Origin of the sequence: Streptomyces sp. G5(2025) (assembly GCF_049542075.1) — a bacterium.
GTDB lineage: Bacteria > Actinomycetota > Actinomycetes > Streptomycetales > Streptomycetaceae > Streptomyces.
In genome coordinates this window covers 55,448-103,361 of the sequence record NZ_JBMUZT010000003.1, presented here as the reverse complement: position 1 = coordinate 103,361, position 47,914 = coordinate 55,448, and the positions used below count along the sequence as shown (strand labels likewise).

At 70.5% G+C, this 47,914-nt stretch carries 24 protein-coding genes; 5 read left to right on the top strand and 19 right to left on the bottom strand.

Annotation, left to right across the window (positions count from 1 at the left end):
• Positions 1-1,238 precede the first annotated feature (1,238 nt).
• Both ACOBQB_RS09745 and ACOBQB_RS09740 read left to right on the top strand, forming a co-directional pair.
• Positions 1,239-1,916, top strand: a complete 678-nt coding sequence (locus ACOBQB_RS09745; protein WP_423590626.1) for a hypothetical protein — start codon at positions 1,239-1,241, stop codon at positions 1,914-1,916.
• On the top strand, positions 1,913-2,389 hold the full coding sequence (locus ACOBQB_RS09740) for a hypothetical protein (protein ID WP_423590624.1): 477 nt from the start codon (positions 1,913-1,915) through the stop codon (positions 2,387-2,389). Before ACOBQB_RS09745 ends, ACOBQB_RS09740 begins: the two co-directional genes overlap by 4 nt.
• A 225-nt stretch (positions 2,390-2,614) precedes the next feature.
• Here ACOBQB_RS09740 and ACOBQB_RS09735 read toward each other — a convergent pair whose 3' ends face one another.
• Complete coding sequence (locus tag ACOBQB_RS09735) at positions 2,615-3,415, bottom strand: hypothetical protein (RefSeq protein ID WP_423590622.1); 801 nt, start codon at positions 3,413-3,415, stop codon at positions 2,615-2,617.
• A gap of 1,625 nt (positions 3,416-5,040) precedes the next feature.
• Positions 5,041-5,607 carry a hypothetical protein gene (locus tag ACOBQB_RS09730; protein ID WP_423590620.1) on the bottom strand — a complete coding sequence of 189 codons (567 nt, stop codon included), beginning with the start codon at positions 5,605-5,607 and terminating at the stop codon, positions 5,041-5,043.
• A gap of 187 nt (positions 5,608-5,794) precedes the next feature.
• On the opposite strand from ACOBQB_RS09730, the gene ACOBQB_RS09725 reads away from it, so the two are divergent.
• Complete coding sequence (locus ACOBQB_RS09725) at positions 5,795-6,982, top strand: helix-turn-helix domain-containing protein (RefSeq protein ID WP_423590619.1); 1,188 nt, start codon at positions 5,795-5,797, stop codon at positions 6,980-6,982.
• Positions 6,983-7,172: 190 nt separating this feature from the next.
• Here the strand turns inward: ACOBQB_RS09725 and cimA are convergent, their stop codons facing one another.
• Positions 7,173-8,786, bottom strand: coding sequence for a citramalate synthase (gene cimA / locus ACOBQB_RS09720; protein WP_423590618.1), 1,614 nt, complete (start codon positions 8,784-8,786; stop codon positions 7,173-7,175).
• 189 nt (positions 8,787-8,975) lie between these two features.
• On the bottom strand, positions 8,976-9,716 hold the full coding sequence (locus ACOBQB_RS09715; RefSeq protein WP_423590616.1) for a TetR/AcrR family transcriptional regulator: 741 nt from the start codon (positions 9,714-9,716) through the stop codon (positions 8,976-8,978).
• A 543-nt stretch (positions 9,717-10,259) separates the two neighbouring features.
• Between ACOBQB_RS09715 and ACOBQB_RS09710 the strand changes: the two genes are divergently transcribed.
• Both ACOBQB_RS09710 and ACOBQB_RS09705 read left to right on the top strand, forming a co-directional pair.
• The gene (locus ACOBQB_RS09710) at positions 10,260-11,711 is read left to right on the top strand and encodes a serine hydrolase domain-containing protein (protein WP_423590633.1); all 1,452 of its coding nucleotides are present in this window, start codon (positions 10,260-10,262) and stop codon (positions 11,709-11,711) included.
• Between the two features lie 120 nt (positions 11,712-11,831).
• Positions 11,832-12,383 (top strand): GNAT family N-acetyltransferase, encoded by a 552-nt coding sequence (locus ACOBQB_RS09705; RefSeq protein ID WP_423590614.1) that lies wholly within the window; start codon positions 11,832-11,834, stop codon positions 12,381-12,383.
• Positions 12,384-12,643: 260 nt separating this feature from the next.
• Here ACOBQB_RS09705 and ACOBQB_RS09700 read toward each other — a convergent pair whose 3' ends face one another.
• The 15 genes from ACOBQB_RS09700 to glyA all read right to left on the bottom strand — a co-directional run bounded on the left by ACOBQB_RS09700 (position 12,644) and on the right by glyA (position 47,906).
• On the bottom strand, positions 12,644-14,167 hold the full coding sequence (locus tag ACOBQB_RS09700; protein ID WP_423590613.1) for an MFS transporter: 1,524 nt from the start codon (positions 14,165-14,167) through the stop codon (positions 12,644-12,646).
• A 125-nt stretch (positions 14,168-14,292) separates the two neighbouring features.
• Positions 14,293-15,543 (bottom strand): acetylornithine transaminase, encoded by a 1,251-nt coding sequence (locus ACOBQB_RS09695; protein ID WP_423590611.1) that lies wholly within the window; start codon positions 15,541-15,543, stop codon positions 14,293-14,295.
• Positions 15,540-16,466 carry an acetylglutamate kinase gene (gene argB, locus ACOBQB_RS09690; protein WP_423590631.1) on the bottom strand — a complete coding sequence of 309 codons (927 nt, stop codon included), beginning with the start codon at positions 16,464-16,466 and terminating at the stop codon, positions 15,540-15,542. Before argB ends, ACOBQB_RS09695 begins: the two co-directional genes overlap by 4 nt.
• Before the next feature lie 29 nt (positions 16,467-16,495).
• Positions 16,496-17,650 carry a bifunctional glutamate N-acetyltransferase/amino-acid acetyltransferase ArgJ gene (argJ, locus tag ACOBQB_RS09685; RefSeq protein WP_423590609.1) on the bottom strand — a complete coding sequence of 385 codons (1,155 nt, stop codon included), beginning with the start codon at positions 17,648-17,650 and terminating at the stop codon, positions 16,496-16,498.
• Complete coding sequence (gene argC / locus ACOBQB_RS09680) at positions 17,647-18,675, bottom strand: N-acetyl-gamma-glutamyl-phosphate reductase (protein ID WP_423590608.1); 1,029 nt, start codon at positions 18,673-18,675, stop codon at positions 17,647-17,649. Before argC ends, argJ begins: the two co-directional genes overlap by 4 nt.
• Positions 18,676-18,832: 157 nt before the next feature.
• A complete protein-coding gene (locus ACOBQB_RS09675; protein ID WP_423590606.1) occupies positions 18,833-19,318 on the bottom strand; it encodes an AAA family ATPase in 486 nt (161 codons plus the stop codon).
• Between the two features lie 213 nt (positions 19,319-19,531).
• Positions 19,532-20,782, bottom strand: a complete 1,251-nt coding sequence (locus ACOBQB_RS09670; protein ID WP_423590605.1) for a cytochrome P450 — start codon at positions 20,780-20,782, stop codon at positions 19,532-19,534.
• A 336-nt stretch (positions 20,783-21,118) separates the two neighbouring features.
• A complete protein-coding gene (ddaH, locus tag ACOBQB_RS09665) occupies positions 21,119-21,946 on the bottom strand; it encodes a dimethylargininase (protein WP_423590604.1) in 828 nt (275 codons plus the stop codon).
• Between the two features lie 162 nt (positions 21,947-22,108).
• Entirely contained in the window at positions 22,109-22,336 is a 228-nt protein-coding gene (locus tag ACOBQB_RS09660; RefSeq protein WP_423590603.1) for an MbtH family protein, read from the bottom strand.
• Positions 22,337-22,375: 39 nt separating this feature from the next.
• Positions 22,376-23,686, bottom strand: coding sequence for a lysine N(6)-hydroxylase/L-ornithine N(5)-oxygenase family protein (locus ACOBQB_RS09655; RefSeq protein WP_423590602.1), 1,311 nt, complete (start codon positions 23,684-23,686; stop codon positions 22,376-22,378).
• Between the two features lie 156 nt (positions 23,687-23,842).
• Positions 23,843-24,520, bottom strand: coding sequence for an FMN-binding negative transcriptional regulator (locus tag ACOBQB_RS09650; protein ID WP_423590601.1), 678 nt, complete (start codon positions 24,518-24,520; stop codon positions 23,843-23,845).
• 59 nt (positions 24,521-24,579) lie between these two features.
• A complete protein-coding gene (locus ACOBQB_RS09645; protein WP_423590600.1) occupies positions 24,580-40,953 on the bottom strand; it encodes an amino acid adenylation domain-containing protein in 16,374 nt (5,457 codons plus the stop codon).
• A gap of 7 nt (positions 40,954-40,960) precedes the next feature.
• Positions 40,961-43,318, bottom strand: a complete 2,358-nt coding sequence (locus tag ACOBQB_RS09640) for a non-ribosomal peptide synthetase (protein WP_423590629.1) — start codon at positions 43,316-43,318, stop codon at positions 40,961-40,963.
• Positions 43,303-46,380 (bottom strand): non-ribosomal peptide synthetase, encoded by a 3,078-nt coding sequence (locus tag ACOBQB_RS09635; RefSeq protein ID WP_423590599.1) that lies wholly within the window; start codon positions 46,378-46,380, stop codon positions 43,303-43,305. The genes ACOBQB_RS09640 and ACOBQB_RS09635 overlap by 16 nt, the downstream gene beginning before the upstream one ends.
• A 95-nt stretch (positions 46,381-46,475) precedes the next feature.
• Positions 46,476-47,906, bottom strand: coding sequence for a serine hydroxymethyltransferase (glyA, locus tag ACOBQB_RS09630; protein WP_423590597.1), 1,431 nt, complete (start codon positions 47,904-47,906; stop codon positions 46,476-46,478).
• Between the last annotated feature and the right edge of the window lie 8 nt (positions 47,907-47,914).

The window sequence follows — 47,914 nt, the reverse complement described above, 5'->3', positions numbered from 1 at the left end:
CATATGCCCCGGCAAGCCGGGGCATAGAGCGCGAATTGCGCAAGCGCAATTCGGATTCCGGCGCAAGCGCCGGAATGGAATTCCGCAAGCGGAATTCAAAAGGCAGAGCAATTCGCGCAAGCGCGAATTGGGAGCGACCGCGCAAGCGCGGTCGCCGAGGCTGGCAGTAAGGGGAGGTGCATCACGCGCGAGCCTGTGTAGGGCTTGGGATCCCAGCCACCACCCCCGCAATAGAAATGACGGACCATCGGCCTGACGGGGTGCCGGCCCGACCGCAGTGACGGGCTCCGCTGCGCTCCACCCGAACTCCTCCCCCACCCTCGAAACCGGCCGCTCACGTTCATCAATGCCCCGCCAGCCTACACGCTCAACCCTCTGGGTGGTGCAGAATCCGACGATGCGTCACGCGGGGGGACGAACGTCCTGACAGGCTGATGCATCATGTTGTCGAACTGTGTAGCGTTTGTTTTCTGGCCGTACCACCCCGCACCCCGGCGAAAAACTACCCGGCAGAATTCGAGATTGCGCGGCCGTTAATTGCTCAGCCACGGAACGGAAGCCCCGATATGCGAGCGTCAAATTCGACGTGTGGAGGTACCGGAGCTGAACGGCCCCCTAGGGCCGGGCGGCGGAACCGCCCACCGGGCACCGGCCACGCTTCCGTGTTTCTGAGCGTCACGGCCGACACCACCCGAGACGCAGCAACGCTGCTGCCGTCTATGGTCCGCACGGGTCCACGGAGCCGCACGCGAAGCCTCCTCAGCCGTAGATCCTGGCCCCCCACTGAGCCGCACTTCCAGGTCGGCGGGCAGCGGTGTGTCGGTGGTTGAGTCCGACGGCAAGATCCGCTATCACGCGCGCGCACGCTCTAGAGGGGGAAGAGAGATCAGCGTTTCCGCAGGTCAGCGGGTTTTGTGAGTCGTGGGGGTATCACCCCGGGGTGATAAATCAGAGGGTGAGTTATCACCCCGGGGTTGTAAAACCGCCCTCGTTTGTGCGCCTGGTGCACATTGACGCGACCGGGGTGCTGATGGGTGCAGCCCGGTTTGTGCGTCGGGTGCACAAATGGTCAGGTGGCCGGCTCGCGCGTGAGGTCCTGCGGGGAGGGGGGAGATATCACCCCCGGGTGATAGCGACACGCGGAAAGTGCATCTGGGGAACAGGAAAGTGCACGAGGCGCACAATCCAGTATGCTGCGGCAGGCATCATCTACTGATCATGAGGAGCGGAGTCCCCCGATGACGGCACAGCCCCAGCAGCCGCGCCGGAGGCCGGCCCCGGCCAACGCTCCCCCGCCGCCTCCCCCGAGCGCCTTCCGGATGCCCGGGGCCCTGCGGCAGGCGAACGTGGTCAATCTGCCGGATGGTTACCGGGCCTCTGTGGAGCCGCCGGTCACCAGCGACGGGTTCCTGGGCGAGGACTTCGTCATGGACAGCCAGGTGTTCCTGTGCTGGCTCGCCGACTACTACCGCGACGACATCGTCACCTTGCGGCTGATCGTGCGGATGATGGGCATGCAGAAGCCCGGCGGGACCGTGGAGGCGACGCAGACGAAGCTCGCGGAGCTGCTGAAGGTGAAGCAGTCGCAGATCTCCCGGTCACTGAAGGACGCCGGGCAGAACGGGGTCGTCGTCAAGGTCAAGGCGGGTGAGTACCAGTTGCACCCCAGGCTGACGCTCAGGGGCGGCAGGGTGCCCATCGAGCCGAAGCCCGGTCTTCGCGTAGCGGGCACCATGAAGGTCGACCAGCTCTCGCTGCTGGACGCGATCGAAGAGAATGAAGACCTGCCGGAGGCGTTCCGCGAGCTGCGGACGTTGCCCGACCCGGAGAAGAAGCCGCCCCGGGAGGACAAGGCCCGAGCACGGGCCCGAACCGCAGCCGGACAGGCGCGGCCCGAGGAGGATGGGACGTCATGACGATCGCCGTGGAAAGCATGGTTCCCGAGTACGTCTGGACGGCCAACAACGCTCTCGCGTTCACGCCCAGGAACATGCCGCCGGCCGCGTACCCGATCCTGGTGCACCTCCTGGGCCGTCAAGAGCCCGGCGGGCGCTGCGTAGCCACCCAGGACGCCATCGCCCGGTTCGTCGGACTGAGCCGCTCGATGGTGACCCGCGGCCTCCAGCACCTCGGCTTCGCGCAGATGGTGTGGAAGGAGGGCAACGGCGTCTACCGGCTCAGCCCGCTCATCGCCGGCTTCCGCACACCCGCGGATCAGCTGGCGGCGATCGGGGCCATGGACGACGACGACCGGTTCGACCACCCTGATTTCCAGGAGCGCTACGAGCGCCGGGTCGCGCAGCACGAGAAGGAACGCCAGGAGAAGGCGGCCCGCCGCCAGCGTCCGGCCGAACCTCCCATCGATCTCGCTTCCCGGCGGAAACGCTGACCTTCTGAGTCGCGCGGCGCCGCACCCCTCGGTCCTCGGGGTGCGGCGCCTTCTTCATACCTGACCGCAATCAAGTCGGTAGCACTAGCTAAACCGCGTTGTTCTGGAGGAGCAGAACAAACGACGGTCCCTCGCAGCGCGGGAGCCGTATGCAGCAGCCGTGCATGGATCCCCTGGCTTTATTCACGAAAAAACGTGAACGAAGCCACCCTGGGTGAAGGCAGCTCAGGTGTTGTGGCGCCTGCCCTGTTTGTCGCAGGGGGGGTTGGCTTCGGTGTGGTGGGCGAGGAAGTCGTGGGTGGCCTGGCGTTCGACTTCGGTGATGGCGGTGGGTTTGATGTCGATGATGCCGCCGAAGGGGCGGTCCACATCCCGGATGATGCACAACGTGGCGGTCAGGAGCCCGGTGATGACGGTGAGCGTGATGATCTGGCCGCGGTTGTTGCGGCGGGGAATGCACGTGCCCAGGGCCATCACGGTGATGACAAGGGTGGCGAGCAGGAACCACAGGATCGCGCTGGGGATGCTCGCGGTGGCCTGCGTCAGGCGCTCCTCACGCTCGTCGGAGCGCTTGGTGTCGGCGCTGACCAGCATGCCGAAGACCGGTTTGCCTTCGACCTCGCGAAACACGTGGCGCAGGTCGGTGGACCAGACGCTGGGGGCCGGCGAGCCCTTCCCGTCGGCCATGGAGGGCCATTCCCGCTGGCGTACGGCGCGGGCGTAGCAGACGGCATCCGCCTGGATCTTGGACCGCTGTGCTTCGGGCGCGTACTCGGCGCTCTCCACGAGCTGGTCGACGGCCCGGGCCTCGCCGCGTGCGGCGACCTCGGCCTTGCCGTAGGAGCCGTTGGCGGTGACCAGGACGAAGGCGAGGAGCAGTACGGTCAGCGTCAGCAGCGGGCCGACCAGGTCTTTGACACACATGCCAGCGTCGTCGTCCTCACTCACGAGCCGGGGCCGCAGGAATCGGTTGGCGGCAAGACCCGCCAGCAGAGCCAGGACAGCGACGACGATGATCAGGATCACGAACGGCCACCTCCGGGGAGAGCGGGGCGCCGCTTTTTGGGCAGCGGCACCGGGATCATCTCCCGCAGTGCACACGGTCCCCGCCTGGAGAAGCGTCGCTTGGCTTCGAATGAGCGACGTCTCTTGGGCCAAAGAGCCCCCGCTCCGCCGCGAGCACGTCCCGCCGTGGTGCAGCGTCGTCTCAGCTACGGGGCCTGGATGGGCGAGCAGGTCCTGGGGACTGAGCCCGGGGCCAGGACGCGAAGCCCAAGCCGCGCCGTACGCGGGCCGGCCCATTGCCAGCTGCTCGTGGTTGGTGCCGTCGGTAGGGGTCGCCAACGTGTCCGAGGAGCCCCCGGCTGGTGGTGCTTGTTCGTCACGGCCGGAACTACCCGAGACTCAGAGCCGCTGGTGTCGCCCACGACCCGCACGAGCGCCCGGCGCCGCACGCGGCCGCTTCAGCTACGTCGGGTCCGGGAGGACGGGTGCGGGTGACCTCAGCCACTGATATATGGCGAGATCAAGAAACCGAGGGTCAGACAGCCGCAAATCTTGTGATGCGTACCGGGTGAGGGGACATATCGCGGTCGATGTGTACCGGCTGAGGGCGCACATCGACCGTCCAATGTCAACTAGAGGCGACACGGTTTCCCGCGGTATGTCAACTAGAGGCGACATTCGGCGACAGATGTGTCCCGGGTGCGGGCCGTGGGACGTAAGGGGGAGATCTGTCCCTCCTGGGGGACACAACTCGTGCGGCATGTCGTGTCGAAGCCTGCCCGCGGCCTACCGCGTGCTGCTGAAGATGCGCGCCCACAGCGAGCCGGGCGGCCGGATCGAGGTCGACCAGGTCACCCTTGCGCAGATGCTCAGCCTGAGCCGGGCCGCCGTGAACGCTGCGTTGCGCGACCTGGACCTGGCGCAGCTGGTGAAGAAGAAGCGGGCCGGCGTCTACCAGCTCAACCCCATGCTCGCGGCCTACCTCTCCCCCGAGGACGCCATCGCGGCCGTCAAGGCGATGCCGAAGAACGAGCGCCTGAACGCGCCCGGCCTCGTGGAGCGCTACCGGAAGGCCGTGGCGGCTGTGTACACGGTGCTCCGGGCGGAAGGCGCTTGTTCCGGAGAACTAGAACAAGTCGGTACCCCTGGTGATACCCGACAGGCCCGTGTGGTGGTCCCCTGGAGGGGAAAGCCGCAGGCAGGACGGCCCCCACGCGTTCCCGGAACGCCGCCCCACGTGCCGCCCGCCAGCGTCCAGGCCGACGCGGTACGAGTGGAACGTGCCGTACAACTTCGGCCTCCACTTCACCCAGGAGCTGGGCAACCGCTTCGGCTCGCCCACCGGCAGCTGGCCCGCAACCGCGGAGCGGGTGTCCCTGTTCCTCGCGATCGTCGTGGACGCCCTGGGCGTGGACGACGGCCTTGCGGTGGCTCGATGCCCACCGACGCCCCCGACGGTCACAGATCGTCTGCCGCGATTAGCTCTGCGCGCGTCCGTGTCACCGTCAGCTGGTGCGGGTCATCGGCCGGCCACTCCTCGCGGCCGGGGGCCCGCAGCCAGATGACGCCGTCACGGACGTCGGTGACGATAGCGCGACGGAGTCCGTCCTGAACTTCGTCTCCCACCCGAGGTCGGCGGTTCCCGGTCACCACTCGCTCACCTGATCCAGACAGTGGCGTCCGAGGTCAACCATGCCGATGACTGCCGAGAGGGCGCAGAGGTCGCCGGTGGTGTGCGGCGGCACGGCCCAGTACGTACCGGGCGGGGTCAGGACGTCGGTGCGCGGGACGCCGAGACAGGACTCAGTCCCCAGAAAGGACACCCTCTTGTGCGGCCACACACGCTTGGGGACGCAGGGCACCAGCGCGTAGTAGTGGGTGCTGAAGGCGTCGCAGATCACCGGTCCGCCCAGCATGCCGAGAGTCGCCGTCACGGCCGCCGTCATGTCCGTATCCGACACGTCCGTGCAGGCTGCCGCGTGCACGAGCCGCGCCGGGAGCCGTACCGCGCTGAAGCGGCGTCCGCAAAGAAGCAAGGCCACGCGGCGCTCACTCCACTCGCGGAAGGTTTGCGCGGCGCCGGGGTGGCTGTCGTCGAACTCCGCGCCGGGGGGCAGGTCTGCCCGCGCGAACCAGTCGCTGATCGTGGTGTCCGCGGCCGTCCGCATAAGCGGGCCTGCCTGGCTGCGGAGTGGCGCGTTAGCGTGGGTCATGTCGTCAACCCTTCCGGTTGATGGCCATGCCCCCGGGCCGTGACAGCGGTCGCGGGGGTCTTCTTCGTAGAGTCAACGCCCCTGATCACACGGCGACTTGCACAGAACTTGCACAGAGCCGATGCGGGTACTCGTCCGGCCTGTGAGCATGGTTTGGAAGGGTTCGTCTCCTAGGAAGCTGATCGCTATGGGCACCACCACAGACCCGGCTCCGGGCGCGCGCGTCGCTCTGTTGCGCAAGGCCCGCGGCCTCTCCCAGACCGCACTCGCCCGCAAAGCGCATGTGTCCCTCTCCCTGCTGAGCAAGGTCGAGGTCGGGGACCGCCCGCTCACCCCCGCCGCGGCGACCGCGCTCGGGGGTGCCTTGGGCCTGAGCATGGCGGAGGTGCAGGGGCGCGCATCCGTCGCGGCCGATGATGAGCTGCTGCTCTCTGAGCTGCGCTCCGCCATGCGGGACTTCGACATGCCCGTCCACGAGGACGTGTCCGAGGGGCGCGTGGCGGCCGGCCTGGAAATGGCGGACCGTCACCGGGATCAGGTCGACGTCGCCGCCCTCATGACAATGCTGCCCGCGCTGCTGCGCGACGCCACCGCGCACGCGCACGCGGAGAACTCCCCCACGTCCTGGTCGGCGCTCGCCGACGTCTACAGCACGGTGTACTGGCTCGCCGCGCGCCACCGATGGATGGACCTTGCCGAGCTGGCGGTGACGCGGCAGCGGTGGGCGGTCGAGCAGCAGCCCAACCCGGTCGGCGTGGCCTTCGCCGCCCGCGACCGCGCGGGAACCTACCTCAATTTCGGCGACGTCGACCACGGCCTGGACGTCGTCGACCGGGCGATTGCAGCCGTGCAGTCCGCCCCGGTCTCCACCGTGGACCGTGACCTTGCAATGGGCGTTCTCAACTTGCGCGGCATGACCCTCGCGGGACGGCTCCCGGACAAGCGGGAGGCCGCCCGGGAGGCGGAACGGCACATCAAATCGGCGTGGCGGGCAGCTGCTTCTTTCAGCTCAGACATCGAGGCGCACGGGTTGACCTTCGGGTCACAGAACACGTTCACGCACGTGCTCGCCACTCGGGTGGACCTAGGCCGACCGCGGGCCGCGCTCACCCTCACCGACGATTTGGACGCAGCCTTGGCAGGGCTCCCGCCGACCCGCGTCGCCCCGACCCGCATCAACTACGCGCGCGCCCAACTCGACGTGGGCGACAGAGACGGCGCGCTGGAGAACTTGGTCGCCGCGTTCGACGTGGCGCCGCAGATGGCCCGTATCCACCCCATGGGCCGCGAAGTACTGCGCGTCCTCTCCTCGCTGCACCGCCGCTCAAACCCCGCGCTGCTAAGGCTGTCCAAGCTCTCAGGCGTTCCCCTCTGAGCTCCGCTCTCTGACGGAAGCGGCGCCCCCCGTCGAACGGGAGATGACCCTCTGCACGGGCCCCTGTGAGACGATCTCCTGGCGCAACCCGGCATCGCAGACCAACCACCAGATTCCGGGGTGAAACAACGGGAGAAAACGCCTCTGAGGCAACGACGCCGTTGCCCAGTCGGGGAAGCTCGGTCTGCTGTTACTCGGTCGGTTCGACGCCTGCTCGCAGTAGGCCGTAGGTGTATGCGTCTGCGAGGGCCTGGCAGGAGGCGGCGAGGATGTTGTCGCCGACTCCGACGGTGGACCATACGCCGGTGGCGTCGGTGGTCGAGATCAGGACTCGGGCGGCCGAGGTGGTGCCGTGGGCTTCTTCCAGGATGCGGGTCTTGTAGTCGACCAGTTCCAGTTTGGCGAGTTCGGGATAGATGCGTTCGAGTCCGGCGCGCAGCGCGCGGTCGAAGGCGTTGACGGGGCCGGTGCCTTCGGCGGTGGCGACGATGCGCTCGTTGTGGGCCCAGAGCTTCACGGTGGCTTCGTTGGCGTGTGTGCCGTCGGGGCGGTCCTCAGCGATGATGCGCCAGGATTCGATGCTGAAGTGGCGTTGGAGAGGGTCCGGCATTTCCTCGCGGAGGAGGAGTTCGAAGGAGGCGTCAGCGGCTTCGTAGGTGTAACCGAGCCGCTCTTGTTCTTTGACGCGGGTGACGACGCGGGCGGCCAGGTCCCGGTCGTTGCCGAGGTCTATTCCGAGTTCCTTGGCCTTGAGTTCGATGGAGGCGCGGCCGGCCATGTCGGAGACGAGCATCCGTATGTGGTTGCCGACCAGCGTGGGTTCGATGTGCTGGTAGAGGTCCGGGTCGATCTTGATTGCGGAGGCGTGCAGGCCCGCCTTGTGGGCGAAGGCGGAGACACCGACGTATGGCTGGTGTGTGGAGGGGGCGAGGTTGACGATCTCGGCGATGGTGTGCGAGATGCGGGTCATTTTGGGCAGCGCGCCTGGGGGCAGTACGCGCTTGCCGTATTTGAGTTCGAGGGCGGCGGTGACCGGGAAGAGGTTGGCGTTGCCGACGCGTTCGCCGTAGCCGTTGGCCGTGCACTGTACGTGGGTGGCGCCGGCGTCGACGGCGGCGAGGGTGTTGGCCACCGCGCAGCCGGTGTCGTCCTGGGCGTGGATGCCCAGGCGGGCGCCGGTGTCCGCGGCGACGGTGGCCACGACCGCGTGGACCTGGGCGGGGAGCATGCCGCCGTTGGTGTCGCACAGGACGACCACGTCGGCGCCCGCCTCGGCGGCGGTGCGGACGACGGACTTGGCGTACTCGGGGTTGGCGCGGTAGCCGTCGAAGAAGTGCTCGCAGTCCACGAAGACGCGCCGCCCCTGCCCGCGCAGGTAGGAGACGGTGTCGCGGACCATCTCCAGGTTCTCGTCCAGGGTGGTGCGCAGGGCCAGTTCGACGTGGCGGTCGTGGGCCTTGGCGACGAGGGTGATGACCGGGGCGCCGGACGCGAGCAGGGCGTTCACCTGCGGGTCGTCGGCCGCCCTGGCGCCCGCGCGACGGGTCGCGCCGAACGCCACCAGCTGGGCGTGGGCGAATTCGATCTCGGCCTGCGCCCGCGCGAAGAACTCGGTGTCCCGCGGATTGGCACCGGGCCAGCCGCCCTCGATGAAGCCCACCCCGAAGTCGTCCAGATGCCGGGCGATGGTCAGCTTGTCCGCGACGGTCAGGTTGATGCCCTCGCGCTGAGCACCATCGCGCAGCGTCGTGTCGAAGACGTGGAAGGAATCGTCGGTCCGGGGTGTGCCGGCGGTGCCGTTCATGCTGACCGGACTCGGGTCGTGGCGTTCCGCGGGGGGTGCGGGGTGCTTGTGCCTGTCCGTGCTGGGGGAAGACCTGGCACTTTCACGGTGGTCTCCTCGTCCTCGTGTCTGTCTCTGCTGCGGGCGTTCGACACGGTACTCGCGAGGAGGGGTCAACAGGCCTTGTTCAAGCGGCTGTTGGGCTTTCTGTCAGGCGGAGCTGTTGTTGCGGGCGAGGCGGACTTCCAGGCCGTCGAGGGTGCACTGGAGTCCGTAGTCGAAGGTTTCGTCGCGGACTTTGCGGGGGTCCTTGCCCTTCTGGGCGGCATGGCCTTCGGCCAGGCGGGGGTGGTCGCGGGTGGCTTCTTCCAGGGCCGGGCGCAGGCTGTCCACCCAGTCCCGCTCGGTGCTGCCGCTGCGGGCGATCATCGACAGGTATGCGGCCTCGGAGGTGGCTACGCCGATGACGTAGGCGACGACGGTGCTCATGACGCGGTCTGTCTCTTGGGGGGAGAAGCCGGCGGCTTCGAAGATGGCGAGCATCTGGTCGGACATCTGCATCACGTTGGGCCCGAGGTGTGACAGGCCGACCTGGCCGAGTACGGAGGCGACCCAGGGGTGGCGCAGTGCCATGGCGCGCAGGCTGTTCGCGGCTTCCGCGGCCGCGGCCCGCCACTGGGTCCGGTCGGTGACGGTCGGGATGCGCAGTTCGCCGTAGACCTCGTCGACGACGAGTTCGATGAGTTCGTCTCTGTTGGCGACGTGGCGGTAGATCGACGTGGCGCCTGCGTTCAGCCGGCTGCCGAGGCTGCGCATGCTGAGTGCTTCGATTCCTTCCGCGTCCAGTAGTTGTACGGCTTCTGCGACGATGCGCTCGCGGGTGAGCGGCTCGCGCTGCCGACGCGGGCGGGTCCATACGGAGGGGATCGGCTGCTGGTTGGCCTGCTGCATGTGTCCTCGCCCTTCTTGTTGTCGCCCGCCACCCTAGCCCATGGTGTGCGCAATAGGGTACGTCGTGCGCATCGTTCGTTCCCGCTCCGGCGCGGGATGCGGCGGGGCCATATCGCGCCAACCGCGGGTGAGCGCCGACGGCGGGTCGCGTGACGCTTTGCGGGCCCGCGGCTGCCCTCCGCGCGCGCTCGGCACCGCGACTTTGCGCCATGAGTCCCGCGTGGGCAACAGCTCAGGCTCTGGTGCCCACGGCCGGGCTCTCCCGTGTACCGGTTGAGCGCCTTCCGCTTCCTGGGGGCCGCACTTTACGCTCAAGATCACAGCCTCCACCTCGGTGCTCCGTGCGGTCCGCGCGGGCAGGCGCGCCCTCCCCGCGGGGCGCCCGCCGAGGCGGGCGACGCGTCCAGGTTCCGTCCGGTCCGGTCGGAGGCAGGCGCGTTCCGCGAGCACACGCAAACAACTCACACCATTGCGAACGATGCGCCCACGTGCGTACAGTGTTCGCGTATGGGGAACGCCATCCGCAACATCGAGGGAGTAGCTATGCCGAAGAGCCTGAGCTGGGACACACGCGGCAACTGGGCGGCCACGGGCGACTGGGGAGTGAGCGACTCCGACGGTCACAACCTGTACTTGGGACACTGGCAGGCACGGCTCGACCGACTCCGCATCGCGCACCACGTTCCCGGTGCCACGCTGGCCGTCCTCGTCGACGGAAACGTCCACGAACTGGCGAGCGGCGTTCTGCACCGCGGAACCGGAGTGGACGCGACCCCCGATTCGGTGTTCCAGCTCGGGTCCCTCGCCAAGATCTACACCGCCACCCTGATCATGCAGCTCGTGGACTCCGGCGCACTCGACCTCGACGCTCCGGTACGGGATGTGCTGCCGGACTTCGTCGTCGCCGACGAGGAGGCCACGCGCACCATCACCACGCGGCAACTGCTCTCCCACACCAGCGGGCTCACCTGCGACTTCACCTATGACTCGGGCCGGGGCGACGACTGCCTGGCCCGCTATGTGGAGGCCGCCAGGGACGTGGGGCTCGACTGCCCTCCCGGCACCGCCGTCTCCTACAGCAGCCTCGGCTACAACGTGCTCGGCCGCGTCATCGAGGTGCTCACGGGGCAGACCTGGGACGAGGCGCTCAGGGGACGGCTCCTGGTTCCGCTCGGCCTCACGGGCACGATGACGCTCCCCGAGGAAGCACTCGCCCACCGGACGGCGATGGGTCACCTGGGCGAGCTGGGCGAGGAGCCCACTCCCGCCCCCGCGTGGGACCTCATGCCGCGTTCCGCGGGCCCCTACGGGCGGGTGCTCGCCACCGCCGGCGACGTGGCCCGTCTCGTCAGGATGCACCTGGCGAACGGCACGACCCCCGACGGTGTGCGGGTGCTGAGTCCGCAGAGCGTCGCCGCGATGCAGCGGCGCGAGGTGGACGTCCCCGACAAGTGGACGGTCAGCGCGGACGGCTGGGGCCTTGGCTGGACGTTGTACGACTGGTCCGGCATCCCGGGCTTCGGGCACGACGGCGCCTCCATCGGCCAGTACGGCTTCCTGCGCGTGGCGCCCTCGGCGGGCGTGGCGCTCGTCCTGCTCACCAACGGCGGCGACGCCCGCCAGCTCTACGCCGATCTCTTCGACGAGCTGCTCCACGAGCTCGCCGAGGTGCGGATGCCCGCCCCCTTCGGGCCGCCCGCACAGCCGCCGGCGGTGGACCTCGCTCCGCTGTGCGGGACGTACAAGCGTGAGGGCGTCGAGATCACCGTCACCCAACAGGACGGCACGGCCCACCTGGTGTACGCGTTCGTCGACGGCATGAAGGACTTCTCGCCGCCGCTGGAGATGGACCTCGTCCCCGTCTCCCCGACGGTGTTCGCCGGCCCCGGCAGCGGCGCCTACAGCGCCGACTGGATGCCGGTCGTCTTCTCGACCCTGGCCGACGGCACGGCATGCGTGTACATCGGGATGCGGGCGGCCCCGAAGATCGCCTGAGACCAGGGGGGCGTCGGGGCCGGGTGGCCTTCGGCCCCCCACGGCGGCCCGGCGCGCCGCCTTCGGTGTACGGGGCTGCGTCTCTGGCGAGGCGCGCTCCCCTGCGGGCAGGATCGGGGAATGACCAGTCTCGCCACCGGACTCCCCACGCTGCGCCGCTTCTCCTCTCCCGACGATGTCACTCCCGCGATGCGCCAGGCCCTCACCGATTGCTGGATCGAGGTCACCAACGCGGGTGGTGCCGCGGGCTTCCACCGGCCGCCCATCGACGCGCGCCAGGCCGCCCCGGCCGTCGACCGTCTCGTCAGCCGCCTGTCTCCCGTGGCCAGCCGCCTGGTGACGGCCTGGCTGGACGAGGAGCTCGTGGGCTGGCTCAACGTACGGTGTGACCCCTCCGAACTGGTGGCGCACTGGGGCACCTTGCATCACGTGCAGACCCGCACCACGGTCCGCGGTCTGGGCATCGGCTCCGCCCTGATGCGTGAGGCCCGCCGGGTCGCCCGGGACGACATGGGTCTGGAGCAGCTTCATCTGACCGCCCGGGGCGGCAGTGGCCTGGAGGACTTCTACGGGCGGCTCGGGTGGCACGAGGTGGGGCGCTGGCCGGCGGCCTTCCGGCTCGGCCCGGGCAACGACCAGGACCAGATCCTGATGATCCTCTCGCCCCTCTGATCGCCCCTCTGATCGCCCCTCTGATCGCCCCTCTGAATGGTTTCCGGAAAAGCGACCGACCGGTGTGCCTTCTCTCAGCGCGTGGTGTGCAACCCAGACGATTTGGGCACTTGAAAACCGCCTGATTGGTCTTCTTATGGGTCGTCAGCGAGATGGGACATCGGGGACATCACGACCGGAGAGCGGTGAACGCGGCCCGTAGGCGAAGCCTTGGCCGCGTTCACCGCTCTCCGGTCGTGTCGTTCGTGTTCGTGTTCGTGTCAGCGCGTGGTCAGGACCTGGTCGGGGGCGGTGCCGTCCACCTCCTGCGTCGGCTTCGGGGCGACGGGCGTGTCCTTGCGTTCGCGCATGAGGAAGAAGGCCAGGACGGCGGCGCCCACGACGCCGGCGGCGCCGACCTGGAAGCTGGCGGACATGCCGTCGGTGAAGGCGTCGTTGACGAACTTCAGAAGTCCGGGCCGGGAGTCGGCCACGGCGAGTGCCTCACCGATCGACTCGCGGGCCGCCTGCGGGGCGTCGGCCGGCATGTTGCTGGTGAACGTGTGGGTCATGACGGCGCCGAGGACGGCGACGCCCAGTGCCGCGCCGGCCTGCTGAATGGTGTCGTTCAGCGCGGAGCCGACGCCCGCGTGCTCCTCGGGGATGGCTCCCATCATGGCCGCCATCGCCGCGGGCATCGCCAGGCCGCTGCCCGCGCCCATCAGGCACATGGCGCCGGCCAGGACGCCCCAGCTGTCGCCGACGGAGAGGGTGGAGAGCAGGGCGAAGCCGGAGGCGATGACCAGCAGCCCGAGGACCGCCATGGCCCGGTTGCCCGTCTTGGCGATCAGTGAGGCGCCGAGGGTGTTGAACACCAGGGTGGCGACGGCCAGCGGGGTGAAGGCGAGACCCGTCTGTGTGGGGGTGTAGCCGAGGACGAACTGCAGGTACTGGGTGAGGACGAGCATCAGGCCGCCGTTGGCCAGCGTCAGCAGGACGAGGGAGAAGCTCGCGCCGGTGAAGACCCGGTCGCGGAAGAGGGCGAGCGGCACCATCGGGGAGTCGTGGCGCTTCTCCCAGACGGCGAACCCCACCAGGGAGAGCACGGTCACCGCGAGCGAGAGCTGGGTGCCGGTGTGGCCAAGGCCGCCCTTGGGCAGTTCGTTGATGGTCCACACCAGGGCGCCCACGCCGACGACGGACAGCACCATGCCGAGCGGGTCGGCCTTGCGCCAGGGCCCCTTGGACTCCGGCATCAGCACCATGGCCGCCACGATGGCGAGCACGGCGATCGGCACGTTGATGAGGAAGACCACGCCCCACCAGTAGTGGGCGAGCAGGGCGCCGCCGAGGACCGGGCCGCCGACCAGGCCGACCATGGCCACCGCGCTCCAGGCCGCGATCGCCTTGGGCCGCTCGGCCTCGTCGAAGACGGTGATGAGGATCGACAGCGTGCTCGGCATCACCAGCGCGCCGCCGACGCCCATCAGGACGCGGCCGAGGATGAGCTGCTCAGGGGTGGCGGCGACCATGCCGATGAGGGAGGCCGCGCCGAAGATCGCGAGGCCGATGATCATCACCTTCCGCCTGCCGAACTTGTCGGACAGGCTTCCCGCGGTCAGCAGGAGACCGGCGAAGACCAGCATGTACGACTCAAGGACCCACTGGATGTCCTGAGCACTGGCCTGCAGATCCTCAGTGATCGTCGGGACCGCGACGGTGAGCACCATGTTGTCGATTACCAGCACGAGCGTACTGAGGCACAGCACGACCAGGATGAGCCAGCGTCGTGGGTGACGTTCCATCATTCAACCTTTCGAACGGCATGAGCCCGGCGACCGAAGCCGACAGGGAGGGGCTACCCGCAAATTATCAAACCAACTTCGCGGTTTTTTCTAGCCCCTTTTCGGTCTCACTTGTTGCAATGGAGTCACGGGGCAACCGCGTGCCCGGCACCCGCGGCCCTGAGGACGGCGGGCAGCCGGAGCAGGAACAGGTCCACGTCGCGGTCGGAGAGGATCAGCGGCGGAGCGAGCCGGATCACGTCCGCGGCGGCGGCGTTCACGAGCAGTCCCGCTTCCTGGGCCGCCTGCTGGACCCGCGGTGCGACGTCCTCGCTCAGCACCACGCCCAGGAGGAGACCCGCCCCTCGTACCTCTTTGATGAGGGGGTGGTTCAGGTCCTCGATCCCGCGCCGCAGGCGCTCACCCGTCCGCCGCACCTGGTCGAGCAGCCGGCCCTCGGCGAGGGTGGCCAGCACGGCGAGCGCGGCGGCGCACACCACCGGGTTGCCGCTGAAGGTGGAGCCGTGGGTGCCCGGCGCGAGGAGAGCGGCCGCCTTGCCGAAGGCGAGAGTGGCTCCGATGGGCAGACCGCCGCCCAGGCCCTTGGCGAGGGTGACGACGTCGGCCTCGACGCCCTGGCTCTGGGCCGCGAACCAGTGGCCGGTGCGCCCGATGCCCGTCTGGATCTCGTCGAGGACCAGCAGGGTGCCGGTCGCGGCCGTGATCTCGCGCGCCGCGGTGAGATAGCCGGGCGGCGGCACGAGTACGCCGGCCTCGCCCTGGATGGGTTCGAGGATGACGAGCGCGGTGTCGTCTCTGACCGCGGCGCGCAGTGCCTCGGTGTCTCCGTAGGGGACGAAGGTGACGTCGCCGGGCAGGGGCTGGAAGGGGTCGCGCTTGGCGGGCTGTCCGGTCAGGGAGAGGGCGCCCATGGTGCGGCCGTGGAAGCCTCCTTGGGCGGCGACCATGTGCGTGCGGCCGGTGAGCCGGCCGATCTTGAACGCGGCCTCGTTGGCCTCGGCGCCGGAGTTGGCGAAGTAGACCCGGCCGGTGCGGCCGGTCAGGGACAGGAGGCGCTCGGCCAGTGCCACGGTCGGTTCGCAGATGAAGAAGTTGGAGACGTGGCCGAGCTCGGAGACCTGGTGCGCCACGGCCTGCGTCACGGCGGGGTGGGCGTGGCCCAGGGAGTTGACGGCGATGCCGCCGAGCAGATCGAGGTACTCCCGGCCGTCGGCGTCCCACACCCGGGTGCCTTCGCCGCGGACGAGCGCGAGCCGCGGGGTGCCGAAGTTGTCCATCATGGCGCCCTGCCAGCGGCGGGTGAGTTCGGCGTTGCCGGAGGAGGCGTTGCCGAAGGGGGCGTTGCCGAAGGGGGCGTTGCCGGAGGAGGCGTTCACGCGGCCGCGCCGTCGGCCGGCTCGTCGGGTACGACCATCGTGCCGATGCCCTCGTCGGTGAAGATCTCCAGCAGGACCGAGTGCCGTACGCGGCCGTCGATCACCCGGGCGCTGCGGACGCCGTTGCTGACGGCGTGCAGGCAGCCGCGCATCTTGGGGATCATGCCGCTGGCCAGCTGGGGGAGCAGGGCCTTCAGTTCCTGGCCGGTGAGGCGGGAGATGACCTCGTCGCTGTGCGGCCAGTCGCGGTAGAGGCCCTCGACATCGGTGAGGATCATCAGCACCTCGGCGTCGAGCGCGGCGGCCAGGGCGGCGGCGGCGGTGTCGGCGTTGACGTTGTAGACGCCGCCCTCGGCGGCGTCGGCGTCATCGGTGCTGCGGGCGATCGAGGAGACGACGGGGATGCGGCCGTCATCCAGGAGGGCGCGGACGACTCCGGCGTCGATGCCGGTGATCTCGCCGACGCGGCCGATGTCCACGCGTTCGCCGTCGATCTCGGCGTAGGCCCGGTCGGCGGTCATCAGGCGGGCGTCCTCACCCGTCATGCCGACGGCGTGCGGCCCGTGCCGGTTGAGCAGCCCGACGAGTTCCCGCTGGACCTGACCGGCCAGCACCATCCGCACCACGTCCATGGTTTCGTCCGTGGTGACCCGCAGTCCCGCGGTGAAGTGGGACGCGAGTCCGAGTCTGTCCAGCTGCTTGTTGATCTGCGGGCCACCGCCGTGGACGACGACGGGTCTGAGGCCGGCGTGGTGGAGGAAGAGGATGTCCTCGGCGAAGGCGGCCTTGAGCTGGTCGTCGACCATGGCGTTGCCGCCGAACTTGATGACGACGGTCTTGCCGCGGTGGCGTGCGAGCCACGGCAGCGCCTCGACCAGGGCGTCGGCCTTGGGAAGGGCGGTGTGCTTGCGGGCAGCGGCCATTCCGGTGGGGGTGAGGGAGGTCAGCACGGTCATGAGGAGTACTCGCTGTTCTCGTGGACGTACTCGGCGGTGAGGTCGTTGGCCCAGATGACGGCCGAGGCGGTGCCGGCGGCGAGGTCGGCGGTGATCCGGACCTCGCGGCCGCGCATGTCGACCTTGGCGCGGTCCTCGCCGATGGAGCCGTCCCGGCACACCCAGACGCCGTTGATGGCGACGTCGATCCGGCCGGGGTCGAAGACGGCCCGCGTCGTGCCGATGGCGGACAGGACGCGGCCCCAGTTGGGGTCCTCGCCGTGGAGGGCGCACTTGAGGAGGTTGTTGCGGGCGATGGTCCGGCCGACCTCCACGGCGTCGGCCTCGCTGTCGGCGTTCACGACCTCGATCCGGATGTCCTTGCTGGCTCCCTCGGCGTCGCCGATGAGCTGGCGGGCCAGGTCGTCGCAGACGGTACGGACGGCGGCGGTGAACTCCTCGTCGTCCGGGGTGGTCCCCGAAGCTCCGGAGGCGAGCAGCAGCACCGTGTCGTTGGTCGACATGCAGCCGTCGGAGTCGACGCGGTCGAAGGTGAGGCGGGTGGCCTCGCGCAGGGCGGCGTCGAGGCGCGGGGCGTCGACGTCGGCGTCGGTGGTGAGGACGACGAGCATGGTGGCCAGGCCCGGGGCGAGCATGCCCGCGCCCTTGGCCATGCCGCCGACGGTCCAGCCGGCTGCCTCGTAGACGCTGGTCTTGTGCACCGTGTCCGTGGTCTTGATCGCTATGGCGGCCTTCTCGCCGCCGTGCGCGGTCAGTTCCCGCGCGGCCCGCTCGACGCCCGGCAGCAGCTTGTCCATGGGCAGGTGGACGCCGATCAGTCCGGTGGAGGCGACCGCGATCTCGTGGGTGGGGACTCCTCCCAGGGCGCGTGAGGCCGTCGTCACCGTGGTGCAGGTGTCCTGGAAACCCTGCGGGCCGGTGCAGGCGTTGGCGCCCCCGGAGTTGAGGACGACGGCGGTGACGCGGCCGCCCTTGAGGATCTGCTGGGACCACTTGACGGGGGCGGCCTTGACGCGGTTGGAGGTGAAGACGCCCGCGGCGGCGCGGCGCGGTCCGGTGTTGACCACGAGGGCCAGGTCCGGGTCGCCGTTGGTCTTGATGCCGGCGGCTGTCCCGGCCGCCGTGAATCCCTTTGCTGCCGTGACACTCACGGTGCGACTCCGATCGTGGAAAGTCCGGTCGCCTCGGGGAACCCGAGCGCGATGTTCATGCTCTGGATCGCGCCGCCCGCGGTGCCCTTGACCAGGTTGTCGATGGCGCTGATCGCGATGACGCGGTGGGTCATCTCGTCGTAGGCGACCTGGATGTGGGCGGCGTTGGAGCCGTGCACGGACGCGGTGGCCGGCCACTGCCCCTCGGGCAGCAGACGGACGAAGGGCTCTGCCGCGTACGCCTTCTCGTACGCGGTGCGCACGTCGGCGGCGGTGACGCCCGGCCTGGCGGTGGCGCTGCAGGTGGCGAGGATGCCGCGGGCCATCGGGGCGAGGGTCGGGGTGAAGGAGACGGTGACCCGCTCCCCGGCGACCGCGCTGAGGTTCTGGATCATCTCGGGGGTGTGGCGGTGGCCGCCGCCGACGCCGTACGGGCTCATGGAGCCCATCACCTCGCCGGCGAGCAGGTGCGCCTTGGGTGCCCTGCCCGCGCCGGAGGCCCCGGAGGCGGCGGTGATCACGGCCTCGGTCCCGGCGAGGCCGGCGGCGTAGGCGGGGAAGAGGGCCAGCGAGACGGCGGTCGGGTAGCAGCCGGGCACGGCGATACGTGGGCTGCCTTTCAGCGCGGTGCGGTGGCCGGGCAGTTCGGGCAGGCCGTAGGGCCAGGTCCCGGCGTGCGGGGAGCCGTAGAAGCGTTCCCAGTCCGTGGCGTCCGCGAGGCGGAAGTCGGCTCCCATGTCGACCACCAGGACGTCGTCGCCCAACTGCTCGGCGACGGTGGCCGACTGCCCGTGCGGCAGGGCGAGGAGGACGACGTCATGGCCGCTGAGCACCTCGGTGGTGGTGGGCTCAAGGACCCGGTCCGCCAGCGGGGTCAGGTGCGGCTGGAGCGTGCCCAGCGGCTGCCCCGCGTTCGCGTTCCCGGTCAGGGCGCCGATCTGTGCCTCGGGGTGTCCCAGCAGCAGCCGCAGGGCTTCTCCGCCCGCGTAACCGCTCGCCCCCGCCACTGCTATCCGCACGGCCATGTTTCCCCTCCTGATCAGCGACGGCATGAATCTCCATCAGGCGGGAGGCACCCACAACCATCTCGGCCATGTACATGACAAGTTCGGCGGTGCGGGGAGCGCCGGTCGACATCCTGTTCGATGCTGCTGGCGTGCGCTTTTCCGTGCGGCCGGCAGGTCACCGTTTGCCGCCGAAGAGAGCCTCGATGTGGTCGAACCCCTCGGCGCGCAGAGTGGGGGTGGCGTCGAGGGCCCGGGCGTGCTGCGCGCGCACGACGTCCTTCGGCAGCCGCAGATGCGCGGGGCGCCGGGCGTTGCGGTCCAGGCACAGTTGCAGCGGCGTGGTCATGACCAGTGCGACCGCGGGGACGTCGTACCGCTCGGCGAGGGTGAGCAGCCTGGAGCGCACCGCCGCCTCGGTGTGGTCGGCGTCCACGACCGTCGTCAGGCGACGCGCCAGCCGCCTCTCCACCACGCTCCCCAGCGCGTGGACGGCCTCCTCGGTCGCCTCCGGCGCCGGCACCTCGTCGGCGATGAGCTCAAGGAAGGTGTCCAGTTCCAGGACGCTCTCGGGCGGCCAGGAGGCGGCCGTCGTGCTCTTGCCGCTGCCGGACGCGCCCAGCAGCACGATGAGGACCGGGGAGGGGAAAACGGTGTCGGTCACGGCGTCTCCAATACGGATGGCGGGGCGGCGACCCGGCCGGGGCGACGGCACATGCCGGCGAGGCGTCAGCACAGGTTCTACCGCAACGCCCCCCGAAAGCTGCAGTGGCCAACTTCTGCCCGGCGCTGCCGGGGAACGGCGAGAAGGCGCCCTGACAGGGGGTTTCCCCGTCCGGGCGCCTTTCGCGCCTTTCGCTCCTTTCGGCCGGTTGGTTCAGAAGGCCACCGGCAGTCCGCGCAGGTGGCGCCCCTCGCCCGGGAGGTCGAAGTACTCCAGCTCCTCCCGGGCGACGCCGAGCGTGAGGTGCGGGTGCCGGATGAGCAGCTGGTCCAGTACGACCTCCGCCTCCAGCCGGGCGAGCGCCGCCCCGATGCAGTAGTGGGCGCTGTGCCCGAACGCCACATGGCCCACGCCGCGCCCCAGGTCACGGGTGATGTCCAGGCTCTCGGGCGCCTGGTAGGCGTCGGGGTCGAAGTTCGCGGCGAGCAGGGCGCTCGTCACCGCCTCCCCCTTCTTGACCGGCATCCCGGCGAACTCCAGGTCCTGCGTCGCGTACAGGGGGGCGCCCATGGGCACCGGTGAGGTGAAGCGCAGCAGCTCCGGTACGGCGCTGGCGAGGAGTTCCGGCTCGGCGCGGAGGTGGGCGAGCTGCTCGGGGTGGTCGAGGAGGGCGAGGACGGAGCTGGCGATGAACAGCGCGGGCGGGGTGATGCCGGTGTTGATCAGGAGGAGGATCAGGGCGACCATCTCCGTCTCGGTCAGGCCCTCGGGGTCGTTTTTGCCGGAGGTGATCCAGCCGGAGACGAGGTCGTCGGCGGGCCGGGCGGTGCGCCGGGCGATGAGGTCCTTGGAGTGCTCGACCATGTTCCGCAGGGCCGGTATGACCAGGTCGATGTCGCCGGAGGCGTACTCGCGGATCCACGTCCGCATCTGGGGCACATCGGATTCGTCGATCCCGATGAGCGCGCAGATGACCGTCGAGGCGAGCGGATAGCCGACGTCCTCCAGGAGTTCGGCCTGGCCGCGGGCGGCGAGGGGCGCGAGGAGTTCCTTCGTGATCCGCTCAAGGCGGGGGCGCAGGGCGTTGATGCGCCGGGCCGTGAACGACTTGGTGACCAGGTTGCGCAGCCGGGTGTGCTCCGGGCCGTCGGCCAGCACCATGATGCCCAGGTAGTCGCGGTACTCCGCGGGCAGACCGTACGCCTCGATCATCTGCTCGGCGATGCTCGGCCCGTCCTCGGCCAGGCCCGGCACCTTGCCCTGGTCCCTGACGAACCGCGTATCGCTCAGTACGGCCTTGGCGTCCTGCTGGCCGGTGATGAGCCAGACCGGCGTCTCGATGTCGGGCAGGGTCACGCGGACGAGCGGGGCCCGGCGCCGCAGTTCCATGTAGCCGCGTACGGGATCGCTGACGAGTTCCGAGGTCAGCGCGTGGGTCTCGGTCTCGGGCGACGTGATGGTCATGGTGCTCCCCTTCGGACGCGGCCGCGTCGGTGTGGTCGTACGAGGATCGGAAAAAGGGCGTGGGTCTTTGGGCCGGGAGGGCGTCCCCCGGCGCCACAGTGGTGCGGGCGAGGGGTCCCCACAAGTGCCGCCGCTCGTACTCCGATACCGAAGGGGCGGCTCTGACCAGGCACGTTCGCTTTCCGGCGGGTGTACAGCAGCGGGATTTTGGACAGTTGAACACCGCTGGGGAGGCCGGACATGCCGGTGCGCGCCCACCCCGGGGTGAGGGGGAGGGCGCGCACGTGCGGGAGCGGCGTGCGGGTGGCGTCGCGTCCCGCGTCTGTCGTTTCGTCTTCAGAAACGCAGCTCCTGGGTGCAGCATTTGACGCTGCCGCCGCCTTTGAGGAGTTCGGAGAGGTCGGTGCCGTGGGTGCGGAAACCGCGGGCCCTCAGCTGTCCGGCCAGTTTCTGGGCGGCCTCGGGGAGGATGACGTTCAGGCCGTCGCTGACGGCGTTGAGGCCAAGGACGTCCGCGTCCTGCCGGCCGACGAGCAGGGCGTCGGGGAAGAGCCGGGCGAGCACCTCGCGGCTGCCGAGCGTGAACGCCTCCGGGTAGTACATGACCTCGTCTCCGTCAAGGACGCACAGCGCGGTGTCCAGGTGGTAGAAGCGGGGGTCGACCAGTTCGAGGCTGATCACGGGGCGGCCGAAGAACTCCTGCGCCTCCCGGTGTCCTTCGGGGGTGCATCTGAAGCCGCGTCCGGCCAGGATCCAGCTGTCGGTGACGGCGAAGTCCCCCTCGCCCTCGTTGACGTAGCGGGGTTCGTATATCTCGGTGAAGCCGTTCGCGCGGAACCAGGCCCGGTGCGCGGGGGCCTCGGCGGAGCGTTCCGCGTTGAGGAACTTGGCGCCCAGCACCCTGCCGTCCACGACGGTGGCGCCGTTCGCCGAGAAGACCATGTCGGGCAGGCCGGGCTCGGGGTTGACCAGATCCACCCGGTGGCCCAGGGAACGGTAGAGGGCGTAGAGCAGCTCCCACTGCATGAGAGCCAGTTCGTTGTCGACGGGCTTGGCCGGGTCCATCCAGGGGTTGATGGCGTAGCTGACGTCGAAGTGGGCGGGGCGGCACATCAGGTAGTGACGTCGGGTGGCCTTGCGGTCCTGCACCGATACGGAAGTCATGTCATCTCCGGGGTGGGGTGATCAAGTACTGGCGTAGGGGTGCGCACGCGCGGTGGCACACACCGGGATCGGGAGGGTCGAGCCGGGCCCGTTACGGGCGTCGTCGGCCGGGACGGGCCCACGCTCGCCGTCCCCCTATCCTTGGCTTCCTCGGCTCTGCGCTCAGACGCGGACGGTGTCCCGGTCCATCGCCTCACGCAGACTCTTGGGCCGCATGTCGGTCCAGTGCTGGTCTATGTATCCCAGGCACTCCTGGCGGCCTTCCTCTCCGTACGCGACTCGCCAGCCGGCGGGCACATCGGTGAACGTGGGCCAGAGCGAGTACTGCTCCTCGTCGTTCACCAGGACGTAGAACCGGCCGTCGCTGTCGTCGAACGGGTTGGTGGTCATGGGCAACTCCAAATCCTCTGAGAACTCCGCGGCATGTCTTCATGCCGCGCTGTACTGCCGGGTGCTCCTCCTCTCGGCGATCGAGTCGGCGATCTCGCCGCTCCTGATGGCGATGTTCGACAGGAGCGAGGACGCCAGTCCGTGGGTGTGCTCGGTACCGCCCTGGAGGTAGACACCGCAGGACACGTCCGCGGTGGTCGCCAGCCGGTAGTCCCGCTCGACGCGGAAGCGGCCCTCCTGGTCGCGCAGGCAGTGGCCTTCCAGCTCGCCCAGCAGTTCGGTCGGCTCCATCGAGTCGTAGCCGGTGGCGCAGATCAGTACGTCGACGTCGAGCTGGTAGGTCTCGTCGTTGCGCACCGAGTGCATCGTGAGGCGGACGTCGTCGCCGGTCTGCTTCACGGTGTCGACGCGGGAGAGGTTGAGGAACTCCAGCCGGGGGGTCCCGCGGACCTCGTCGTCGTACTGGCGCTGGTGCAGGTCCCTGATCACCTCGTCGTCGACCACCCCGTAGTTGGTGTTCTTGTGGTAGCGCCAGAAGGAGTCCTTCGACCGCTGGGTGCCGTGGTAGTAGTCGTCCACGGCGTCGGCGTCGAAGATGCGGTTGGCGAAGGGGGTGTCGTCCGCGATGGAGTAGCCGTAGGACGGCATGATCGCGCAGACCGTCGCGTCCGGGAGCGCGTCGTAGACGAACCGCACGATCTCGGCGGCGCTCTGGCCGGCGCCGACGACGGCGACCCTTTTCACCCCGCTCTGGTCCAGCTTCCGGAATTTTTCGAGGAATTCCGAGCTGTGCCATATCCGCTCGTCCCTGGCGACACCCGACGGCATCTTGGGGACAAGACCCGTGGACACGACGATGTTGCGGGCCTTGACCAGGCGGGTGGCGCCGCGGGAGCCGGTGTCCCGCATCTCGACCTCCACGTGGTCGGCCGGCCCGTCGGCGCGGGGGAGCTTGATGGACAGCACCTCGGAGCTGTAGGTGACCCGGTCCGCGAAGCTCGACTCGGCCCATTCCAGGTAGTCGTGGAATTCCTGGCGGGTGGGGAAGAACTCCTGGTTGTTGACGAACTGGGCCAGCCTGCCTGCCGCGTGCAGGTAGGAGATGAAGCTGAAGCGCGAGGCGGGGTTGCGGAAGGTGGCCAGGTCCTTCAGGAAGGAGATCTGCATTTTCGCCGACGGGAGCAGCATGTTGCGGTGCCATCCGAGGGTCGGCTGGCGCTCGAAGAAGGCTGCCGACAGCGGCTGGCCGCTTTCCTTGCTCTCGTGCTCCTCAAGGGCTACGGCCAGTGAGAGGTTGGACGGGCCGAAGCCGATTCCGACGACCTCGTAGACTTCTTCCTTGCTTCCCATATCAATTCTCCCGCCGGTGATGGTTTCTGAAAGCTACTGCATGAATTACGGGCCGGTCAATCGCTGTATCGAGAAATACTGAGAAATACCCGAGGAATACCGAGGAATACCGAGGCACGCTGTCCGCGATATCGCATTCCGTGAACCGCTTTTTTCTCAGGCCGCGAGAGGGCAGCCGGGGGCCGGCAGTCTGCCCATCAGCCGGGCGGCCGAGCGATGCGCGTCGGAGTCCCGGTGCGCGAAGTTGTCGCGGACGCGTTCGCGGATGTGCGGGTCCTGTTCCTGGCTGAGCTTGAACATGCCTTCCGCGCCGGACACCTCGATCCTGAAGCCGCCCACCGCCGGAAGGATCTTGCGGAAGTAGTCCTGGGAGTCGGACATGTCCCAGGCGTTGCCGAAGTCGGCCTCGAAGGTGCGCACCGTGGCCCTGACGATCTCCAGCGTCTCCTCGCCGGCCTGGTCGTGCTCGATCTTGCGGAGCACGCCGTGCACATGGACGGCAGTGAAGTCCCAGGTCGGTGCGGCCGGGGTGATCTGATACACCGTCGGCGACACGTAGGCGTGGGGGCCCGTGAAGGTCAGCAGGACCCGGGTGCCGTCCTCCATGGCCTTCCAGTGCGGGTTGGCCCTGTTCATGTGGCCCAGCAGCCGGGCGCCGCAGAGATCGGCCGACCACTCCCCGGTCATCGCCGGGTCCTGGATGACCGGCAGGTGCGTGGCGTAGGGGCCTGCTTCTGGCGGGCCGTTGGAGGTCATCAGCGCCAACGGGTTGCCGCGCAGGATGTCCACCATCCAGGAGGCGGACGGCTGTCGGTAGGGGGCGGGAACGAACATTTGGAAGCACATCCTTCGATGCGAGGTCGTCGGTGGTGCCGCGCGGCCGGGGGTGCGCCTCAGAGGGCGTCTGGCGCGTCGAGCGCTTCGGCGATGGCCGCGGTGACGGCCGGCGCGTGTTCCGGCGTGCAGATCTCGTAGTGGGTGCCGGGGATGTCGTGGACTGTCAGCGTGCCGGTGAGGTGTGACTTCCACTGGTCCATGTACGGCGCCTCGGGATTCCGCGTGGCGTTGAAGAACAGGGCGTCGCCGTCGTACTCGGGCTGCTCGAACCGCTTCAGCATGTCGACGTTGTTGACGACGACGGCGGAGGCGATTTCGAGCAGGCGCTCCTCGTCCGAGTCGGCGAGGTCTCCGATGTGGTCCCTGAGCAGGCCGCGCACTTGCGCGAGTTCGAGGTCCGCGTTGTCGGCGAAATGGCCGCTGGGGGCGGAATCCAGAAGCCCGAGCAGTGCCACTTCGTGGCCGCGGCTCTGCAATTCGGCGGCCATCGCGTGGGCGACCGCTCCGCCGAAGGACCAGCCGATCAGGTGGTAAGGGCCTTCCTTCTGGTAAGAGAATATCTGCTCGATGTAGTCGTCCACCAGTGTTTCCAGGCGGTCGGGAAGCGGTGTTTCACCATCGAGTCCGCTTGCCTGAATTCCGTAGGAAGGACGGTCCGCGGGCAGCCTGCTGGTGAAATTCAGGTAGGGCCATGCCAGGCCGCCTGCCAGGTGGATGAACCACAGGGGTTCCTTGTCGCCGCCGGTCTTGATGGGGAGTACGCGGGCGAAGGGGTCGGCGTTCTCCGTCGCCTCGTCACTCGTTTCCAGGCAGGCCGCGAGTTCCGCGACCGTGGGTGACTGGAACACCGCTCGCATCGGCAATGCCGCGTCCAGCCGGGTGCGGATACGGCTGTTGAGCCGGGTGGCGAGGAGCGAATGCCCGCCCAGGGCGAAGAAGTCGTCGTCGATGCCGACCCGGTCCAGGCCCAGGATGTCGGCGAACAGCTCCGCCAGTGTCTCCTCGGTCGGTGTGCGGGGCGCCCGGTACTCCTGCCCCGCGAACTCCGGGGCGGGCAGGGCGGCCCGGTCGAGCTTGCCGTTGGGGGTCAGCGGCAGCCGGTCGAGGACCATGAAGGCCGCGGGGACCATGAAGGCCGGCAGTTTCTCCGTGGCGTACTCCCGCAGTGCGTCGGCGTCGGGGCACCGGGGTCCGGCGCCCACGACGTATCCCACGAGCTGCTTTCCGGTACCGCGTCGTCCCGCCCAGGCGATGACGGCGGCCTGGGCGACGCCGGGATGGGCGACGAGGGCGGCCTCGACCTCGCCGGGTTCGATGCGGAACCCGCGGATCTTGACCTGGGCGTCGCCGCGTCCCACGTACTCCAGTTGGCCCTGGTCGTTCCAGCGGGCCAGGTCGCCGGTGCGGTACATCCGCTCGCCGGCGGGTCCGAAGGGGCCCGCGACGAACCGCTCGGCGGTCAGGTCGGCCCGGCCGCGGTAGCCGCGCCCGACGTCACCGGCGATGTACAGCTCGCCGACCACTCCGACCTTCACCGGTGCGAGGCCGGGGCCCAGGACGTAGGCGCGTACGTGACCCAGCGGGGAGCCGATCGGGGCGCTGCCGGAGCCGTCCCACTCCGCCACGTCCGGAACGGTGAAGGTGGTGGCGTAGAAGGATTCGCTCTGTCCGTAGGCGTTGACCATCTTCACGCCGGGGAAGGTCTCGCGGATCTGCTGGACGAGACCGGCGGGCAGTGCCTCGCCCGCGAACACCAGGGTGTCGACGTGGGTCCGGTCGGCGAGCTGGTCGACGAGTTCGGCGAAGACCGAGGGGACGGTGCTGATGACGTTGCCGTCCCAGCCGTCGCGCTCGCTCAGGGCGAGCACGTCACGGACGACTTCGACGACGCCGCCGGTGCACAGGGTGGTGAAGATCTCGAAGGCGGAGACGTCGAAGTTCACCGAGGTGCCCGCCAGCATCCGGCGGCCCGGTGCGGCCCCGATGCGGGTGGCCAGGCGCAGGACGCCGTTGACGACGTTGCTGTGGGTGATGGCGACGCCCTTGGGGGTGCCGGTGGAGCCCGAGGTGTACATCACGTACGCCAGTTGCTGCGGCCGCAGGGTCGCCGCCCGTGCCGCGCCGTCGCTGCCGGGTGACTGTTCCGTGGTCAGGTCCAGGTGGTCCAGGCGCAGCAGCGGAAGGTCGGTGTCGGGCAGGACGGGCACGGTGGCCGTGTCGGTGAGGATCAGCTGGGGGGCGGCCTCGGTGAGGATGAACGCGAGCCGGTGGCTGGGGTACTTCGGGTCGATGGGAAGGTAGGCGCCGCCTGCCTTGAGGACGGCGAGGAGGCCGGCGACGAGGTCGGTCGAGCGGGGCAGCGCCACCGCCACCACCGTCTCGGGTCCCACTCCTTGCGCGGTGAGCACGTGGGCGAGGCGGTCCGCCCGGGTGTCGAGCTCTTGGTAGGTGAGCGAGACGCCGTCGCAGACGACGGCCTCGGCGTCCGGGGTGGCCGCCACCTGCTGGGCGAACAGTTCGGGGATCGTCACCTGGGGGGTGGGGGTGTCGACGTGGTTGAACTGGTGGAGCAGCCGGTCGCGTTCGGCGGCTTCGAGCACCTCCACCTGCCCGATGTGCCGGCCGGGGTCCTCCGCGAGCTGCCGCAGGATGCGCTGGAGACTGCCGGCCAGGGACTCCACCGTCTCGCGGTCGAAGACGCTCTCCTTGTACTGCAGGGCGAGCCGCAGGTAGGGGTCGGCGTCGGCCATCAGGGTCAGCGGGTAGTGGGTGCCGGAGAAGGGGCGGATGCCGGTGAACGAGATGCCGCCCGCGGTGTTCGCGTCGGTGAGGCCTTCTTGGTCCACGGGGTAGGACTCGAAGACCACGAGCGTGTCGAACAGGGTGCTCAGTCCGGTGGTGCGGTGGATCTCCGCCAGCCCGTAGTGGTGGTGGTCCAGGAGGGCGGCCTGCCGCTTCTGCAGGTTCCGCAGCATGCCGGCGAAGGTGTCCCCGGGGCCGTAACCGGCGCGGACGGGCAGGGTGTTGATGAAGAGGCCGACCATGGAGTCGACGTCGGTGACCGTCGGCGGCCTTCCGGAGACGGTCGCGCCGAACAGCACGTCCTGGCGTCCGGTCAAGGCGCCGACGAGGACGGCCCACGCTCCCTGGAGAAGGGTGTTGACGGTGATGCCGAGCTCGGAGGCGCGCCGGTTCAGCAGGCGGGCCTCGTCCATGGGCAGGATCACGTCGACCTGGCCGGCGGCCGAGTCGTCCACGTCGTCGCCGGGACGGGTGGTGACGGGGGCGAGAAGGGTGGGCTCGTCGACGCCTTCGAGTTCGCGTGCCCAGGCCTTCGCGGTCTCGTCGTGGTCCTGCCGGGAGAGCCAGAGGAGGAAGTCGCGGTAGCCGCGGGTCCTGGGCAGGACGGTGCCGTCACCGCTCGATCCGTACAGGCGCAGCAGGTCGGTCATGATGATCGGGAAGGACCAGCCGTCGAACAGGACGTGGTGGGCGGTCAGGACCAGCTCGGACGTGTCGGGGCCCGTGGTGAGCAGCGCGAAGCGGAGCAGGGGCGGCCGGGCCGGGTCGAAGTGGCGGTGGTGGTCCTCGGTCAGGAACCGCTCGAAGGCGGCCGTGCGCTCGTCCTCGGGCAGGTGGCTGAGGTCGATCTCCTGCCAGGGCACTTCGACGCCGTCGACGACGACCTGGACCTGGTTGCCGTCGGTGTCGTGGACGAAGGCGGTGCGCAGGTTGGCGTAGCGGTCCAGGAGGGCCTGGCCCGCCGCCCGCATCCGGGCGGGGTCGACGGTGCCGCCGATGTGGAAGGCGATCTGCATCTGGTAGGCGTCGATGGCGTCGTCGTCGTTCAGCAGGGACTGGAAGAGCAGTCCTTGCTGAAGTGCGGTGAGCGGCCAGACGTCGGCCAGGCCCGGGTAGTGGTGCTCCCAGGTCTCGATGTCGTGCTGGCTCACCTTCACCAGGGGCAGGTCGGAGGGGGTGAGTCCGCCGGCGGCGGGGTCGGTGGCGTGCCGGGCCACCGCCTCCAGCGCGGCGCACCACAGGTCGGCGAGTTCCTGGACCTCACTGCGGGTGAACAGGCCCTTGGGGAAGCCGACCACGGCGTCGAGCTGGGCGCCCAGTTCGGTGTCGATGACCGCGGAGTTGATCTCGACCGTCGACATGGCGGGCATGTCGGCGTCCAGTTCGGCGGCCAGGTCGAGGTCGGCCAGCTGGGTGAAGCCGAGGCCGCGGAGGTCTTCGGGCATGTCGGCGGCGGAGAAGCGGCCCAGGTAGTTGAAGCCGATCTGTCCCATGGAGTGCGCGGCCAGTTCCGGGCCGGTCTCCTCGTTGAGGTAGCGCAGCAGACCGAAGCCGAGCCCCTTGTCGGGGATGGCCAGGAGCTGCTCCTTGACCGCCTTGACGACACCACCGGCGGCCGGACCGCCGGCGAACGCCTCGTCCAGCTCGAACCCGGCGGTGTCCAGCCGCACCGGGAACATGCTGGTGAACCAGCCCACCGTGCTCGACAGATCCGCACCCGGCACGACCTCCTGCTCACGGCCGTGCCCCTCCAGCTTGATCAGCGTCGAGGACTCCTCCACCCCACGCTCACGCCGCCACTGGGCGACCGCCAGAGCCAGCGCCGCCAGCAGACCGTCGTTCACCCCACCATGGAAGGCGGCCGGAACCTTGGTCAGCAGCGCCTCGGTGACGGCGACGGGAAGCCGTACGGTGAACTGCTCCTGGGTGGAGAGCAGGTCCACCGCGGGGTCGAGCGGGCGGGAGCCGAGGAGAGGGTCGGGTCCGTCCAGGACGGAACGCCACAGCTCCATCTCGGCGACGCGGGAGGGGCTGTGGGCCTCCTCGATGAGGGCGTGCGTCCAGCGCCGTACGGAGGTACCCACCGGCGCCAGCTCCGCAGCCTTGCCCTCGCGGACCTGCCGCCACGCCTCGGCGAGATCGGGCAGCAGGATGCGCCAGGACACCCCGTCGACCACCAGGTGGTGCAGGGCGATCAGCAGCCGCCCGGCAACCGACGCGTCCGCCGGCGCGAACCACACGAACTGCGCCATCACACCACCGGCCGTGTCCAGCCGGCCCGTCGCCGCATCCAGCTCGACGGCCGCCCGCTCCTGCCACGCCTCGTCCCAGCCACCCTCCCACTCCACCCGGTGAACCAACGCGGCAGCGTCGAGGGAGCCCCGCGGCCCGATCTCGATGACACCCCCGTCGTCCGTCACCAGACGCGAGCGCAGAATGTCATGCCGGTCCAGGACCGCGTTCAGCGTCGCCGCCAGACCGTCGGCATCGATCCCCACCGGCAGCTCCACCGCCAGCGACATGGAGAACCGGTCATAACCACCCCCCAGCTCCGCCATGTAACGCACGATCGGCAGCAACGGCACGGAACCGACACCACCACCCTCGAACTCCTGAAGGACGACCGTGGTGCCGGTGTCGAGGGCCACGAGGGCCAGCTCGGCGACGGTGCGCTGTTCGAAGATCTGCCGGGGGCTGACCTCCAGGCCCTGGGTGCGGGCCCGGGTGACGACCTGGATGGAGCGGATGGAGTCGCCGCCGACGGCGAAGAAGTCGTCGTCGACACCCACCCGGTCCAGCCCCAGCACCTCGGCATAGACCCCCGCCAGGACCTTCTCGGCCGCCGTGCCCGGCGCCCGGTAGGCGCCGCCGGTGAACTCCGGCTCCGGAAGCGCCCTGTGGTCCAGCTTGCCGTTGGGCATCAGCGGCAGCCGCTCCAGCACCACGAACGCGGAGGGCACCATGAACTCGGGCAGGCGCTGGCCGACGAAGGCACGCAGGTCCCGCGAGGACACTCCGGCGGTCAGGTCGTAGTCCGTCTCGCCGACGCTCTCGGCACTCTCCGGCCGGTCCGCGCCGGCCGGGACGACGTAGCCGACCAGCTGCTTGGCGCCGCCGGTTCCGGCCCTGACGACGACCGCGGCCTGCGCGACGCCGGGGTGCGCGACCATCGCGGACTCGACCTCGCCGGGTTCGATGCGGAAGCCGCGGACCTTGACCTGGGTGTCGGCACGGCCGACGTACTCCAGTTCGCCCTGGTCGTTCCAGCGGGCCAGGTCGCCCGTGCGGTACATCCGTGAGCCGGGCTCACCGTAGGGGTCGGCGACGAACCGTTCGGCGGTCAGGGCGGGGCGGCCGAGGTAGCCGCGGCCGACGTTCCCGCCCACGTACAGCTCGCCCACCACGCCGACGGGGGCCGGCTGGAGGGCCGGGCCGAGGACGTAGGTGCGCATGTTGCCCAGCGGGCGGCCGATCGGTGCGCTGGCGCCCGTCTCCCACGCGGTGTCGCCGTGGACGGCGAAGGTGGTGGCGTAGAACGACTCGGTCTGGCCGTAGGCGTTGATGATCCGGATGTCCGGCCGCGCCTGCCGGATGCGGGTGATGAGGGAGGCCGGCAGGGCCTCGCCGGCGAAGACCACCGTGTCCATGGCGGGGCTGTCGGCGATCTGGTCGAGGAGTTCGGCGAAGGCGGAGGGGACCGTGGAGACGATGTGCCCCTGCCAGCCCTCCCGCTCACCGAGGACCAGGACGTCACGGACGACCTCGATCGTCCCGCCATGGCAGAGGTTGGTGAAGGTCTCGAAGACGGAGACGTCGAAGTTGACGGAGGTGCCCGCCAGCGCCGTACGCCCCGGACCGGCCTCGATCAGCCCGGCGAGATGCGTGATGCCGTTGACGACGTTGCGGTGGGTGACCGCCACACCCTTGGGGGTGCCGCTGGAACCCGAGGTGTACATCACGTACGCCAGGTCGTCGGGGCGCAGGGCCGCGGTGCGGTCCCGGTTCGACAGGTTCGCGCACCCTTCGCCGCCGTCGAGGGCGGAGGCCAGGTCGACGTCACCGACCAAGAGGGCCGGGATGTCGGTCCCGGGCAGCACGGACAGGGTGTCGGCGTCGGTCAGCACCAGGTGGGGTGCCGCTTCGGCGAGGATGTGGGCCAGGCGGTGGCTGGGGTACTTCGGGTCGATGGGCAGATACGCCGCCCCCGACTTGAGCACCGCCAGCATCCCCACCACCAGCTCCGCCGTCCGCGGCAGCGACAACGCCACCACCGACCCCGCACCGGCACCACGCGCCACCAGCTCCCGCGCCAGACGGTTCGCCCGCGCGTTCAACACCGCGTACGACAGCTCCACACCCTCACACACCACCGCCACCGCGTCCGGACTCGACGCCGCCTGACGCTCGAACAGCACGGGCAGGGTGTGTACCGGCACCGGCATGAGGGTCTTGTTGTGGCCGCGCACGACCAGTTCGCGCTCGGCGGGGTCGAGGGCGTCCACCAGGCCGACGGGGGCCCCGGGGTGGGTGACGAGGCCGCGCAGGACCCGCAGGAACCGGGTCGCCAGGACCTCTGCCGTCGAGCGGTCGAAGAGGTCGGTCGCGTACTCGATGAGGCCCTGGGCCTCGCGTCCGGCGGGTGTGGTGACCTCGGTGAGGTTGAAGAACAGGTCGAACTTGGCGGTGCCGGTGACGACGGGGACGAAGTCCACGCGCAGGCCGGGCAGGTCGAAGTCGGCCTGGGCGAAGTTCTGCCAGGCGAACATCACCTGGAACAGGGGGTGGTAGGCGGTGGACCGGTCGGGGTTGAGGAGTTCCACCAGCCGCTCGAAGGGGGCGTCCTGGTTGCCGTAGGCGCCCAGGGCCTTCTCCTTCACCTGGGCGATCAGCTCGTCGAACGTCGGGTTACCGGCGAGCTCGGCCCGCAGCACCCAGGTGTTGACGAAGAACCCGATCAGGTCGTCCAGGGCGTCGTCGGTGCGGCCGGCGATCGGGGAGCCGATCGGGATGTCGTCCCCGGCGCCCACCTGGTGCAGCAGTACGGCGAGCACCGACTGCATCACCATCGAGACGGTCACATCGCGCTCGCGGGCCAGCTCCTGCACCGCGGCGAACAGTTCGGGCTCCACGGTGAACTCGGTCATGTCGCCGCGGTGGCTCGCCTTCGGCGGACGCGGCCGGTCGGCGGGCAGCTGAAGCGGCTCGGGGATGCCGGCCAGTTCATCCCGCCAGTAGGCGCACTGCCCGGCGAGGACGCTCCGCGGGTCGGAGTTCTCCCCGAGCAGCTCGCGCTGCCAGACGGCGTAGTCGGCGTACTGGACGGGCAGTTCGGGCAGGTGCGGGGTGCGGCCTTCGCGGCGGGCGCCGTAGGCGGCCGACACCTCGCGGATCAGCGGCGCCATCGACTCGCCGTCGCCGGCGATGTGGTGGATCACCAGCGACAGGATGTGCTCCTGTGCGCCGGTGCGCAGGATGCGGGCCCGCACCGGGATCTCGCGGTCCAGTGCGAACGTGTACTCGGCGGTCTCGGCGATCGCCGTGTCCAGCTCCTCGGCGGTGACGTCGATGACCGGCACGTCGAGGACGGCTTCGGCCGTCGGCACGATCCGCTGGCAGGGGATGCCCTCGGCGTCCTCCGCGAAGACGGTGCGCAGGCTCTCGTGCCGGGCCACGACGTCGCCCAGGGCGGCCGCCAGGGCGGTGGTGTCCAGGTCGCCGGTGAGCTTCAGGTTGAGCGGGATGTTGTACGTCGCCGAGGGCCCCTCGAACTTGTCGATGAACCACAGGCGGCGTTGCGCGAACGACAGCGGAAGCCGCTCGGGCCGCGAGGTGAGCCGCTTGAGCGCCGGACGGACCTCGACGCCCGCCGACAGGTGTGCGGTGAGTTCGGCGACGGTCGGCGCGGCGAAGACCGTCTTGATGGGCAGTTCCGCGCCGAGGACGGTACGGACCCGGCTGATCAGGCGGGTCGCGAGGAGCGAGTGGCCGCCGAGGGTGAAGAAGTTGTCGTCGATGCCGACCCGGTCCAGGCCGAGGACTTCGGCGAACAGTTCCGCCAGGCTCTGTTCGGCCGCGGTGCGCGGTGCCCGGTAGGCGCCGGCGGTGAACTCGGGCTCGGGCAGCGCGGCCCGGTCGAGCTTGCCGTTGGGCATCAGCGGGAGCCGCTCCAGCAGCATGAACGCGGAGGGGACCATGAAGTCCGGCAGGCCCGCGGCCACCGCCTCGCGCAGCTCTTCGGCGGTGACGCCGCCGGGCTCGGTGGGCACGACGTACGCGACGAGCCGCTTGCCGGTGTCGGCGGCGGCCGCTGCGCTGGCGGTGACCACGGCCTGGGCGACGCCGGGGTGCGCCACGACGGCGGCCTCGACCTCGCCGGGCTCCACGCGGAAGCCGCGGACCTTGACCTGGGCGTCGCCGCGTCCCACGTACTCCAGTTGGCCCTCGGTGTTCCAGCGGGCCAGGTCGCCCGTGCGGTACATCCGTGAGCCGGGCTCGCCGTAGGGGTCGGCGACGAACCGCTCGGCGGTCGGGCCGGGGCGGCCGAGGTAGCCGCGGCCGACGTTCCCGCCGATGTAGAGCTCGCCGGTGACGCCCGCGGGCACCGGCTGGAGACCGGGGTTCAGGACGTAGGCGCGCATGTTGCCCAGCGGCGCGCCGATCGGGACGGCGCCGAGGGCCCGCGGGGTGCCGGAGGCGGTGAAGGCGGTGGCGTAGAACGACTCGGTCTGGCCGTAGGCGTTGATGATCCGCGCGCCGGGGAACGCCTCGCGGGCGCGGTTGACGAGGTCGGCGGGGAGTGCCTCGCCGGCGAAGACCAGGACGTCGACCTGCGTGCGGTCGGCGATCTGGTCGAGGAGTTCGGCGAAGGCGGAGGGGACCGTCGAGATGACGTTGCCCTGCCAGCCCTCCCGCTCACCCAGAACCAGCACGTCGCGGACCACTTCGACGCTGCCGCCGGTGCACAGGGTGGTGAAGATCTCGAAGGCGGAGACGTCGAAGTTGACGGAGGTGCCGGCCAGTGCCCTGCGGCCGGGTCCGGCGTCGATGTGTCCGGCCAGCTGTGTGACGCCGTTGACGACGTTGTGGTGGGTGATGGCGACGCCCTTGGGAGTGCCGGTGGAGCCCGAGGTGTACATCACGTAGGCCAGGTGCTGGGGCCGCAGCGGTATCCGGCGGTCGGCGTCGGAGAGGTTGCCCACGCCGGCGGCGGCGTCGAAGTCGACGGCGTCGAAGTCGACGTCGTCGAGGTGGAGCACCGGGGTGCCGTCGGCGGGCACTACGCCGGCGGTGTCGTGGTCGGTGAGGATCAGCTGGGGGGCGGCCTCGGTGAGGATGAACGCGAGCCGGTGGCTGGGGTACTTCGGGTCGATGGGCAGGTAGGCGGCGCCGGACTTGAGGACCGCGAGGAGTCCGATGACGAGCTCCGCCGAGCGAGGCAGGGACAGCGCCACGACCGCTTCGGGGCCCACGCCCCGGCCGGTCAGCTCCCGCGCCAGGCGGTTCGCCCGCGCGTTGACCTGTGCGTACGTCAGCTCGGTGTCCGCGCAGACCACCGCCACCGCGTCCGGGCTCTGGGCGGCCTGTGCCTCGAAGAGAGCGGGGAGGGTGAGCGAGGGCGCCGGCGCGTCGGTGTCGTTGTACCGCTCCAGGAGGCGGACGCGCTCGGCGGGCTCCAGGATGTCGACGCGGCCGACCGGCAGGGCCGGGTCGGTGATCAGCTGGCGCAGGACCCGCATAAGGCGCGCCGCGATGACGTCGACCGTCTCGCGGTCGAGGACGTGCTCCTGGTACTGGAGGGTGAGCCGCAGGTGGGGGTCGGCGTCCGCCATGACGGTCAGCGGGTAGTGGGTGCCGGTGGACGGGCGGATGCCGGTGAAGGCGATACCGGCGGCCGAGTTGGCGTCGCTGAGCCCGTCCCGGTCGACCGGGTAGGACTCGAAGACGACGAGGGTGTCGAACAGGGTCGCCAGGCCGGTGGCCCGGTGGATCTCGGTGAGGCCGTAGTGGTGGTGGTCGAGGAGGGCCGCCTGCCGCTTCTGCAGGTCGCGCAGTACGTCGGCGAGTGTGTCGGCCGGGGTGTACTCGACGCGGACGGGGAGGGTGTTGATGAACATGCCGACCATGGAGTCGACGCCCGTGACCGCCGGGGGCCGTCCGGAGACGGTGGCTCCGAACACCACGTCCTGCCGTCCGGTGAGCTGGCCGAGCAGCACCGCCCAGGCGCCCTGGACGAGGGTGTTGACGGTGACGCCGAGCTCGGAGGCGCGCCGGTTCAGGTCGCGGATCTCCGCCGGCGGCAGGGGGAGCTCGACATGTCCGATGCCGGAGCTGCCCTCCTGGGCGGCGCCGCCGGGTACCAGCAGGGTCGGTTCGTCCACGCCGGCGAGGTCCTTGGCCCAGGCGCGGGCCGTCTCTTCGTCGTCCTGCCGTGCGAGGTGGGTCAGGAAGTCCTTGAAGCCGCGGACCCTGGGCAGTACGGAGGCGTCGCCGGCCGACCCGTACAGCCGGAGGATGTCCTGCATGAGGACCGGCAGGGACCAGCCGTCGAACAGGACGTGGCTGGCGGTCAGGACCAGTTCGGAGGCGTCCGGCGCGGTCTTGACCAGGGTCAGCCGCAGCATGGGCGGGGCGGCCGGGTCGAAGCTGCGGCCGTGGTCCTTAGCCAGGAACCGGTCGAAGGCGTCGGCGCGGTCCCGCGCGTCGAGGTGGCTGAGGTCGATCTCCTGCCAGGGCACTTCGACGCCGTCGACGACGACCTGGACCTGGTTGCCGTCGGTGTCGTGGACGAAGGCGGTGCGCAGGTTGGCGTGCCGGTCCAGGAGGGCCTGGCCCGCGACCCGCATCCGGGCGGGGTCGACCTCGCCCTCGATGTGGAACGCCATCTGCATCTGATAGGCGTCCCAGGAGTCGTCGTTGAGCAGGGTGTGGAAGAGGAGCCCGGCCTGCAGGGGGGTCATCGGCCAGACGTCCGAGACGCCCGGGTAGCGGCTCTCCCAGGCTTCGATGTCGTGCTGGCTCACCTTCACCAGGGGCAGGTCGGAGGGGGTGAGCCCGCCGGCGGCCGGGTCGGCGGTGTGCCGGGCCAGCGCGTCCAGCGCGGCGAACCACAGGTCGATGAGTTCCCGGACGTCCTCGTGGGCCAGGAGCCCGGCGGGGAACCCGGCCGAGACGTCCAGCTGGGCGCCGAGTTCGGTGTCGATGACCATGGAGTTGAGTTCCAGCGCGGACATCGCCGGCATGTCGGCGTCCAGGGGCGCCGACATCTCGCAGAGCTGGGTGAAGCCGAGGCCGCGGAGGTTCTCGGGCATGTCGGCGGCGGAGAAGCGGCCCAGGTAGTTGAAGCCGATCTGTCCCATGGAGTGCGCGGCCAGTTCCGGGCCGGTCTCCTCGTTGAGGTAGCGCAGCAGGCCGAAGCCAAGACCCTTGTCGGGGATGGCGAGAAGCTGTTCCTTGACCGCCTTGACGACACCACCGGCGGCCGGACCGCCGGCGAACGCCTCGTCCAGTTCGAACCCGGCGGTGTCCAGCCGCACCGGGAACATGCTGGTGAACCAGCCCACCGTGCTCGACAGATCCGCACCCGGCACGACCTCCTGCTCACGGCCGTGCCCCTCCAGCTTGATCAGCGTCGAGGACTCCTCCACCCCGCGCTCACGCCGCCACTGGGCGACCGCCAGAGCCAGCGCCGCCAGCAGACCGTCGTTCACCCCACCATGGAAGGCGGCCGGAATTCTCGTCAGCAGCGCCTCGGTGACGTCCGTGGGCAGTTGCAGCTGTACGTAGTCGAGGGCGGAACGGGTGTCGATGGCCGGGTCGAGCGGGCGGGAGCCGAGGAGAGGGTCGGGTCCGTCCAGGACGGAACGCCACAGCTCCATCTCGGCGACGCGGGAGGGGCTGTGGGCCTCCTCGATGAGGGCGTGCGTCCAGCGCCGTACGGAGGTACCCACCGGCGCCAGCTCCGCGGCCTTGCCCTCGCGGACCTGCCGCCACGCCTCGGCGAGATCGGGCAGCAGGATGCGCCAGGACACCCCGTCGACCACCAGGTGGTGCAGGGCGATCAGCAGCCGCCCGGCAACCGACGCGTCCGCCGGCGCGAACCACACGAACTGCGCCATCACACCACCGGCCGTGTCCAGCCGGCCCGTCGCCGCATCCAGCTCGACGGCCGCCCGCTCCTGCCACGCCTCGTCCCAGCCACCCTCCCACTCCACCCGGTGAACCAACGCGGCAGCGTCGAGGGAGCCCCGCGGCCCGATCTCGATGACACCCCCGTCGTCCATCACCAGACGCGAGCGCAGAATGTCATGCCGGTCCAGGACCGCGTTCAGCGTCGCCGCCAGACCGTCGGCATCGATCCCCACCGGCAGCTCCACCGCCAGCGACATGGAGAACCGGTCATAACCACCCCCCAGCTCCGCCATGTAACGCACGATCGGCAGCAACGGCACGGAACCGACACCACCACCCTCGAACTCCTGAAGCGTCGGGCCCGTTCCGTCGTCGCTCGTGGCGACCTCGGCGAGCGCGGCGACACTCCGGCACTCGAAGATCTGCCGGGGGCTGACCTCCAGCCCTTGGGTGCGGGCGCGGGAGACGACCTGGATGGAGCGGATGGAGTCGCCGCCGACGGCGAAGAAGTCGTCGTCGACACCCACCCGGTCCAGCCCCAGCACCTCGGCGTAGACCCCCGCCAGGACCTTCTCGGCCGCCGTGCCCGGCGCCCGGTAGGCGCCGCCGGTGAACTCCGGCTCCGGAAGCGCCCTGTGGTCCAGCTTGCCGTTGGGCATCAGCGGCAGCCGCTCCAGCACCACGAACGCGGAGGGCACCATGAAGTCGGGCAGCTGCTGTGAGGCGTGGGCGCGCAGTTCGGCGGCTTCTATGCCGGACCGGAAGTCGTGGCTGTCGTGGTCGCTGGTGAACGCGGGGACGACGTAGCCGACCAGCTGCTTGGCTCCGGTGCCGGTCGCCTCGCGGGCGATGACCGCGGCCTGGGCGACGGCAGGGTGGGCGACCAGGGCCGCCTCGACCTCGCCGGGTTCGATGCGGAACCCGCGGACCTTGACCTGGGCGTCGCCGCGTCCCACGTACTCCAGTTCGCCCTGGCCGTTCCAGCGGGCCAGGTCGCCGGTGCGGTACATCCGCGCGCCGGGCTCACCGTAGGGGTCGGGCAGGAAGCGTTCGACGGTCAGGCCGGGGCGGCCGAGGTAGCCGCGGGCCACGTTCCCCGCGATGTAGAGCTCTCCCACGACACCGGGGACGACGGGCCGCAGGCCGGGGCCGAGGACGTAGGCGCGCATGTTGCCCAGCGGCCGGCCGATGGGGACGTTGCCTGAACCGTCCCAGGCGTCGTCGGCGGCGATGGTGAAGGCGGTGGCGTAGAACGACTCGGTCTGGCCGTAGGCGTTGACGACGCGCACCCCGGGGAAGGCCTCGCGCACCCGGGTGACCAGGGCGGCGGGCAGGGCCTCGCCGGCGAAGACGAGCGTGTCGACCGTGGTGCGCCCCACGATCTGGTCGAGGAGTTCGGCGAAGGCGGAGGGGACCGTCGAGATGACGTTGCCCTGCCAGCCCTCCCGCTCACCGAGGACCAGGACGTCACGGACGACCTCGATCGTCCCGCCATGGCAGAGGTTGGTGAAGGTCTCGAAGACGGAGACGTCGAAGTTGACGGAGGTGCCCGCCAGCGCCGTACGCCCCGGACCGGCCTCGATCAGCCCGGCGAGATGCGTGATGCCGTTGACGACGTTGCGGTGGGTGACCGCCACACCCTTGGGGGTGCCGCTGGAACCCGAGGTGTACATCACGTACGCCAGGTCGTCGGGCCGCGGCGAGCCGCCGAGGCCGATGTCGCCGTTCTCGCCGTTCTCCAGGTCGACGTCGTCCAGGTGCAGCCTGGGTGTGTCGGTGACCGGGAGCACGGACTCCGTGCCGGTGTCGGTGAGGATCAGCTGCGGCTTGGCCTCGGTGAGGATGTGGGCCAGGCGGTGGCTGGGGTACTTCGGGTCGATGGGCAGATACGCCGCCCCCGACTTGAGCACCGCCAGCATCCCCACCACCAGCTCCGCCGTCCGCGGCAGCGACAACGCCACCACCGACCCCGCACCGGCACCACGCGCCACCAGCTCCCGCGCCAGACGGTTCGCCCGCGCGTTCAACACCGCATACGACAGCTCCACACCCTCACACACCACCGCCACCGCGTCCGGACTCGACGCCGCCTGACGCTCGAACAGCTCCGGGATGGTGGTGTCGGGGACAGGGGTGTCGGTGGCGTTGATCTCGGCCAGGGTGTGGCGCTCGGCCGGCTCCAGCGGGTCGACGCGTCCCACCGGCACCGACGGGTCGGCCATCAGGGCGCGGAGCACGCGCACAAACCGGGCTCCGATGGAGTCGGCCGTGCCGCGGTCGAAGAGGTCGGTGGCGTACTCGATGGTGCCGCGGGCCCCGCCGTGCTCGGTGGGGGCGACGTTGAACTCCAGGTCGAACTTGGCGGTCTCCGTGCCGAGCTGCTCGAAGTCGAGCCGGGTCGTCAGGCCCGGCAGGTCGACGTCGGCCCGGGTGATGTTCTGCCAGGCGAAGAAGACCTGGAACAGCGGGTTGTAGGCGGTGGACCGCTCCGGGCTGAGCTGGTCGACGAGCATCTCGAAGGGGGCGTCCTGGTTGTCGTAGGCGCCCAGGGCCTTGTCCTTCACCTGGTCGAGGACGTCCTCGAAGGTGGGGTTGCCCGGCAGCTCGACGCGCAGGACCCAGGTGTTGACGAAGAACCCGATCAGGTCGGCGAGGTCCTCGTCCACCCGGCCGGCGATCGGGGAGCCGATCGGGATGTCGTCGCCGCCGCCCAGGTGGTGCAGCAGCACGGCGAGCACCGACTGCAGCACCATGGAGACGCTCAGCCCGCGCTCCTGGGCCAGCTTCTCCACGGCGGCCCGCAGCTCGGGTTCGATGTGGAACTCCACGTGGCCGCCGTCGTGACCGGCCACCGCGGGCCGGGGGCGGTCCAGCGGCAGGTTCAGCGGCTGGTCCATGCCGGCCAGCTGCTCGCGCCAGTAGGCGAGCTGCCCGTACAGGAGGGACTCGGGGTCCTTCTCGTCCCCGAGCAGCTCGCGCTGCCACAGCGCGTAGTCCGCGTACTGGACCTCCAGTTCCTCCCAGCCGGGCTCGTGGCCCGCGCGGCGGGCGGTGTAGGCCGCCGACAAATCGCGCAGCAGCGGTACCGCCGACTCCCCGTCGGCCGCGATGTGGTGGAAGAGCAGGACCAGCACGTGTGCGTCGGGGGCGTGCCGCAGGACGCACGCCCGGACCGGGATCTCCGCGTACAGGTCGAACGCGTAGGAGATCGCCTCCTTGATGGTGTGGTCCACCTCGTCCGGTGACACCGGCACGACCGGTACGTCGACCACTGCTTCCTCGGCGGGCAGGATCCGCTGGTAGGGGACTCCCGCCTCCTCGAAGAGGACGGTGCGCAGGACCGCGTGCCTGGCGACCACGTCCCGGACCGCCGTCGTGAGCGCGTGCGTGTCCAGCTCGCCCGTCAGGTGCAGGGCCAGGGGCACGTTGTAGGTCGCCGAGGCCCCTTCGAAACGGTCGAGGAACCACAGGCGGCGCTGGGCATAGGACAAGGGGATCACTTTGGGTCTACTCCTTGGTCATCTTGCGTAGACGGGGCCGGCTCTTGGTGGTACCTGTGGCCTGGACTTGACCCGAAAGCTCCGCAATCGTCGAATACTGGAAAATCGTCCGGATCGAGGTCTCGATCCCGAGGGTCCTGCGCATCCGGCCGATCAGCCGGGTCGCCTTCAGCGAGTTGACGCCGAGGGCGAAGAAGTTGTCGTCGATGCCGACCCGCTCGACGCCGAGGACCTCGGCGAACAGCGCGCACAGCGCCTCTTCCTGCGGGGTGCGCCCGGGCCGGTGGCACCGGCCCGCCGTCTCGGCTCCCGGTGCGGGGAGCGCCTGGCGGTCCACGCTGCCGTCGGCCGCCGTCGGCAGCTCCTCCAGGGGTACGAAGGCCGCCGGGACCATGTGGTCCGGCAGGCGCCGCGCGAGGAACTCGCGCAGCTCCCCGGTGTCGGCCGAGTGGCCCCGCAGGGCGACGACGTAGCCGATGAGCTGCTCGTCGTCGCCGGCCGCGGGCACCACCGCCGCCTGCGACACCGACGGGTGCGCGGCCAGGGCGGCCGCCACGTCCTCGGTGCGGAAGCGGTGGCCCCTGATCAGGACCTCCTCGCCGCCCGAGCCGACGTACTCCAGTTGGCCCTGGTCGTTCCAGCGGGCCAGGTCGCCGGTGCGGTACATCCGCGAGCCGGGCTCACCGAAGGGGTCGGCGACCAAGCGCCGGGAGGTCAGTGCGGACTGGCCCCGGTAGCCCCGTGCGACCTCGCCGGCGATGTACAGCTCGCCGGTGACGCCGGGAGGCAGCGGTTGCAGTGCGGGGCTGAGGACGTAGGCGCGCATGGCCCCGGCCGGGGCCATGGCGCGGACGGTCTCGGCCGGGCCGTGGGCGTTGACCACCCGCACGCCCGGGATCGCGTCCCGGACCCGCTGTACGAACGATCCGAGCAGCACGTCGCCGGTGAAGACCACTGTTCGGGCGTGGACCGCGGCCGTGGCACCGTTGAGCAGCGCAGCCAGGAGCGGGGCGACCGTGCTGATCACATCGCCGCGCCAGCCGTTGGTGCCGAGGGCCGTGAGGTCCTGGGCGAGCTCGACGCCGGCGCCGGCGCTCACGCAGGCCAGGAGCTCGAACGCCGCCGTGTCCGTGTGCGGCGACGTCGCGAGCACCCTCGCCCCGGGCGTGATGCCCGCGGCGGTGGCGAAGCGTCGTACGCCCTCGGCCAAAGCCCGGTGGCTGAGTGCCATGCCGTCCGTGGCCCCGGGCGCGTAGCGCACGCAGGCCAGGTTCTGCCGCAGCAGGGGCGCACGCCGGTCGGCGTCGGCCGGGTCGGTGTCCGGGCCCTGGGTGCACTGCGGGTCGTCGAGGTGGACGAGCGGGATGCCGGTCAGGGCGAGTCCCGGTGCCGCGTCAACGGAGGCGAGGATCAGTTCGGGGGTTGCCTGCGCGAGGACCCTCTCCCGTTGCGCCGCACTCTGCTCGGGGCTCAGCAGCGCGTAGCCGGCGCCCGACTTGAGGGTGGCAAGGAGCGCGACGGCCAGTTCCGCGGAGCGCGGCACGGCCAGGGCGACCACGGTCTCGGGGCCCGCGCCGCGGCGGATGAGGCCGTGGGCCAGGCGGTTGGCGCGGGCGTTCAGCTCTTCGTAGGTCAGTGTCGTGGCCCCGAAGGTCACCGCGATCGCGCCGGGATCGGCGGCCGCGCGCCGCTCGAAGAGGGCGGCCACGGTCTCCCGCTCCCCCGCCTCCCGCGAGTCTTCGGGCGTGGGCCGCGCGGAGGCGAGCAGGTGCGCGCGCTCGGCGTCGAGGAGCAGGTCGACGGTGCCGATCCGGCGTTCGCCGCTGTCGGCGGCCAGTTGGTTCAGGACGGACCGGAACCGGTCGGCGATGTGCTGCGCCGCGTTGCGGTCGTAGAGGTGCGACTGGTATTGGAGGGTCAGCCGGCCGTCCTCGACGATCAGCGCCAGAGGGTAGTTCGCGCCGCCCAGCGACTTCAGGCCGGTGATCTCGAATCCGGCCGCGGTCCTCGCCTCGGCGAGGCCGGCCGGGTCCGCCGGATAGGACTGGAAGGCCACGATGGTGTCGAAGAGGGCGTCCACCCCCGCGGCCTGGTGGATCTCGGTCAGGCTGTGGTGGTGGTGGTCCAGGAGCTCACTCTGCCGGTCCTGGAGGCCGGTGAGGAACTCGGCGAAGGTGCTGTTCGGCTCGCAGCGGGCCCGCACCGGCAGGGTGTTGATGAAGAGGCCGACCATCGACTCCACCCCCGGGAGCGTGCCGGGCCGCCCGGAGACTGCGGCGCCGAACACCACGTCCTTGCGGCCGGTCAGCGCGCCGAGCAGGACCGCCCAGGCGCCCTGGACCAGGGTGTTCACCGTGACGCCCAGCTCCGCGCCGCGCCGGGTGAGCGCGTTCGTCTCCTGTGCGGTGAGGGCGAGTTCGGCCTCCTGGACGCCGGTGTCCGCCCCCCGGGGGTGACGGCGGGCGCCACGAGCGTCGCCCCGTCCAGGCCGGCGAGTTCGTCGGCCCAGGCCCGGGCGCTCTCCTGGCTGTCCTGCCGCGCGAGCCAGGCCAGGAAGTCCTGGTAGCCGCGGACCGGGGGCAGCGTGCTCGCGTCGTCGCCGGCGGCGTAGAGCCGCAGCAGGTCTTCGGCGATGAGCTGTTCCGACCAGCCGTCGATCAGTACGTGGTGGGCGGTGAGGACCAGTTCGGCGCTCCGGGGGCCGCGCCTGACCAGTGCCATGCGCAGCAGGGGCGGGCAGGCCAGGTCGAAGCGGGCGGCCCGGTCCTCGGCCAAAAAGCGTGCGAACGCCTCGTCCTGGCCGGTGTCGGTCAGGTCGCTCAGGTCGATCTCCCGCCAGGGCAGTTCGACGCCGTCCGTGACGATCTGGACGAGGTCGCCGGCCGCGTCGGGCGCGAACGCCACCGTGAGGTTGGCGTACCGGTCGATCAGGCTCTGGCCCACGGCCCGTATCCGGTCCGCGTCGAGCGGCCCGCTCAGGCGGTAGACGGTCTGCATGTGGTAGGTGTCGGCGCCGGTGTCGGCCAGCATCGACTCGAAGACCATGCCGGACTGCATCGGGGTGAGCGGCCATACGTCCCTCAGCCGCGGATAGCGCTGCCGCAGCGCGTCGAGGTCCTGCGCGGTGAGGCTCAGCAGGGGCGCGGAGGTGTCCTCCTCGGCGTCCGCCGTGCCGGTGGCGGCCTCGGCGAGGAGGGCGACGGTGCGCAGCTGGAGGATCTGGCGGGGGGTGATGGCCAGGCCGTGGGTCCTGGCCCGGGTGACGGCCTGGATGGCGCGGATGCTGTCGCCGCCCAGGGTGACGAAGTCGTCGTCGAGGCCGACGCGGTCGACGCGCAGGACGTCGGCGTAGACACCGGCGAGGATCTTCTCCCGGCCGGTGCCCGGCGCGCGGTAGTCGGCCGCGGCCGGGTGGGGCTCGGGGAGGGCCTTGCGGTCGACTTTGCCGTTGGGGGTCAGGGGCAGCCGGTCGAGGGGCACGATCGCCTTGGGGACCATGTACGGCGGGAGCCGGTCCGCGGCGAGCCGGTGCAGCGCGTCGAGGCCCACGTCCTCGCCGTCTGCCGCGACGACGTAGGCGACGAGCTGGTTGCGGTGGGCCACCACGGCGCTCTGCTGCACCGCGGGGTGCGAGCGCAGGACCGCCTCGATCTCGCCGAGCTCGACCCGCAGCCCGTTGAGCTTGACCTGGAAGTCCCTGCGGCCCAGGAGTTCGATCAGCCCGTCGGCGCCGAAGCGAGCCATGTCCCCGGTGCGGTAGACGCGGTCGCTCACCTCGCCGTACGACCACTCGATGAACCGCTCGGCGGTGCGCTCGGGCTGGTCGAGGTAGCCGCGGGCCACGCCCGTACCGGCCAGGTACAGCTCGCCGGTGACGCCGGGCGGCACGGGCTGGAAGGCGTCGTCGAGGATGTAGGTGCGCTGGTTCGCCATCGGGCGGCCGTAGGGGATGCTCGCCCACCGCGGGTCGGCCTCGTCCACCTCGTAGATCGTGGAGTGGATGGAGGCCTCGGTGGCGCCGCCCAGGGTGAACAGGCGCATCGCGGGGGCGACCGCGCGGACCCGGCCGGGCAGGGGTACGGGGATCCAGTCGCCGCCCAGCATCGCCGCGCGCAGCCGGTGCAGCGGCTCGGCGCCGCTCTGTTCGAGGTGGTCGACCAGCAGGTCCAGGAGGGCCGGGGCCGAGTTCCAGACGGTGATGCCGTACTCGACCAGGAGTTCGGCCCAGTGCGCCGGGTCCTTGCCGCGTGCCGGGGAGGGGATGACGACGGTGCCGCCGGCGGCGGTGATGCCGAGGTACTCGTAGACGGACAGGTCGAAGCTCGGGGACGACAGGGACAGCACCGAGTCGCCCGGTCCTGCGGTGAAGCGGGAGTTGAGGTCGGCGATGTTGTTGATCACGCCGCGGTGGTGGAGCGCGATCGGCTTGGGCGCGCCGGTGGATCCGGAGGTGTGGATGACGTAGCAGAGGTGGTCGGGGGTGGCCAGGGGGGCCGGGTCGTGGTCGGGTGCGGCGGACAGGTCGGTGCCGCCGGGGCCGAGCAGGACCAGCGGGGTGTCGCCGCGGTCCGGCAGGCGCGAGGCGAGTTCGCGGCGGCTGACGGTGACCGAGCAGGTGGTGCCGCTGACCATGCCGGCGATCCGCTGGGTGGGGTAGTCGGGGTCCAGGGGGACGTAGGCGCCGCCTGCCTTGAGGATGCCGAGCATCGCGATGAGGAGTTCGGGCGAGCGTTCGAGGCACAGTCCGACCCGGGTGTCCGGTCCGACGCCCAGGGAACGCAGGTGGTGGGCGAGGCGGTTGGCCGCGGCGTTGACGTCGCCGTAGGTGAAGCGGGCGCCCTCGTACACCGCCGCTGTCGCGTCCGGCCGGCGCTCGGCGTGGGTCTCGAACGCCTCGTGGAGGCAGGTGCCGTCCGCCAGCGCGGTCCCGGTCCGGTTCCAGTCGACGAGCATGCGCCGCAGCTCGGCGTCGGTGAGCAGGCGCAGCCGGGTGACCGGCTCGTCGGGCCGCTCCAGCGCGTCCGTCAGGATGGTGCGGTAGTGGGCGAGGATCCGGCGCGCGGTCCCGGTGTCGAACAGGGCGGTGTCGTAGTGGAGGGCGACGAGGTCGTCGCCGACGACGAGTCGCAGTTCGTGGGGGGCCGGGCCGTCGGCGGGCTCCGCCGGGTCCCCGAAGGCGAGGGCCACGGGGGCGGGTTGCGCCGCCGATGCCGGGCCGAGGACGGTGGCGTCGGCGAGTTCGCGCAGCGTCGTCGTGCCGGTGACCTGGAGCCGGGCGTGGCCGGTGCCCGAGGCGTCGGCGCGGTCGTATCCGATGTCCTCCTGGGTGGTGTAGCGGTGGAGGAGGGCGGCGAAGGCGGCGGCCTGTGCCGAGCGCCGGTCGAGTCCGCCGGTGGGGGTGTGGCCGGCGAGGGGGGCGCTTGCCACGGCCGTGCACCGGGGCGGTGAGCCGGGGCGCCGCGGCCGGTCCGTGGGCAGAAGGACCGGCGCGTGTGCCGGGCCCGTGTCCTTGGGGGCGTGGTTCACTGTCCGGCTCCGATCAGGGCTGCGGGGTTGTTGAATCCGGCTTCGACGCTCAGCGGGTACCGGGCGCACAGGTCCTTGACGTCCTCACGGATGCGCGCGGCCCGGACCGGGTCGATCAGATACTCGGTGTCGCTCAGGGGCGTGGTGGCGCTCAGCACGGTGTGCACCAGGCGGGCGCACTCCCGCATCTGCTCGGGGCCCATGCCGCGCTGCGCGAGGATGTTGGTGCCCAGGCGCAGGCCGCTGGTGACGAGCGGGGGCTTGGTGTCGCCGGGGATGCGGTTGCGGTTGGCGAGGATCGCGCACTGCTCCAGGGCCCGCTCGGCGACGACTCCGGTCGGGCCGCGGTCGATGATGTCCAGCAGCACCATGTGGTTGTCGGTGCCTCCGGTCAGGACGCGGTAGCCGAGAGCGGACAGTTCGGCGGCGAGCGCCGCGGCGTTCTCCACGATCAGCCGGGCGGTGTCCTTGAACTCCGGGCCCGCCGCGAGCGAGAAGGCGCGGGCCTTGGCGGCGATCGTGGCCGGGCTCGGCGTGCCCTGGGACTGCGGGAAGACCGCCCGCTGCATGAGCCGGAACAGCGGGGTGCGGCCGTCGGGCCCCGGCGCGCGGTGGTCCTGCCCGCTGAGGATGAGGCCGCCGCGGGGGCCGCCGAGCTGCTTGTAGGTGCTGGTCGTGGTGATGTGGGCGGCGTTGATGGGGCTGGGGTGCTCTCCGGCGGCCACCAGCCCCGCGATGTGGGAGATGTCGGCGAGGAGGTAGGCGCCGACCGAGTCGGCGATGGCCCTGAACCGGTCGAAGTCGACGGTGCGGGGGTAGGCGCTGGCCCCGGCGATCAGCACCTTCGGCCGGTGCTGGTGGGCGAGCTCGGCGACCTGGGCGTAGTCGATGCGGCCCAAGCGGTCCAGGCCGTAGTGCACGGCGTTGAAGTGCCGTCCGGTCACCGAGGCCGGCGAACCGTGGGTGAGGTGACCGCCGGCGTCGAGGCCGAGGCCCAGAAGCGTGCCGCCCGGGGGGATAAGAGCGGTGAGCACCGCGAGGTTGGCCGAGGAGCAGGAGTGGGGCTGCACGTTCGCGTACTGGGCCCCGAACAGGTCCTTGGCCCGCTCGATGGCAAGCAGCTCCACCTCGTCGAAGCGGGCGGCACCGGGGTGGTAGCGGGCGGCGGGGTAGCCCTCGGCGGTGACGTTGGACAGTGCCGCTCCGCCGGCCGCGAGGACCGAGGGGTCGGCCACGCTCGCCGAGGCGATCATCGCCAGCGTCGCGTCCTGGTGGCGGATCTCCGCGTCCAGGAGACCGGCGAGCTCGGGGTCGGCGCGGTGCAGGGACTCCATGCCGACGCGCAGGTGCCTGGCCTGCTCCCCGCCCTTGGACCCGGCGTCCTCATGCGGAGTCGGTGTCCGTCCCGCATACCACTGACCGGCCATTTCGTACG

Coding starts and splice junctions, on each gene's coding strand:
- argC (WP_423590608.1), bottom strand. CDS start 18,675: ATGGCCGTGCGGATAGCAGTGGCGGGGGCGAGCGGTTACGCGGGCGGA.
- ACOBQB_RS09725 (WP_423590619.1), top strand. CDS start 5,795: ATGGGCACCACCACAGACCCGGCTCCGGGCGCGCGCGTCGCTCTGTTG.
- argB (WP_423590631.1), bottom strand. CDS start 16,466: ATGGCCGCTGCCCGCAAGCACACCGCCCTTCCCAAGGCCGACGCCCTG.
- ddaH (WP_423590604.1), bottom strand. CDS start 21,946: ATGACTTCCGTATCGGTGCAGGACCGCAAGGCCACCCGACGTCACTAC.
- ACOBQB_RS09660 (WP_423590603.1), bottom strand. CDS start 22,336: ATGACCACCAACCCGTTCGACGACAGCGACGGCCGGTTCTACGTCCTG.
- ACOBQB_RS09655 (WP_423590602.1), bottom strand. CDS start 23,686: ATGGGAAGCAAGGAAGAAGTCTACGAGGTCGTCGGAATCGGCTTCGGC.
- ACOBQB_RS09740 (WP_423590624.1), top strand. CDS start 1,913: ATGACGATCGCCGTGGAAAGCATGGTTCCCGAGTACGTCTGGACGGCC.
- ACOBQB_RS09745 (WP_423590626.1), top strand. CDS start 1,239: ATGACGGCACAGCCCCAGCAGCCGCGCCGGAGGCCGGCCCCGGCCAAC.
- cimA (WP_423590618.1), bottom strand. CDS start 8,786: ATGAACGGCACCGCCGGCACACCCCGGACCGACGATTCCTTCCACGTC.
- glyA (WP_423590597.1), bottom strand. CDS start 47,906: ATGGCCGGTCAGTGGTATGCGGGACGGACACCGACTCCGCATGAGGAC.
- ACOBQB_RS09700 (WP_423590613.1), bottom strand. CDS start 14,167: ATGGAACGTCACCCACGACGCTGGCTCATCCTGGTCGTGCTGTGCCTC.
- ACOBQB_RS09705 (WP_423590614.1), top strand. CDS start 11,832: ATGACCAGTCTCGCCACCGGACTCCCCACGCTGCGCCGCTTCTCCTCT.
- ACOBQB_RS09710 (WP_423590633.1), top strand. CDS start 10,260: ATGCCGAAGAGCCTGAGCTGGGACACACGCGGCAACTGGGCGGCCACG.
- ACOBQB_RS09650 (WP_423590601.1), bottom strand. CDS start 24,520: ATGTTCGTTCCCGCCCCCTACCGACAGCCGTCCGCCTCCTGGATGGTG.
- ACOBQB_RS09715 (WP_423590616.1), bottom strand. CDS start 9,716: ATGCAGCAGGCCAACCAGCAGCCGATCCCCTCCGTATGGACCCGCCCG.
- ACOBQB_RS09730 (WP_423590620.1), bottom strand. CDS start 5,607: ATGACCCACGCTAACGCGCCACTCCGCAGCCAGGCAGGCCCGCTTATG.
- ACOBQB_RS09670 (WP_423590605.1), bottom strand. CDS start 20,782: ATGACCATCACGTCGCCCGAGACCGAGACCCACGCGCTGACCTCGGAA.